General features: G+C 59.5%; 56 protein-coding genes and 1 tRNA gene (1 of these 57 only partly in view). 13 read left to right on the plus strand and 44 right to left on the minus strand.

All coding sequences use genetic code 11. The features are described 5' to 3' along the window. Positions 1 to 161 precede the first annotated feature (161 nt). From QMX98_RS08535 to QMX98_RS08560, 6 genes are all read right to left on the minus strand, one after another. Positions 162 to 1094 carry a D-2-hydroxyacid dehydrogenase gene (locus QMX98_RS08535; protein ID WP_010462145.1) on the minus strand — a complete coding sequence of 311 codons (933 nt, stop codon included), beginning with the start codon at positions 1092 to 1094 and terminating at the stop codon, positions 162 to 164. Positions 1095 to 1214: 120 nt separating this feature from the next. Continuing rightward, positions 1215 to 1508 carry a YcgL domain-containing protein gene (locus QMX98_RS08540; protein WP_007898694.1) on the minus strand — a complete coding sequence of 98 codons (294 nt, stop codon included), beginning with the start codon at positions 1506 to 1508 and terminating at the stop codon, positions 1215 to 1217. After that, positions 1505 to 2638, minus strand: a complete 1134-nt coding sequence (rnd, locus tag QMX98_RS08545) for a ribonuclease D (protein WP_010462151.1) — start codon at positions 2636 to 2638, stop codon at positions 1505 to 1507. The genes QMX98_RS08540 and rnd overlap by 4 nt, the downstream gene beginning before the upstream one ends. Positions 2639 to 2761: 123 nt before the next feature. After that, positions 2762 to 3424 carry a class I SAM-dependent methyltransferase gene (locus QMX98_RS08550; RefSeq protein WP_010462153.1) on the minus strand — a complete coding sequence of 221 codons (663 nt, stop codon included), beginning with the start codon at positions 3422 to 3424 and terminating at the stop codon, positions 2762 to 2764. A 73-nt stretch (positions 3425 to 3497) separates the two neighbouring features. Beyond that, a complete protein-coding gene (locus QMX98_RS08555) occupies positions 3498 to 5147 on the minus strand; it encodes a phosphoethanolamine--lipid A transferase (RefSeq protein WP_282410561.1) in 1650 nt (549 codons plus the stop codon). Between the two features lie 178 nt (positions 5148 to 5325). Then, positions 5326 to 6708: a glutamine synthetase family protein gene (locus tag QMX98_RS08560; protein ID WP_077750027.1), complete on the minus strand. Its 1383-nt coding sequence runs from the start codon at positions 6706 to 6708 to the stop codon at positions 5326 to 5328. A gap of 515 nt (positions 6709 to 7223) precedes the next feature. On the opposite strand from QMX98_RS08560, the gene QMX98_RS08565 reads away from it, so the two are divergent. Then, positions 7224 to 8417 (plus strand): cyanate transporter, encoded by a 1194-nt coding sequence (locus QMX98_RS08565; protein ID WP_282410562.1) that lies wholly within the window; start codon positions 7224 to 7226, stop codon positions 8415 to 8417. Between the two features lie 227 nt (positions 8418 to 8644). Further along, entirely contained in the window at positions 8645 to 9580 is a 936-nt protein-coding gene (locus tag QMX98_RS08570; protein WP_077750029.1) for a LysR family transcriptional regulator, read from the plus strand. Between the two features lie 3 nt (positions 9581 to 9583). Here QMX98_RS08570 and QMX98_RS08575 read toward each other — a convergent pair whose 3' ends face one another. From QMX98_RS08575 to QMX98_RS08600, 6 genes are all read right to left on the minus strand, one after another. Beyond that, complete coding sequence (locus QMX98_RS08575; protein ID WP_010462163.1) at positions 9584 to 9949, minus strand: 5-carboxymethyl-2-hydroxymuconate Delta-isomerase; 366 nt, start codon at positions 9947 to 9949, stop codon at positions 9584 to 9586. Between the two features lie 57 nt (positions 9950 to 10006). Further along, a complete protein-coding gene (locus QMX98_RS08580) occupies positions 10007 to 10933 on the minus strand; it encodes a LysR substrate-binding domain-containing protein (protein ID WP_282410563.1) in 927 nt (308 codons plus the stop codon). A 72-nt stretch (positions 10934 to 11005) separates the two neighbouring features. Then, entirely contained in the window at positions 11006 to 13120 is a 2115-nt protein-coding gene (locus QMX98_RS08585) for a DUF6311 domain-containing protein (protein ID WP_282410564.1), read from the minus strand. Then, positions 13117 to 13503, minus strand: a complete 387-nt coding sequence (locus QMX98_RS08590) for a GtrA family protein (protein ID WP_010462169.1) — start codon at positions 13501 to 13503, stop codon at positions 13117 to 13119. Before QMX98_RS08590 ends, QMX98_RS08585 begins: the two co-directional genes overlap by 4 nt. Continuing rightward, positions 13500 to 14210 carry a methyltransferase domain-containing protein gene (locus QMX98_RS08595; protein WP_282410565.1) on the minus strand — a complete coding sequence of 237 codons (711 nt, stop codon included), beginning with the start codon at positions 14208 to 14210 and terminating at the stop codon, positions 13500 to 13502. Before QMX98_RS08595 ends, QMX98_RS08590 begins: the two co-directional genes overlap by 4 nt. 3 nt (positions 14211 to 14213) lie before the next feature. Beyond that, positions 14214 to 15182 (minus strand): glycosyltransferase family 2 protein, encoded by a 969-nt coding sequence (locus tag QMX98_RS08600; protein ID WP_010462173.1) that lies wholly within the window; start codon positions 15180 to 15182, stop codon positions 14214 to 14216. Between the two features lie 278 nt (positions 15183 to 15460). On the opposite strand from QMX98_RS08600, the gene QMX98_RS08605 reads away from it, so the two are divergent. Next, positions 15461 to 15652, plus strand: a complete 192-nt coding sequence (locus tag QMX98_RS08605; protein WP_010462174.1) for a DUF1508 domain-containing protein — start codon at positions 15461 to 15463, stop codon at positions 15650 to 15652. Between the two features lie 202 nt (positions 15653 to 15854). Here the strand turns inward: QMX98_RS08605 and QMX98_RS08610 are convergent, their stop codons facing one another. The 14 genes from QMX98_RS08610 to QMX98_RS08675 form a co-directional block, all read right to left on the minus strand. After that, positions 15855 to 16559, minus strand: coding sequence for an NAD(P)H-dependent oxidoreductase (locus tag QMX98_RS08610; protein ID WP_282410566.1), 705 nt, complete (start codon positions 16557 to 16559; stop codon positions 15855 to 15857). 73 nt (positions 16560 to 16632) lie between these two features. After that, a complete protein-coding gene (locus QMX98_RS08615) occupies positions 16633 to 18048 on the minus strand; it encodes an aldehyde dehydrogenase family protein (protein ID WP_282410576.1) in 1416 nt (471 codons plus the stop codon). Next, entirely contained in the window at positions 18041 to 19231 is a 1191-nt protein-coding gene (locus QMX98_RS08620) for an aminotransferase class I/II-fold pyridoxal phosphate-dependent enzyme (protein WP_010462180.1), read from the minus strand. The genes QMX98_RS08615 and QMX98_RS08620 overlap by 8 nt, the downstream gene beginning before the upstream one ends. Positions 19232 to 19258: 27 nt before the next feature. Then, positions 19259 to 20866 carry a 5-guanidino-2-oxopentanoate decarboxylase gene (locus tag QMX98_RS08625; protein WP_102594121.1) on the minus strand — a complete coding sequence of 536 codons (1608 nt, stop codon included), beginning with the start codon at positions 20864 to 20866 and terminating at the stop codon, positions 19259 to 19261. Positions 20867 to 20876: 10 nt separating this feature from the next. Further along, positions 20877 to 22976 carry an acetate--CoA ligase family protein gene (locus QMX98_RS08630; protein WP_221108654.1) on the minus strand — a complete coding sequence of 700 codons (2100 nt, stop codon included), beginning with the start codon at positions 22974 to 22976 and terminating at the stop codon, positions 20877 to 20879. Between the two features lie 18 nt (positions 22977 to 22994). Then, a complete protein-coding gene (locus tag QMX98_RS08635) occupies positions 22995 to 24155 on the minus strand; it encodes an acyl-CoA dehydrogenase family protein (RefSeq protein ID WP_010462188.1) in 1161 nt (386 codons plus the stop codon). 53 nt (positions 24156 to 24208) lie between these two features. Continuing rightward, entirely contained in the window at positions 24209 to 25000 is a 792-nt protein-coding gene (locus QMX98_RS08640; RefSeq protein ID WP_077750041.1) for an enoyl-CoA hydratase/isomerase family protein, read from the minus strand. Positions 25001 to 25304: 304 nt separating this feature from the next. Further along, on the minus strand, positions 25305 to 26717 hold the full coding sequence (locus tag QMX98_RS08645) for an amino acid permease (protein ID WP_282410567.1): 1413 nt from the start codon (positions 26715 to 26717) through the stop codon (positions 25305 to 25307). A gap of 186 nt (positions 26718 to 26903) precedes the next feature. Beyond that, positions 26904 to 29165: an ATP-binding protein gene (locus QMX98_RS08650; protein WP_282410568.1), complete on the minus strand. Its 2262-nt coding sequence runs from the start codon at positions 29163 to 29165 to the stop codon at positions 26904 to 26906. Then, positions 29162 to 29935 (minus strand): transporter substrate-binding domain-containing protein, encoded by a 774-nt coding sequence (locus QMX98_RS08655; RefSeq protein ID WP_282410569.1) that lies wholly within the window; start codon positions 29933 to 29935, stop codon positions 29162 to 29164. Before QMX98_RS08655 ends, QMX98_RS08650 begins: the two co-directional genes overlap by 4 nt. Before the next feature lie 5 nt (positions 29936 to 29940). Continuing rightward, positions 29941 to 30657, minus strand: a complete 717-nt coding sequence (locus QMX98_RS08660; RefSeq protein WP_010462198.1) for a response regulator — start codon at positions 30655 to 30657, stop codon at positions 29941 to 29943. A gap of 92 nt (positions 30658 to 30749) precedes the next feature. Next, positions 30750 to 31397, minus strand: coding sequence for a TetR family transcriptional regulator C-terminal domain-containing protein (locus QMX98_RS08665; RefSeq protein ID WP_010462200.1), 648 nt, complete (start codon positions 31395 to 31397; stop codon positions 30750 to 30752). Between the two features lie 91 nt (positions 31398 to 31488). Next, positions 31489 to 32268, minus strand: a complete 780-nt coding sequence (locus QMX98_RS08670; RefSeq protein ID WP_154913885.1) for a class II aldolase/adducin family protein — start codon at positions 32266 to 32268, stop codon at positions 31489 to 31491. Positions 32269 to 32343: 75 nt separating this feature from the next. Beyond that, a complete protein-coding gene (locus tag QMX98_RS08675) occupies positions 32344 to 33393 on the minus strand; it encodes an ABC transporter substrate-binding protein (protein ID WP_282410570.1) in 1050 nt (349 codons plus the stop codon). A gap of 217 nt (positions 33394 to 33610) precedes the next feature. Here QMX98_RS08675 and QMX98_RS08680 point away from each other — a divergent pair, with 217 nt between their 5' ends. Then, positions 33611 to 35572, plus strand: coding sequence for an FAD-dependent oxidoreductase (locus QMX98_RS08680; protein WP_200667882.1), 1962 nt, complete (start codon positions 33611 to 33613; stop codon positions 35570 to 35572). Between the two features lie 67 nt (positions 35573 to 35639). After that, positions 35640 to 36239, plus strand: coding sequence for a cupin domain-containing protein (locus tag QMX98_RS08685; protein WP_200668613.1), 600 nt, complete (start codon positions 35640 to 35642; stop codon positions 36237 to 36239). Positions 36240 to 36333: 94 nt separating this feature from the next. Here the strand turns inward: QMX98_RS08685 and QMX98_RS08690 are convergent, their stop codons facing one another. The 3 genes from QMX98_RS08690 to QMX98_RS08700 all read right to left on the minus strand — a co-directional run bounded on the left by QMX98_RS08690 (position 36334) and on the right by QMX98_RS08700 (position 37604). Beyond that, a complete protein-coding gene (locus tag QMX98_RS08690) occupies positions 36334 to 36678 on the minus strand; it encodes a hypothetical protein (protein ID WP_197678981.1) in 345 nt (114 codons plus the stop codon). Then, positions 36671 to 37036, minus strand: coding sequence for a hypothetical protein (locus QMX98_RS08695; protein ID WP_077750054.1), 366 nt, complete (start codon positions 37034 to 37036; stop codon positions 36671 to 36673). The genes QMX98_RS08690 and QMX98_RS08695 overlap by 8 nt, the downstream gene beginning before the upstream one ends. 244 nt (positions 37037 to 37280) lie before the next feature. Continuing rightward, positions 37281 to 37604: a hypothetical protein gene (locus QMX98_RS08700; protein WP_282410571.1), complete on the minus strand. Its 324-nt coding sequence runs from the start codon at positions 37602 to 37604 to the stop codon at positions 37281 to 37283. Between the two features lie 645 nt (positions 37605 to 38249). On the opposite strand from QMX98_RS08700, the gene QMX98_RS08705 reads away from it, so the two are divergent. The 3 genes from QMX98_RS08705 (at position 38250) to QMX98_RS08715 (ending at position 39472) form a co-directional block, all read left to right on the plus strand. Next, entirely contained in the window at positions 38250 to 38540 is a 291-nt protein-coding gene (locus tag QMX98_RS08705) for a DUF3077 domain-containing protein (RefSeq protein WP_010462217.1), read from the plus strand. A gap of 233 nt (positions 38541 to 38773) precedes the next feature. Further along, positions 38774 to 39055, plus strand: coding sequence for a hypothetical protein (locus QMX98_RS08710; protein WP_131060378.1), 282 nt, complete (start codon positions 38774 to 38776; stop codon positions 39053 to 39055). A gap of 3 nt (positions 39056 to 39058) precedes the next feature. Next, positions 39059 to 39472 carry a hypothetical protein gene (locus QMX98_RS08715; RefSeq protein WP_083374822.1) on the plus strand — a complete coding sequence of 138 codons (414 nt, stop codon included), beginning with the start codon at positions 39059 to 39061 and terminating at the stop codon, positions 39470 to 39472. Between the two features lie 249 nt (positions 39473 to 39721). Here the strand turns inward: QMX98_RS08715 and QMX98_RS08720 are convergent, their stop codons facing one another. The 7 genes from QMX98_RS08720 to dapA all read right to left on the minus strand — a co-directional run bounded on the left by QMX98_RS08720 (position 39722) and on the right by dapA (position 44774). Beyond that, entirely contained in the window at positions 39722 to 40111 is a 390-nt protein-coding gene (locus QMX98_RS08720; RefSeq protein WP_282410572.1) for a hypothetical protein, read from the minus strand. Positions 40112 to 40340: 229 nt separating this feature from the next. Continuing rightward, a complete protein-coding gene (locus tag QMX98_RS08725) occupies positions 40341 to 40847 on the minus strand; it encodes a hypothetical protein (protein ID WP_145307387.1) in 507 nt (168 codons plus the stop codon). Between the two features lie 237 nt (positions 40848 to 41084). Beyond that, positions 41085 to 41174 (minus strand) — tRNA-Ser (locus QMX98_RS08730). Positions 41175 to 41257: 83 nt separating this feature from the next. Continuing rightward, positions 41258 to 41971, minus strand: coding sequence for a phosphoribosylaminoimidazolesuccinocarboxamide synthase (gene purC / locus QMX98_RS08735; RefSeq protein WP_008034929.1), 714 nt, complete (start codon positions 41969 to 41971; stop codon positions 41258 to 41260). A gap of 28 nt (positions 41972 to 41999) precedes the next feature. Continuing rightward, entirely contained in the window at positions 42000 to 42758 is a 759-nt protein-coding gene (locus tag QMX98_RS08740) for an MBL fold metallo-hydrolase (RefSeq protein ID WP_008153089.1), read from the minus strand. Between the two features lie 4 nt (positions 42759 to 42762). Further along, on the minus strand, positions 42763 to 43878 hold the full coding sequence (bamC, locus tag QMX98_RS08745) for an outer membrane protein assembly factor BamC (RefSeq protein WP_077749619.1): 1116 nt from the start codon (positions 43876 to 43878) through the stop codon (positions 42763 to 42765). A gap of 17 nt (positions 43879 to 43895) precedes the next feature. Next, positions 43896 to 44774, minus strand: coding sequence for a 4-hydroxy-tetrahydrodipicolinate synthase (gene dapA / locus QMX98_RS08750; protein WP_010462253.1), 879 nt, complete (start codon positions 44772 to 44774; stop codon positions 43896 to 43898). A 328-nt stretch (positions 44775 to 45102) separates the two neighbouring features. Here dapA and QMX98_RS08755 point away from each other — a divergent pair, with 328 nt between their 5' ends. Then, entirely contained in the window at positions 45103 to 45663 is a 561-nt protein-coding gene (locus QMX98_RS08755; RefSeq protein WP_010462255.1) for a glycine cleavage system protein R, read from the plus strand. Positions 45664 to 45673: 10 nt separating this feature from the next. After that, positions 45674 to 46147 (plus strand): peroxiredoxin, encoded by a 474-nt coding sequence (locus tag QMX98_RS08760; RefSeq protein ID WP_010462257.1) that lies wholly within the window; start codon positions 45674 to 45676, stop codon positions 46145 to 46147. A gap of 143 nt (positions 46148 to 46290) precedes the next feature. Here QMX98_RS08760 and QMX98_RS08765 read toward each other — a convergent pair whose 3' ends face one another. Together QMX98_RS08765 and QMX98_RS08770 are read right to left on the minus strand one after the other, a co-directional pair. Further along, entirely contained in the window at positions 46291 to 47361 is a 1071-nt protein-coding gene (locus tag QMX98_RS08765) for an AI-2E family transporter (RefSeq protein WP_010462259.1), read from the minus strand. A gap of 31 nt (positions 47362 to 47392) precedes the next feature. Then, the gene (locus QMX98_RS08770; protein ID WP_007898654.1) at positions 47393 to 47632 is read right to left on the minus strand and encodes a sulfurtransferase TusA family protein; all 240 of its coding nucleotides are present in this window, start codon (positions 47630 to 47632) and stop codon (positions 47393 to 47395) included. Positions 47633 to 47730: 98 nt separating this feature from the next. On the opposite strand from QMX98_RS08770, the gene QMX98_RS08775 reads away from it, so the two are divergent. After that, positions 47731 to 49164, plus strand: coding sequence for a M48 family metalloprotease (locus tag QMX98_RS08775; protein ID WP_010462262.1), 1434 nt, complete (start codon positions 47731 to 47733; stop codon positions 49162 to 49164). A 78-nt stretch (positions 49165 to 49242) separates the two neighbouring features. Here the strand turns inward: QMX98_RS08775 and QMX98_RS08780 are convergent, their stop codons facing one another. The 4 genes from QMX98_RS08780 to rpoE form a co-directional block, all read right to left on the minus strand. Then, positions 49243 to 50667 (minus strand): DegQ family serine endoprotease, encoded by a 1425-nt coding sequence (locus QMX98_RS08780; RefSeq protein WP_077749617.1) that lies wholly within the window; start codon positions 50665 to 50667, stop codon positions 49243 to 49245. A gap of 182 nt (positions 50668 to 50849) precedes the next feature. Continuing rightward, a complete protein-coding gene (locus QMX98_RS08785) occupies positions 50850 to 51806 on the minus strand; it encodes a MucB/RseB C-terminal domain-containing protein (protein WP_077749616.1) in 957 nt (318 codons plus the stop codon). 8 nt (positions 51807 to 51814) lie between these two features. After that, entirely contained in the window at positions 51815 to 52402 is a 588-nt protein-coding gene (locus tag QMX98_RS08790; protein WP_077749615.1) for an RseA family anti-sigma factor, read from the minus strand. Between the two features lie 30 nt (positions 52403 to 52432). Beyond that, positions 52433 to 53014, minus strand: coding sequence for an RNA polymerase sigma factor RpoE (gene rpoE, locus QMX98_RS08795; protein WP_007944079.1), 582 nt, complete (start codon positions 53012 to 53014; stop codon positions 52433 to 52435). A 559-nt stretch (positions 53015 to 53573) separates the two neighbouring features. Here rpoE and nadB point away from each other — a divergent pair. Then, positions 53574 to 55190 (plus strand): L-aspartate oxidase, encoded by a 1617-nt coding sequence (gene nadB, locus QMX98_RS08800; RefSeq protein ID WP_010462271.1) that lies wholly within the window; start codon positions 53574 to 53576, stop codon positions 55188 to 55190. On the opposite strand, the gene QMX98_RS08805 is transcribed toward nadB, so the two are convergent. Then, positions 55159 to 55611: a protein YgfX gene (locus QMX98_RS08805; RefSeq protein ID WP_282410573.1), complete on the minus strand. Its 453-nt coding sequence runs from the start codon at positions 55609 to 55611 to the stop codon at positions 55159 to 55161. The genes nadB and QMX98_RS08805 overlap by 32 nt on opposite strands. Further along, positions 55595 to 55849 (minus strand): succinate dehydrogenase assembly factor 2, encoded by a 255-nt coding sequence (locus QMX98_RS08810; RefSeq protein ID WP_282410574.1) that lies wholly within the window; start codon positions 55847 to 55849, stop codon positions 55595 to 55597. Before QMX98_RS08810 ends, QMX98_RS08805 begins: the two co-directional genes overlap by 17 nt. 148 nt (positions 55850 to 55997) lie before the next feature. Between QMX98_RS08810 and QMX98_RS08815 the strand changes: the two genes are divergently transcribed. Continuing rightward, positions 55998 to 56790, plus strand: partial view of a folate-binding protein YgfZ gene (locus QMX98_RS08815; protein ID WP_282410575.1) — the 5' portion only. 149 nt of this gene lie beyond the right edge of the window; 793 of the gene's 942 nt are visible here — the first part of the coding sequence; the start codon lies at positions 55998 to 56000; the stop codon falls past the right edge of the window.

A 56790-nucleotide genomic window follows, 5' to 3' on the forward strand; every position in this document is an offset into this window, starting at 1 on the left:
CGGGGTGTAAACAAAAACGTGGATACACACCACACCCCTGGGGGGCGCGAGCCGGCGCGCGATGAGGCCGTCACAGTCAACATCAACGTTGACTGTCACACCGCTATCGCGAGCAGGCTCGCTCCCACAGGTTTTGCACACTGTCCGAGTGAGCGGTGGGTTCAGTAGCCGCGGTTGAAGTCGACTTCCCCGCGCAACGCCTCGCCCGCCTGATACGCCCGCAAGTTTTCGACAAACAGCTTGACCATCATTGATGGCGAGGTCGGTGCCGAGCTGTGGCCGGTCAGCAGCAGGCCCCAGGCGGTCCAGAATGGATGACGCTGCGGCAGCGGCTCCTGACGGCAAACGTCGATGACCGCGCCCGCCAGATGCCCTTCTTTCAAGGCTTCCACCAGGTCCGCGTCGACCACGGCCACGCCGCGCCCGACATTGATGAACAACCCGGTCGGCTTGAACTGCTTGAACAGCGCCGCGTCGTACAAGTCGTGGGTATTGGGGGTGTTGGGCAGCAGATTGATGACGAAATCCACTTCACCGACCAGCCGTGGCAAGTCCGCCAGCACGCCGACTTCAACAAACGGCGCCTGCTCGCGGGCTTCGCTGGCGATACCGTACAGCTCAACACCAAATGGCACGAGGAACTTTGCCACGGTCAAACCGATGTCACCGGTGCCGACGATCAACACCTTGCGTCCCGCCAGGCTCTGGCCCTGACGACTGTCCCACTTGCGCTCGACCTGGCTGACCAACCGCGCCAGCACTTCGCGCTCGTGGCCAAGCATGTAGGTCAGGACGTATTCGGCCATGACCTGACCAAAAATTCCCACCGCACGCGTCAGCCGGTAATCGCGGCGCAAACCGTCGGCCAGCAGCGGCGTGATGCCGGCCCAGGTCGATTGCAGCCATTGTGGCTGGTGGCCCTGGCGCAACAGGTTCGCCAACAGGTCCGGCTGACCCAGCCAGATCGGGCAGTCGGCCGCCTGGCTGGCCAGTTCGGCGGAGTCGCCGCTGGTCAGCACTTCCAGATCAGGCGCAGCCTGGCGCAACAGTTGGGCGTACACGGGGTGGTCGTGTTCAGCAATCAGAACGCGCATGGTTCAAACCTTTCGAAAACAGAGCAAACGGCCGCCGACGGAGTTTCGCTCCGTCGCCCTGGCCATCGCCAAAATCATTCCAGTGTTTCACACAGACTCTGAACAGAGCCTGTCTGCCGATCACATCGGGTCGTTGCGTCGCAGCAATTCTTCCGGCAAGTGTTCGATGTATTCGTCTTCGGCCGGTGGCATTTGCAGGTGGTAGCCCTGCTTCTCAAGGTTTTCCAGGACCACGGTGATGTCCTCGCGCGACAGTTTGCGCTCGGGGGTCAGCACCAGATCGAAAGCGTGATGAGGTTTGCCGAAGGCGGCCATCAGACTTTCCGGGACGCGCTCCAGTGCATCGCTTTTGAGCACATAGAGGTACATCTCGTTTTTCTTCAGGCTTCGATAGATGGAGCAAATACGTTTCAAGGCTGTTCTCCGGCGGTGGCCAGGCTGTCGAGCAGCGCCTGGCCCATCAATTCGCGGCGCCAGCCACGCAGCGAATCAGGCAATTGGTAAGGACCGTTGGGGTAGCCGCTCTTGAGCAGCGCTTCCAGGGTTTTCTTGCGCAGCATCAGCTCCGGCGCAATGTTCAGGCGCTCGGCTTCGGCCTGGCCGATCGCACGCAGCTGTTTGACCAGATTGGCGGCGTCCACCGGCAATGGCTCCGGCACGGCGGGCGGCCATTGATCTGGCGACACACTGCCAGAGCGCTTGATCAGATCAAGCAGAAATTCGCCGTCCTGACGCACGGTACGCGGGTGCATGTCTTCGATTTTCGCCAGCGCGCCGAGGTTGTCCGGTTGCGTGCGTGCCAACGGCCACAGCGAGTGTTCACGGACGATGCGATTGCGCGGCAGGTCGCGGGCGCGGGCTTCACGCTCACGCCAGGCGCAGAGTTCACGCAACACGGCGAGTTGGGCGCGGGAGAGCTTCCAGGCCAGCTTGGCTTCGCGATAGACCTCGTAGGGATCGATCTCGCGGCGCAGGTTGGCCACCAGCTCGGCGCCGTCTTCCAGGACCCAGGCGTACTTGTCGTCGGACAGCTTCGGACGCAGCTGTATGAAAACTTCCGCCAGGTGCAAGGCATCTTCGGCGGCGTAGCTGATCTGGGTGTCGGAGAGCGGACGTTGCAGCCAGTCGGAACGGGTTTCGCCCTTGGGCAGGTCAATGCCGAGCACTTCCTGCACCAACCGCGAATAACCCATCGAGAAGCCGAGGTTCAGGTAAGCGGCGGCCAGTTGCGTATCGAACAGCGGCGCCGGCAGGCTGCCGGTCAGACGCAGCAATACTTCGAGGTCTTCGCTGCACGCATGGACGACTTTGACCACGGCCGGGTTTTCCAGCAACGCGGCCAGAGGCTGCCAGTTGTCGATGGTCAGTGGGTCAATCAGGTAAGCGCGTACGCCATCACCGATCTGCAGCAAGCCTGCGATCGGGTAAAAGGTGTCGACCCGCATGAATTCGGTGTCGAGGGCAACGAATGGCAGCTGCTGCCACTCGGCGCAAAACTGACCGAGGCTATCGTTGTCGCGAATCCAGTGAATATCGATGGCCACACGGCTCTCCCTTGAAGAATGGCGCGCAGTATATATCGCCCCCGGCGATTTCCGCGCATCCACTGAACAAGAGCTTTAGCGAAAATGCCTGCCAGACGGCAAGAAATGTCTGACAAGCGGAGGTTAACCGACCTTACGCAGCACATAGACCCGCATCCGAGCACAACCGGGCAAGAAGTCCTGATGACTGAGCAAACTGAAACCCGCCAGCCTGAATTCGGCTTCGACCTCGGCCTTGCCGGCCAGCTGCCGGGGGGGAGCGCCCGTTGTGCCTGGGCGGCGCAGCTTGAAATGTGCATCGACTCGTACCGCCACAATCACCGTATCGCGACTCACACGATGGAACTCCGCCAGCAGGGCCAACCGATGCTCCGGGCTGTCGATATGCTGAAACAGTTGCATGCAAAAAATGCTGTCGACCGCGTTCGCCGACAAGCCGAGGGTGAAGGCTGAACTCTGGAACGTTTTGATTCGCTTGAGCAGACTCTGCGAATGATGTGTCTGGGCGTGGTTGAGCATGTCCTGCGACGGGTCGGACGCGAGAATCACCCGGTTCGCGTGCTCGGCCAACACCGGCCAGTAACGCCCGGCACCGCACGCCACATCCAGCATCAGGCCCGGTTCGCCGGCGACCTTGAGCGCGTTGCGCACCAGTTGCTCGTCGCGCCAGAACGCCATGCGCCCCGCCAGACCACGCGGTCGCGGCTGAAGGCAGACGCGGGCGTGTTCCTGATCGTAGCGCCGGGCGAACTCAAGCTCGATGGCGGAAGGGGGCTGCGCGGACATGTGCAATGACTCTTGTAAGGAAATAGACCGGCCACAGATTAACGACCGGTCCGTGAAAAAAAGGTCGACACACTTACTCTTTGGCCAACACTCCGTCGATCACAGCGCCACGGCAACCCGCGAACATATCCAGGCCCTGGTCGTAGACTTTGCTGTTGACCTCCAGCAGACCGAGCATCGAATGGAACAAGTTGTCCTGGCTCAGCGGCTTGTCGCGGCTCAGTTGCAGGCAATGGGTGTCCACCGAGAACGACTTTTGGTAGCTGTCGGAGAACCACGCCAGCATGGCCACGCGTTTCTGCTGTTCCGGCGCCAGCATGTAAGGCGTGCCATGGAGGAACAAGTTGTACTCGCCCAGCGACTCGCCGTGGTCCGACAGGTAAACCATCGCGGTATCGACTTTGTCCTGGTTGCTGCGCAACGTATCAATCAACGTCGACAGCACGTGGTCGGTGTACACCAGCGTGTTGTCGTAGCCATTGACGATACTTTCGCGGCTGCAATTGTTCAGTGCGTTGCTTTCACAGACGGGCGTGAAGCGTTCGTACTCTTTCGGGTAACGCTTGAAGTATTCCGGGCCATGGCTGCCCATCTGGTGCAGGACCAGCACGGTGTCCTTGTCCAGCGTATCGATGAAGTGCTGCAGACCTTGCAGGAGAATTTCGTCGCGGCATTCACTGTTGGCGCACAACACTGGGTCCTTGAGGTTGCTGACGTCATCGAGGGTGACCCGATCGCACGTGCCTTTACAGCCCGATTGATTGTCACGCCAGATCACGTCGAGACCGGCGCGCTTGAGCACGTCCAGCAAGCCCTCTTCATTCTTCGCGGTGCTGGCGTTGTAATTCTTGCGGCCCATGTTCGAGAACATGCACGGCACGGACACGGCTGTTTCCGTGCCGCAGGAATGCACGTCGGTGAAAGCGATCAGGCCGGGTTCCTTGTCCAGTTTGGGGGTGGTGTCGCGGTCGTAACCGAGGATGCCGAAGTTCTCGGCCCGGGCACTTTCGCCGACGACCAGCACTGTCAGGGATTTACGGCCGTGGGTTTGCCAGGCGGGATTTCGCTGGGCATCTTCACCGACCTTGACGAAGGGTTGCCGGGCAGAGACTACTTGCTCGCGCAGAAAGCCGAACGAAGCACCGATGTAGTTACTCGGTATCACCATCAGGCGCAATTCATGGTGATTGCGAAACAACGAAGACAGCCCTTGATAGTTCACCAGCGCGACACCACCGATCACCGCAACTGAAGCAACACTCACCAGCGCCTTACTTACCAACTCACGGTGCCAGCGGCGGTAATCAACCGGAACTTTCCACAACAACCATGAAGGCAAAACACCGAGCAGAAGAATATAGACCAGCAACTTCAGTGAGAGTAAGTCACGCACTTCCGTCGCGTTGGTTTGCGCGAAGTTGCGCAACATGCCGGTGTCAATCAGCACACCGTATTGACTCATGAAGTACGCCACGCCCGCGCTGACCATAAACATCAGCATCAGGACCGGCTTCATTACGTAGCGGAACGCCAGAAAGGTCAGCACAATATTGAAGGCCGCCAGAATCATCACGCCAAAGGCGACAAGCATGACGATGCCTTTACCGTCCGCGGCGGTGATATCAAACAAGCGCTGCCAGAGTACTAGATTAAAGCCAATCAGCAGAAAGGCGCTGGCAATCAGTGTCACCCACTCCGGGCGCACGGGTTTGAACTTCAACATAGTGATGGGCTATTCCTGAAAAGAAGTGTTCATGGCAAATGTGAAAATTTCATTTACCGTGACAGCACTAACTTTAGGCAGCCAACCATCAATTTTTTGTGAAAAAGAAGCCAACGATTAGTTGGCTCCTGTTATCCACTCGGTACTTTTACTTATTTGAGAATGGTTCAGCTTTTGTTCAGGCCTGATGCAAATACCAACGCCAGTCCTGCTCGCCAACTTCGCCCATGAATTGCCGATACTCGGCGCGCTTCACCGCCAGGTACACGCCGAGGAATTCCGCGCCGAACGCTTCACGCGCCCAGGTCGAACCTTCCAGCGCCCGCAAGGTGGTCAGCCAATCGGTTGGCAACAACTCCGTGGCCTGGGCGTAACCATTGCCTTCCACGGGCGCGCCCGGGTCGAGCTGTTCACGAATGCCGCGATGGATGCCGGCCAGAATTGCTGCGGCGGCCAGATACGGGTTGGCGTCGGCGCCGCAGATGCGATGCTCGATGTGCCGCGAGAACGCCGGGCCACCGGGTACGCGCAAACTCACGGTGCGGTTGTCCACTCCCCAAGTCGCTGCCAGCGGCGCATAGCTGTTGGTCTGGAATCGACGGTAGGAGTTGGCGTTCGGGCAGAACAGCAGCAGTGAATCGAGCAAGGTACTGAGCATGCCGCCGACCGCTTGTTTGAGCAGCGGCGTGCCGTCCGCGGACTCGCTGGCGAACAGGTTGTTGCCGTCCTTGTCCGCCAGGCTGACGTGCATGTGCATGCCGGTGCCCGCCAGGTCATCGAACGGTTTGGCCATAAAGCAGGCGGCCATCCCGTGTTTATGCGCAACACCCTTGACCAGTCGCTTGTAACGCACCGCTTCGTCCATCGCCTGTAGGGCATCGGTGCGGTGTTCGAGGGTGATTTCCACTTGCCCCGGCGCGTATTCGGAAATCGCCGTGCGCGCCGGAATGCCCTGCAGTTTGCAGGCACTGTAGAGATCTGCCAGAAACGGCTCGATCTGCTCCAGCTCCCGCAAACCGTAGACCTGCGTCGAGCGCGGGCGCCCGCCATCGACGTCCCGCGCCGGTTGCGGCCGACCGTTGCTGTCGCGTTGTTGATCGAGCAAATAGAACTCCAGCTCCGCCGCCATCACCGGGTAATAACCGTCGGCCTGCAAGCCTTCGATCACCTTCGCCAGCAGATGCCGTGGATCAGCAATCGTCGCCGGCATGCCTTCCTTCGGGTGCATGCTGACCTGCACCGCCGCCGTCGGAATCAACCGCCACGGCATGCGCGTCAGACTGCCGCTGATCGGGTACGCCCGGCAATCGATGTCGCCGACGTCCCAGACCAGGCCTGAGTTTTCCACGTCATCGCCGTTGATGGTCAGGCCGAGAATGGTGCTCGGCAACGGCCGTCCGCTTTCGTACACCGCCAGCAGTTCATCACGATGCAGCAACTTGCCCCGTGGCACGCCATTGTTGTCGAGGATAAACAGCTCGAACATCTCGATATCCGGGTTCTGTTCGAGAAAGGTCAAAGCTTCTTGCTTCGTGGCGAAGGAGGTCGTGGCACAACTCATGGGAATTCTCTTGTTTCCGCGTCAGGCAAACGCGCAGGCGCTGCCGGTTTGATCCCGGCGCACAGCGCGGGACCTGTCAGAAGAATCAACGGGAAAGGCAGGCATCCGGTGGGCGTGCGTGACGGCAGTGCCATAACGCCCAGAAGGCTAATTCAGAGGGAAGTGCGACGGGACAACCGTCCATAGAGATAACCGCAGAAAACAGATGAGCAGCAGCGTCACACGGGCGCTCAGGTCGTTAAATCGGGATTTGAAGAACTTTGGGTGTGGGCTGGCTAAACAATCATTCTCCCAAACACCGCCGATCCCTGTGGGAGCGAGCCTGCTCGCGATAGCGGCGTGTCAGTCAGCACATGCATCGATTGAAACACCGCTATCACGAGCAGGCTCGCTCCAACAGGGGATCCACGGTGTGGCACCGGTATTTAATTTTTAAATACCGCTGCGCACTATCTGATTTGCGGCCTCCCGCCCTCGCGCGCCTAATCGGCTCCTGATTTTTCAAGGCCCGATTGATGGAAAACGTTCGCGCAACTACCCGCCCTGCCCTCTGGCTGATGGTCAGCATCCTCCTCGTCGCCCTGAACCTGCGTCCGTCGATGGCGGCCGTCGGGCCTTTGCTGTCGGCCATTCGCGGGGACATCCCGTTGAGTTTCAGCCTGGCCTCGCTACTGACCATGCTGCCGGTCATGGCCATGGGGCTGGCGATGTTCTTCGGCTTGAGCGTCAGCCAACGCCTTGGCGAACAACGCACGGTGGTGATTTCACTGTCGATCATTGGTCTGGCCACGGTCTCGCGGCTGTTCGCGGACTCGGCCGCCGAACTGATCCTCAGCGCCATGCTGGCCGGCATCGGTATTGCGCTGATCCAGGCATTGATGCCGGCGCTGATCAAATCCAGGTTCAGCGACAACGTTGCCGTGTGCATGGGGCTCTACGTGACGTCGATCATGGGCGGTGCGGCGATAGCGGCCTCGTTTGCGCCCCTGGTGATGGCCCGTACCGGCAGTTGGCGCGCGGGCCTGGCAATCTGGGCCGCGCTGGCCCTGGTGGCATTGCTGTTCTGGGGCCTGGGCCGTACGGGGACATCGGCGCCAACGGTACTCGCACCACACAACACATCGTTCCTCACTCATTCCCGCGCCTGGTTACTCGCCGTCTTCTTCGGTTTGGGCACTGCTTCCTACACCTGTGTGCTGGCCTGGCTGGCGCCGTACTACGTGGAAAAGGGCTGGAGCGAACAAAACGCCGGTTTGCTGCTGGGCTTCTTGACGGCCATGGAAGTGCTGTCCGGGCTGGTGACCCCCGCCATCGCCAACCGCAGCCGTGACCGACGCCTGGTGCTGGTGGTGTTGCTGGCGCTGATCATGGCCGGTTTCTGTGGGCTGATCCTCAGCCCGCAACACTTCAGCCTGCTGTGGCCGTGCCTGTTGGGGCTGGGCATCGGCGGTCTGTTCCCGATGAGCCTGATTGTGTCGCTGGATCATCTCGACAACCCGCAACGCGCCGGCGGGCTGACGGCCTTCGTACAAGGCATCGGCTACCTGATCGCCGGTCTTTCGCCGCTGATGGCCGGGATGGTCCGAGATCGGTCGGGCAGCTTCGAATCGGCCTGGTGGTGCCTGACCGGTGTCATGGCGCTGATGATCCTGATCGCCCTGCGTTTCAATCCGCGGCATTACGCCCGGCAATTTCCTGGCGCTACCTGAGCACGTTGTCCAACACCTTGTCGCACGGTGCCTGCCACCGCTCATGGGTAAAGGCCTTCGGCCATGTTTTGTGGGATTAAATTCATAAGTCGTGTTCGTTACATTTTCTGTCCCACAAGTGACTGTGAAACGTCCTACAGGGCATTCTCCTGGCACCATCGTTCCGTTAGGATCGTTCGCACACGTTTGCGCACAGTCAGCGCAAGGAGCACAGCGAGACAGAACGGATGCTGAACAGTAACTTGCTTAGAAAGCTCGATATGCAAGACCTCATGGTGTTTGTCGCCGTGTATGAGCAAAGCAGCGTCACCGGTGTGTCGGAGGCGCTGTGCGTCAGCCAGTCCACCGTGAGTTACTGCCTGAAGAAACTGCGCACCAGTTTTGAAGACGAGTTATTCATCAATACCCGCACGGGTATGCGCCCCACTTACAAAGCCAGCACCATGTACACCCACGTGCTGAAGATCCTCGAAAGCATCAACCTCTGCCATGCCGGCGCCCAGGCGTTCGACCCGACCTTGCAACCGGTCACGTTCAACATCTGCGCACCGGAATACTTCGAGCAGTTGATCCTGCCGCGCCTGTTGAAAAGCTTTGATTTCGCCGACCTGCCGGTGATGGTCAACATGCACAAGTTCGAAACCGACATCCCCGCCGAAGACCTGCGCGATGGCAGCCTCGACCTGGTGATTTGTTTTGGCCCCCATCTTCATCGCAGCCACAGCGACCTCAAATCCCGGTTGTTGCTCGAAGATGATCTGGTCTGCGTCTTCGACAAACGCGCCACGCCACTGGAACCCCGTTTAAGCCTGAAGGCGTTTGTCGAACGCCGGCATGTGTTTCCGACACCGTGGACCTCCACCACCAACATGGTCGATGGCTGGCTGGCGCGACAGGCGCACAAACGGCAGATTATCGCGCGCTCCAACAGCTACAGCGCGGCGCTGAAAATGATCACCGGCACTGACTTCATTCTGACGTTGCCCCGCCGGATCCAGCAATTGCTGGCCAACGAGGCGATCTTCAATCACTGCGAAGCGCCCAACGGCTTGCCGGGTTTCACCCTGGACATGCAGTGGAGTCAAAGTGTCGATCAGGACAGCGCCAACACGTGGCTGCGCGAGCAGGTGATCAAAGCCTGCGCCGAGCAGGAAATGGCCTGAAACTCAGTGGCCGATGGCCGTCTTGGTGTAGGACTCCCGGTCGATGTCGAGGATCTCCACGCACAACTGGACTTCAACCCCCGACGGCCATTCACACAGTTCCTGCACCACGGTCAGCAGGCTCTCGGACAACTGTTTTTTGATCTGCGGCGAGCGACCGCTCAGCAGCGCCAGCTTCACATGCACAAACGCCCGCTCCCCCATCGCCGTGCCGATCTTGAACGTCTCGACCTTCACCGCACGGCTCTTGATATCGAACTCCGCAGCAAACTGACCGGAAGCCACCAAGGCATTATTGAGCCGAATCAACGCCACGTCGGCGTTAAGCTCAGGCAGGTTGGCGGTGTATTCCATGTGCAGGTGGGGCATGGTCTGGCTCCTGGTAGTGTGCAGAAAGGACCTACATATAACACAGCGTCGTCCGACTCATTTGGACAGCGGCGATTCAAGGCGCTCACTCATGAACGCCTCCAGCCGCGTGCGCAACCAGCGTTCGGCCGGATCGGTATCGACATGGCTGAGCCAGACCATGGACAAGTCCAGTGTCGGGGTCTTGAACGGAAAGGCTTCCTTGAATAACTGACCCGAGGCGGCCATCGCCTCGGCGGCGTAATCCGGCAGGCTGGCGATCAGGTCGGTGCCGGCGAGCAAGGCCGGCAACGAACTGTACTGCGGCACCGACAGCACGACTTGGCGCGTGCGGCCGATCTCCGCCAGCCATTCATCAGCGTAGCCACTGACGTTGGCCGTGTGCGACACCAGCACGTGCGGTCGTGCGCAATATTCATCGAGGGTCAGCGGGGTGTCCGAGGCATCGGCGCGCAAAATGCTCGGCTGGATGTGCCGCAACAACTTGCGTTTGGCATTGGCTGGCAGGCCGCGGGTCTGGCTGATGCCGACCGTGATATCACCGGAGGCCAGCAAGTCGGGAATGCGCCAGTAATCGACATGCTGAACCACGAACACCACCTTCGGCGCTTCCTGGCGCAAGGTGCGCAGCAGCGGCGGCAACAGGCCGAACTCGACGTCATCCGACAGCCCGATGCGAAAGGTCATGGTGCTGCTGGCCGGATCAAAATCGTGGGTCAGGCTAAGGGCCACTGACAACGAGTCCAGCGCCGGCGACAGGTGCAGGATGATTTCCTCGGCCCGCGCGGTCGGTTCCATGCGATGGCCGACACGAATGAACAGCGGATCGTTGAACATCGTTCGCAATCGGTTAAGCGCGGCACTGATGGTCGGCTGGCCGAGAAACAGCTTCTCAGCCACACGCGTGACGTTGCGCTCAAGCATCAACGTTTCGAACACCACCATCAGGTTGATGTCAGCCTTGCGCAGTTCGTTGCGATTCATTCCTTGCCCCCGTTCCCCAACACTGCGGGCAGTTTAGAAAGGCGCGACGGGGGCGTCTACTTGCGTTGGCTTTCAATTGACCGTCAAGGTCTTCAATCCGAGCGCGAGTTTTCGCTCGTCCTGTCCTATCCCGAATTGTTTCGGGCTGACGGCGTCGGCAAACTGCAATTGCAGACTCAACACGCCCTGACTCGATACCCGTTGTTGCATCTCGGCGGTGAGGCGCACATCGATAATGTTGCCATCGGCCTGCTCAAGTTGGGCATTCAATGCCGGCAGGCCGTTGATATTGATGACAACCCCCTGTCTCGCTTGACCTGGAGGTAAAAACGCCGTGGTCTCCAGATGCAAGGAATGCACGGGCGCCGGAGCCCGGAACATGACTTCAGCGCTGGCACCTTCGGACCAGGTACCCCAAAGTTCGGAATCGGACCACCCCTTGGCCAGCAGCGCCCTGCCCTTGCTGCCGTAGCTGAATGGCGTTTTTTGTCCGGGTTCAACGGACGGAACCAGCTCCACCGGGTTAATTTGCGGGGCCGCCTGCAGGCACTCACTGCACTGTTTCCAGCCCGGAGCCAACACAGTGAAGCCATCAATCCGGGTGAACAGATCCTTTGAGGTATCGACGTTCATTACGGCCTGGAGCAGCGCACGCTCATCCAGCAAATACAAAGTGTCGGCATCATACTTCCCGGAGGCCATTACATCAGCCGTCTCCCGGTCGGCGCGTTTCCAATTGGCAGTGTCCATTCGCCCAAGGTAAACCGCATTCGTTGCCATGCCATGGGCGCCGGCAAAATCAGCCACCGCCATCCAGTGCGGGGAGAGATTCTGCGGAACAATCCAGCGAATGTTCCGGTAATGGGCCGCGGCACTTTCCCAGAATGGATCGACCATGGGCGATGCCCACTTCGTAGCGGGTTCAATCATCAATTGCTTGCGAACCACCATCCAGCCGGCGTGAGTGTCCAGCACCTGAATCAGTAGCGCCAGTGACAGCAAGCTCACAGCGGTGCGGGGTGTATTGGCGCGAATCACGAGGAAAAGGATGGCGAAGATAATCGCGTAGTACACCGGCCAAAACATCCGGCCCGAGGCGCGGAAGATGTTGACGATGGAAATCACCACCGGCGGCAGCGGATAGGTGAACTCCAGCAAGCCCATGGCCACATGGTTTGATATCGCGAAAACAGTCAGCCCCACCAGCGCCAACAGTATAAAGGGGCGCCGCCCCAGTTGTTGCCTGAAGCCGGTATGACCTTGAAGTAAACCGACCACGGCACAGATGCCCAGCGTGATCAGCCCAAGTCCGAGAAAGACAAACCCTTCGCCGTCACCGAACCCTTGAACACCGGGCAGATCCTTCAGTAAATAGGACCAGTTCCCTGAGTCGAACAGTGACAGCAGGTTCATGGCGTACATGCCAAAACCATCGGATATCGCGCTGTCGCCGCCCACCGAAAAATACCCCGCCTGCCAACAGCAAAAACTGACCAACGAAAACAGCGTAATGAATTCGATTAACGCCGACCGTAGCGTCAGTTCTTTCCTGGACCAACCGGTAGCGAGATTGGCCATCCAGATCACTGCAACCATCGCCAAAAAGTAAGCATGAACCAACGCGGCCGCCGCCAGCAACGCCCCCCAGCACAGACGTCGACGCTGCAGTTGCGGATGCAGCCCCAGGTACAACGAGGCCAAAACAAGAAAATGACCACCCAGGGACAAATGAAAGGGCATGCGCATGAGCATCGGCGGAACGAAAAGGAATAACGCCGTACTCACGGCCCGTACACCGACGTGCGAAGAAATTAGCCCGACCAGTTTCCAGGCGAACCACGCCTGCAGGACGAAGCAGGTCAGGAGCCAGAGACCAAAATACTGAAAAGGCATCGGCAACAGCGAGGCGAACGGTTTGAACAGGAAGGCCAGCAGCGGATTGGAATCAGAGAAAATGATGCCATTGCCCAATTCCATTCCATAGGAAGGATTGAGCCCTATGGGAAAAGTCCACGGCGACTGCCGGAAAAAAGCCCATCCCAGGTAATGGGTCGCCGGATCGCCATTGCCCAGCCACGCAATGTTTTGCGGGTTCAGCGCCCGTGGCCCGATGATGAGGAAAAAGGCCACAACACCGATCAACAGCGGCAAGAGGTTGAGTGGCAGGCGTCTAGCGAAATCCTTCATCGATACGTCCAGAAGTTATGCAATACAAAGGTGAAGGCCGGAAGAGTCAGCGCCACCGCGCCAATCCCCAGCAAATAATGCAGCCCGGCCATTTGCGCAGCCCAGGCCACCAGCATCGCCAGCAGGAATCCGGCAGCTGAAACCATCATGAAGCGCAGCAGCGTTTTGCCGTGCAAACGGGCGGAAAAGCTCCACGTGGTATTGATCAGGTAAGACACCACGGTCGCCACGGCAAACGCCGCGCCGTTGGCCAAGGGTGGTAGAGGCAGCACGTAATGGATGAACAACACGGCGACCAGCGCATGCAGGGCCGTGACGAACAACCCGGTCACGGCAAAACGCAGGCCTCGCTGGATCAGGGCGGATTTTTCGGCTGACGTCACGGCTTCTGCGCCAGGACAAACACGGTCAATCCGGCCAGACGATTCGCGCCCATGAAGGGCAGTTCGACGCTGCACAGCATCTTCAAAACCGTATTCACCAGTGGGTGGTGCTGCTTGAGTTGCGAGCGTGGTGGCGACGGTTGTGCGCCCTTGGGCAACAAGCGCAGGGTCGCAGCAATCGGGAACACCAGGCCGAAGTAGTAAGCCCCCTGTTTCACGTTCAAACCGGCGTCCCGGGCCACCGTTTCCAGCTGCGCCAAGGTGTAGCGGCGCTTGTGTTCCAGGAAGTCATCGTGCCCGCTCCAGAGAAACTGGAACGCTGGCACCGTCATCAGGAAACGGCTGCCGGAGGGGACTTTATCGACGTAAGCCTTGAGCAACCCCACGTCGTCATCGACATGTTCCAGCACATCCATCAGCAGCACCAGATCGGCATCCACCGAGTCGATGCCGCGACGGTAATGCACCGGTTTACCGGCGGTGGTGGCGTCCGAATCCTGGTCGTAACTGATGTCGACGCACCAGGCTTCACGGGCCGCCGAATGCCTCAGCAAATGGTGGGAAAAGAATCCGGAGCCTGCGCCTACGTCGAGAATCCTTGTGACCGGCGTGTTACCCAGCATTCGCGTGGTGGCCGCCGCTTTGGAGGCGTAATACCAGTGCTGGTCGATGCTCGAACCGAGGATGTCGGTTTCCTTGAGATCCATGGTTCAGTCCTTCGGGTCGTAGACGCGCCGCACCAGATACACCGGGCGGCGTTTTGACTCGATATACGTGCGGCCCAGGTATTCACCCAGCACGCCGATGCCGATCAATTGCAGGCCGCCCAGAAACGTGACGGCGACCATCAGCGACGCATAACCCGGCAAATCGACACCGGAGATCAAGGTTCGCAAGATGATGAAAATGGCAAACGAGAACGAGATCAGCGAGACGAACAGCCCCAGATACGTCCAGATGCGCAGCGGTTCGGTGCTGAAACTGGTGATGCCTTCCAGCGCGAAGTTCCACAACCGCCAGCCGTTGAACTTGCTCGCCCCCGCCACCCGTTCAAGGCGCTCGTAGTTCACATGCGTCGTGCGAAACCCGACCCAGGCAAACAGGCCTTTCATGAAGCGCCGGGACTCGGGCAGGGTTTGCAGGGCATCCACCACACAACGGTCCATCAGCCGAAAATCGCCGACGTTTTCCGGCAGATGTTGCTCAGCGATTTTGTTGTGCAGGCGATAAAACCAGTTGGCCGAGGTTTGCTTGGCCCAGGAGTCGGTCTTGCGGCTCACACGATGACCCAGCACCACTTCATAGCCTTCACGCCAAAGGGCGATCATCTCGAGGATCACTTCAGGCGGGTCCTGCAAATCGACGTCGATCGGCACCACCACCTGGCCGGTGGCGGTCTGCAAGCCGGCGGTCAGGGCCGCTTCCTTGCCGAAATTGCGGCTCAGATCGACGATGCGCAGGCGCGAATCGGTCTGTTGGCGCTCCAGCAGCAGGTCGAGCGTGGTGTCGGTGCTGCCGTCGTTGACGAACACCATTTCCAGACCGATCAGCGTTTCATCCTTGAAGACGTCAGTGATCCGCGCGATGAACAAATCAATGGTCGCCGCCTCATTGAAAACCGGTATCACGAGCGAAAGCTGCACATGCCCGGTCAGTTGCGTTCCGTGCTGATGAGTCAATTGATTGCTCTTTTTTTATAGTGATTTTTCTACAATCCGAGGTCGTCGACAGCTGCTCGACGCCATGAGCCGTGTCGTATTAAGCAGGACCGAGGGAGGTGATGCAAGGGCGAAACTGCGGGGGTTTTGGCCATCCACACCGACCCGGTAGCGCGGGCTGAAATATTTTCAAATGCCTGGAAACAAATGCCTGATGGCCAAAAAACCCAGCTCCGCTAGGCTTGCCCCCGATGCGACACACAGGTTGTCGCGATGACCCATCGCATGGAGCGAGCAGAATGTATTTCGAGATTTACAGGCAATCCAAGGGCACGCCGAGCACCGGCAAAGGACAATGGCGCTGGCGCTTGAGGGCGGGGAACCACGAGACGATCGCCAGTGGCGAGTCGTATGTGAACAAGGCGGATTGCCTGCATGCCATCGGGTTGATCAAAGGGGTTGAGGGTGAAACGCCGGTGAAGGAGATTTAAACCCGATCACCTCTGCCGAACCTGTTCAGTGATCGGGAGCAGCTTCGGCATATTTCGTTTTTCGGGGTTGAACTCGCTGACTCCTTCGCGAGCAGGCTCGCTCCCACAGGAGATCTGTGGCGTACACAAACCCTCTGTAAGAGCGAGCCTGCTCGCGATGGGGCCGGAAAACACATCCTCAAGCCCCCGCCAAAAGCCCCTTTCAACCAGGCAACGGATACAACGCCTCATCAAACTGTGACAAGCGCGGAAACTGCATCGGCCGGTCATCACTCAGATGCTCCAGACGCTGCTGATAACTCTGCAGGAAATCTTTGCGTGCTTCGTCACTGATGTACGGCACATGCCAGGCCACGAACGGCTCCAGCACGTCAAACCCGACATAGGCCAGCGTGCCGCGCAGGATCGGCCGCAACATATCCTCCAGCGGACCATGAATCGCGCCATCACCGAACATATGCTCACGGCCGCCCAGGGTGACGGTAACCAGCGCCTTCTTGCCGCTCAATCCGCCCTGGTCGTAAAAACGTTTGCCGCCGTAGCAGATACCCGACACCAACACCCGATCAATCCAGCCCTTGAGCATCGCCGGGGCGGAGAACCAGAAAATCGGGAAGTTCAGGATCAGCAAGTCAGCCCATAGCAGTTTGTCGAGTTCTTGCTGGATGTCCGGCGCCAGCGACTGGTTCTTCACCCCCAGCCGTTGCTCCAGCGCGTACACCAGGTACTCGGGGTTCTCCCGCGAGGAAAAGTCATCGGCACTGGCCACCGGGTTCCAGTTCATCGCGTACAGGTCGCTGACCCGGACCTCATGCCCCTGAGCCTCAAGCGTTGACACCGCCTGGTCACGCAGGGCGGCGGTAAAGGATTTCGGCTCCGGGTGAGCGTGGACAATCAAGACTTTCATGGCAATTTCCTAAACGTTTACAGGTTTTATGGGTGGGCGATAACCGTGCGCAGATCGTTTGAATCGTCAACGGTCACACCTGGATCGCCTTCACTTCCACAAATTCATTGAGCCCTTCTTCTCCCCATTCCCGGCCATTGCCTGACTGTTTGTAGCCGCCGAACGGCGCCTGATAATTGAACGCCGCGCCGTTGAGAAAGCATTGCCCGGCACGCAACTGACGCCCGAGTTGCAAGGCGCGTTCGGTGCTGCCGGCCCAGACACCGCTGGACAAGCCAAACGGCGAATCGTTGGCGATCTGAATCCCTTGCGCTTCATCGGTGTAGGGAATCAGGCACAGCACCGGGCCGAAGATTTCTTCCTGGGCGATGCGCATGCGGTTATCGACATCGGCGAACAGCGTTGGACTGACGTAGTAACCGCGTTCAAACGCTTGCGCTGTTTCGCCGCCGAAAACCAGCCGCGCGCCTTCTTGTTGTCCGGCCTGAATGTAGTCATGCACGGTGCGACGCTGCGCCGCCGAGCACATCGGCCCGAGGAAACTCTGCGGGTCCAGCGGATCGCCCATACGCAGACTTTGGGTTTCGGCAATTGCCAGCTCCACGGCCTCGGCGTAACGACTGGCGGGGAGCAACATGCGGGTCAACGCGGTGCAGGTCTGCCCCGAGTTGATCATCACGTCCTGCACGCCGTAGCGCACGGCGGCAGCCAGATCGGCATCCTCGGCAACCAACAGCGGCGACTTGCCGCCCAGTTCCAGGCACACGCGCTTCACCGAAGGCGCCGCCGCTTGTGCCACGCGAACCCCGGCGCCGGTGGAGCCGGTGAACGACACCATGTCCACGTCCGGGTGCTTGGCCAGCGCTTCGCCGACTTTCGATCCTGGTCCGCTGACCAGATTGAATACGCCGGCCGGCAAGCCGATCGCTTCGATCATCTGCGCCAGCAAAAAGGCATGCAACGGCGTTTCCTGACTCGGCTTGACCACCACGGTGCAACCGGTGGCCAAAGCCGGCGCGAGCTTGCCGATCAGTTGATGCAGCGGGTAGTTCCACGGGTTGATGAAGGCGCACACACCGACCGCCTCGCGGATGACCAGCGAATTACCGACCTCGCGCACTTCATCCATCAAGCCGGCGAGTTCGACGTATTGCTCCAGGCCGATGATGGGGCCGTCGACCTGCACCGAACGGCACCATTGCACCGGCATCCCCAACTCGGTGGTGATGACCGCAGCCATTTCATCGGCCCGGGCACTTAACTGGTCGGCGAGGGCACGCAGGTAACCGGCGCGAACACTCGACGGCGTCCGCGACCATGGACCGAAGGCCCGGCGCGCCGCAGCCACCGCGTTGTCGACATCGCGCTCATCGCCCAGCGGCACCGAACCTGCGACCTCTTCAGTGGCCGGATTGATGACCTCGGCGATGCCCTGCCCCGACGGGGTCTGCCAGCGGCCATCGATAAACAGCGTCTTGTGGTTATGCATAGACATGGGCTTCCATCAGTTCAGTGGCGCAACGGGTGATTCGCTGGCAGGCGTCACGCAAGGGTTCTGCGCCCAGCACCAGGCCCAGGCGAATATGCCCGGCTGCGCTCGGACCGAAGGCTTCACCGGCCAGCACCGACACGCCATGACGGTCGAGCAAGCGGTCGGCAAACGCTTGGGCGCTGAGCCCGGTGTCGCGGATATCGACCATCACGAACATTCCGCCATCGGGTTTCAAGGCCCGCACGCCGGGGCAGTCGGCCAGGCATTCGCAGACCAGATCGCGGCGTTGGCGATAGGCTTCGCGCATCGTGTCCAGTTCCGGCAAGTTGCTTTCCAGCGCGACGACGGCGGCGTCCTGCACGAAGTCCGGCAAACCGTAGAGCATGCACAGTGCGAGGTTTTCCAGGTGCTCGGCCAGCGCCGGTGGCGCGATTGACCAGCCGATGCGCCAGCCGGTCATGGCGTGGGATTTCGACAGGCTGTTGAGTGTCGCGGTGCGCTCGGCCATGCCCGGCAAACTCGCCGGACTGATGTGTTCGCCGTCGAACAGCAACTCGCTGTAGACCTCATCGGAAATCAGCCACAGGTCGTGGGTGATGCATAAATCTGCAAGCGCCTGCCAAGTGCTGCGCGACAAACTGGCGCCGGACGGGTTGTGTGGACTGTTCAGTGCCAGCGCCCGGGTACGCGGCGTGATGCGGGTGGCGACGTCTTCGGGCAACACCCGAAACCCGTTTTCGGAACGCACCGGCACCGGAATCACCACCGCACCGCAGGCACCGAACACGGCTTCATAAGTGACGTACATCGGCTCGGCGACGAGCACTTCGTCGCCCGGATTCAGTACGCACTGCGCCACGCAGAACAACGCGCATTGCGCCCCGGCGAGCACGGTGACCTGCTCCGCCGAAACGTGCTGGCCACTGCGTTTGGCGTAATGCCGGGCGATGCTTTCACGCAGTGCGCGTTTGCCACGCACGTCGGCGTAGTGGGTGTTGCCGGACAACAGGCTGTCGATGGCCGCCTGCACAATCGGCACCGGGGTGTCGAAATCCGGGTCGCCGACTGACAGCAGCAGAATGTCTTCGCCCTGCTCTTTCAGCGCCAAAGCGCGGTAGTGAATGTCCCAGGCGGCAGCGCCGTCACCGGCGATGCGTTGAGTCAGATCGGAAAAGCGCATGGCGGTATCCTTTTTACAAAATTGGAGTCACTGCGCGCACGCGTGCTTGAGTTCGATCAAGGTCACGCCGTTGCGCTTGAAGCCGTGGCGCAAGTCGGTTTGCAACTCGGCCAGGCTTTGCGGCTCGCTCACCGTGCAACCGAACGCACGGGCAAGGGCGGCAAAGTCCGGGTTGCGCGGCAGCACGCCAATCGGCTCGATATCCAGCCCGATCATGTCGTCGCGGATTTGCCCCAGCGCGTCGTTGTTCCAGAGCAACACCACCAGCGGGCTGTCCAGCTCTTCGACGGCGGTGGCCAGTTCTTGCGCGGTGTAGAGAAAACCGCCGTCGCCAACCAGCACCAGACCCGGCCGCTGCGGCGCGCCGAACTTGGCGCCGATGCCCGCCGGCAAGCCATAACCCAGCGTGCCGTAGCCGGTCGGATGCAACCAGCTGCGTGGTGTCAGGCTGTTGAAGGCGTAGTTGCCGGTGTAGGCCAGTTGGGTCATGTCGGTGCTGATGAAGGCATCGTCCGGCAGCTCCGCAGCGATACGTTCGAGTATCGCTTGATGGATCGACTGCAAGGGACCGTGGCTGTTTTGCACCGCTTCACGCAGCGCTGCGACGGACGCGATCGCTGCACTGGCATCGCGGTTGGCGGGCGACAGACGTTCCAGCAACGCGGCGAGGGTGTGTTGCGCATCGCCTTGCAGCGCCACCGCGCACGGGTAGAAATCGTTGAACTTGCGCGGGTCGATGTCCACGCGCAGCAGCTCGGCATTCAGCGGCAGACGCTCGCGCCAGAAATCGGTGTCGGCCATTTCGGTGCCAACGGCCAGCACCACGTCCGCCTCGGCGATGAGTTGCCAGCCCGGCTCGACGCACAGGGTCGAGCCGGCATTGAGGGGTGCATCCGGCGGCAACAGGCCTTTGCCGGCCACGCTGGTAAACAGCGGCGCGGCGAGTCGGGTGCTGAGTTCATGCACTTGCTGCTGCGCATTCAATGCGCCACCGCCGGCGATGATCATCGGCCGTTTGGCGCTTTGCAGTTTGGCCACGGCCTGATCCAGCGCCGTAGCGGCCGGTACGCCACGGCTCGGGCGACGCACCACTTCATTGCTCCAGTCGCGGCTGACCTTTGCCGACAGCACGTCGAGCGGCACGGAAATGTGCACCGGGCGCGGACGTTCACTGTCAAACACCGCGTAGGCACGGGCGATCAGTTCAGGCAGGTCCTCGGCGCTGAGCGCCACCGCCGAGAACGCCGTGATCGGCGCGGTAATTGCGCGCTGGTCCTGGGTTTCGTGCAGGCACCCCCAGCCTTTGCCGAGGCTGGCGGTGTGGTTGACGCTGGATATCACCAGCATCGGAATCGAGTCGGCATAGGCCTGGCCGATGCCGGTCGCGGCATTGGTCACGCCCGGCCCGGTGATGATGAAGCACACACCCGGTTTTCCGCTGACTCGGGCGTAGCCGTCGGCCATGAAACTGGCGCCTTGCTCATGGCGCGTCAGCACATGGCGAATGCCGCTGCCGGGCAGGCCACGGTACAACTCCAGCGTGTGTACGCCGGGGATGCCGAACACGGTGTCGACGCCGTAGTTGGCCAGCAGGCGGACCAGGGCCTGGCCGCCGGTCAATGTTGTGCTTTGCATATTCACGTCCTCACTCGTGGCCGAGGCGAATCAACGCATCGACCGCAGTCGTGCCATCGGCACCGACCAACAATGGGTTCACATCAAGTTCCAGTAACTGCCCGGCGTTCTCGCAGGCGTAATCGGCCACCGCTCGAATCGCCGCCACCAGCGCGTCCAGATCCGCCACTTGGCGACCGCGAAAACCTTGCAGCAACGCGGCACTGCGCAGGCCGAGCAACGCTTGGCGAATGGCGCCATCGGTGGTGGGCAGCAACAGGCTGCGACTGTCCTTGAGCAACTCCACCAGAATTCCGCCCGCGCCGATGACCAAGGCCAGGCCGAAGTCGTTTTCGCGTTTGATGCCGACGATCAGCTCGGCCAACGGCGGCTTGGCCATGGGCTCCAGCAGCACCTGATCGAACGGCACGTGCGGCGCGTAATCGACGAGGCTGGCGCGCATTTTTTCCAGGGCAGCGTTCAGAGCGGCGCCGTCCTTGAGGTTCAACGCCACGGCGCCGGCTTCGGTTTTGTGCGGCAGTTGGGAGCTGACCGCTTTCAATACCAACGGATAACCCAGCGCGTTGGCGTCGCTCAACGCCTCGTCCGGTGAGCTCAACACGCCGTTGGGCGTCTGCAGACCGAAGGCGCGCAACGCTTTTTTCGAATCCCATTCATTGAGCAAGCGACCTTCGCCTTCCAGCGCCTGAGGGCAGTGCGGCACCAGCACTGATTCACCGAGCGCCAGCAGCGCCTGACGGTTGCGTTGATAGCCAGCAATCCGACCCCACGCGGCCAGCCCGTCTTCGACGCCTTGCAACGCCGCCACGCCTTGGGTATGCAGACGTTCGCGAGCGTGGGCCGGCAGCAATTCCGGGAAAGCCGAGGTGACAAAACCGGTCTTGCCGTGACGGATCAGCGCTGCACAGAACAGCTCCAGCAGCAGGTCGCATTCCTTGCGTTCGCCGGTAAATTCGGCCGGGTAATCGAGCACCAGCATCGCCGCATCGGCTTCGGTGCGCAGGGCGCTGTCGAGCATGTGGTTCAAGGCTTCGCCGTCGCCCCAGATCGCCGTGGTGAAATCCAGCGGATTGACCAGATTGGCGTAGCTCGGCAGCACTTGCGCCAGCTCATCGCGCTGACCTTCGTCGAGTTTCGGCAAGCTCAGCTCGTTGCGCTCGGCGTAGTCGGCAATCAGCCCGGCATCGCCTCCCGAACAGGCCAGTGCGATCAGGCTGTTGCCCGCCGGCAACTTGCCGCACGCCGCCGCTTTCAAGGTTTCGACGAAACTCACCGGGCCGCTGACGCGGATCACGCCGAGGCGCGCAAACAGACTGTCGTACAGCGCATCGGAACCGGACAGGGAGCTTGTGTGACTCAGCGCCAGCTCGGCACCGATCTGCGACACGCCGGTTTTCAAGGCGATGATCGGAATGCCCTTCTCCAATGCCTTGTGCGCCGCGCGGGCGAAACCCGGGACGTTTTTCAGGCCTTCGAGGTGCAAGCCGATGGCGGTGACGCGCGGCTCATCGAGCAACACGTCCATCAATTCGGCGATGCCCAGTTGCGCCTGATTGCCGACCGACGCCATGTAGGCCACTGGTAGCGAGCGGTCACTCATGGACAGGTTGTAGGCAAAGTTACCGCTTTGGGTCAGGACGGCGACGCCCTTCTCCACCGGTTTTCCGCCATGGGCCACCGGCCACAGCGCGGAGCTGTGCAAATAGTCGAGCAGGCCGTAACAGTTGGGGCCGAGCAAGGCCATGTGGCCGGCGGCTTTGAGCAATTGTTGCTGCAAGGCCTGGCCCTCGGCACCGGTTTCGGCGAACCCGGAGGCGTAGCAGATCGCCCCGCCTGCGCCCTTGGCGGCCAGTTCGGCAACGCAGGTCAGGGTCAGCTCGCGGTTGGTCGCGATGAACACCGCGTCCGGGCCGCACGGCAGTTCGGCAATACTGCGCACACACGGCACGCCTTCAAGGCTGTCGTGCTGCGGATTGACCAGCCACATCTCTCCAAGGTAACCGCCGTCGGCGCAGCGCTTGAGCGCGCGGGCCATGCTGCGGCCACCGATAAACGCCAGGTGGCGCGGTGCGAGCATGCGTTTGAGGTTGTCACGAATCGTTTGCGACATAGCCATTCTCCGGACCGGTCAGCGCAACAGTGGCCGCAGCAATTCGCGGGAAATGATGTGGCGCTGGATTTCCGAGGTGCCTTCCCAGACGCGCTCGATCCGCGCGTTGCGCCAGATGCGTTCCACCGGGCATTCGTCCATCAGGCCCATGCCGCCAAAGATCTGCACCGCCTCATCGGCGACCTTGCCGAGCACTTCACTGGCAAACAACTTGGCCATGCCGGCCTCGCCGTCGGTCATGGTGCCCTGGTCCATTTTCCAGGCGGTGTGCAAGGTCAGCAGTTCGGCAGCACGGATCTGCGTGACCATGTCGGCGAGCTTGAACGAGATGCCCTGATAGGTGCCGATCGGCTGGCCGAACTGCTTGCGGTCGGCGGCCCATTGCAGCGACACGTCGAGCGCGCGTTGCGCCTGGCCGACGCAGTTGGCGGCGACCATCACCCGTCCGGCCGTGAGCCAGGCGTTGGCCACGTCCCAGCCCTTGCCGACTTCCCCCAGCACTTTATTGGCGGGGACGCGGCAGTCGTCAAAGAACATTTCAAAGGTGTGATAACCGCGGTTGCTCACGCACTTGGGACCCCGGCGAATGGTCATGCCCGGCGTGTCGCGGTCGACCAGGAACGACGTCACGGCGTTGCGCTGTTTGCCGTTGTGTTCGTAGGTGTCGGTGACCGCGAAAACGATGGCGAAATCGGCGTGACCGGCGTGGCTGATGAAGTGCTTGCTGCCGTTGAGAATGAAGTCATCGCCGTCGCGCACGGCACGGGTCTTGATCGCGTTGGCGTCGGAACCGGCACCCGGCTCGGTCAGCGCGAAGCAATCGATTTTCTCGCCCTGGATGCACGGCAGCAGGTAGTCGTTGATCTGCTCGCCGGTGCAAGCCATGAGGATTTTCGACGGCCGCGCGACAAACACATGCAGCGCCCACGAAACCTTGGACAGTTCACGCTCGATCAGCGCCTGGGACAGGTAATCGAGGCCGCCACCGCCCACTTCTTCGGGCATGTTGAAGGCATAGAAACCTGCCGCAATCGCCTTGCCACGGATCTGTGCCGCCAGCTCCGGGGAGACTTCGTCGGCGCGGTCGACCGCTTCCTCATGAGGCAGCAGTTCCTTGGCGACAAAGCTGCGTACCGCGTCCACCAACATGTCTTGTTCTTGGGTCAGTTGGAAATTCATGGGGCTACCTGTTGTTCATGTGCTGAGTAGGTGTACGAGGCCAGTCATCGGGCCTATTGGCCGCTGAAGTGTGCCGGGCGTTTTTCGATGGCGGCGCGCAAGGCTTCGGCGCCGTCTTTGCTGCGACCGCAAAGCAGGCCGGCGGCGAGCTCGGCTTGCAGTTGCTCCGGCAGGCTGCGCTGGGCGCCTTCGCGCATGAGTTTTTTGGTCTGGGCGAAAGCGAACGTCGGACCGTTGGCCAGGCGCGTGGCCAATTCGGTGGTCACGTCGTGCAGTTGTTCATCGGCGCAGACTTCGCCGACGAGACCGGCGGCCAAGGCACGGTCGGCGCCCCACAACTCGTCGAGGAACAGCAGGCGCTTGGCTTGTTCAGTGCCGATCAGGCGCGGCAGATGCCAGCTGGCACCGGCGTCCGGCGAGTAGGCCATGCTGGTGTAGCCGGCCTTGAAGCGCGCCGATTGCGCGGCGATGCGCAGGTCGCAGCACAGCGTCAGGTCCATCCCGGCGCCGACGGCGGTGCCGTTGATGGCGGCGATGGTCGGTTTTTCCAGGCTGTACAAACGGCTCATCAATGCATGGGCGGTTTCGGTCCAGCCGTAGCTTTCGAGGGCGCCACGGGCTTCGGCATCGGCCCACTCGGCGAGATCCGCGCCGGAGCAGAAACTGCGGCCGCTGCCGGTCAGCACCACGACCCGAACGGAGGGATCGGCGTTGAACTCATCGAGCACGGCGTGCAGGTTTTTCAGGGTCGGAATGTCCAGCGCATTACGCTGATCGGGGCGATCGAGGGTGATCCAGGCCACGCCGGCTTTTACTTGGCACAGCAGAGAAATGTGAGTAGTCATGCGAATCCTCGAATTATTGTGTTTGGCGTGAGGTGGTGCGACTTAGGGCCATACTAAACGAGTGTTCAGCAAGACGGCAATTGGCTGAAAAATGGTCTGTAACAGCTGCGCTTACTTAGTAAGTAGTTGATTTTGTTGGTTTAAGTTCTGACATCCAGCCATGCAACGACTGCGCTGTTACAACTTTGAACAACTGCCTACAGCGCGTAACCCGCCAAAAACAACGATGGGAGCGAGCTGTGGCGAGGGGATTGATCCTCTCGCCACGGCTTGCTCCCATGGGGTTTTGTCTTGGCGTGTACCGCTACGCCGTCGGCAAGCTCGGTGCCAGCACCGCCTGGCGCTTGCGTTGAGTCAGGAAGTACGCGGCGTAGCACACCGCGATAAACCCGAAGCCCCAATACAGCGAAGGGCGCTGCGTTTCATCCAATGCCAGGAACACGAACAGCGAACAGCACAACGCAATGCATGTCAGCGGCAACAGCGGGAACCACGGCGCGCGGTATTTCAAGTCGCTGAGCTTGCCGCCATCGCGCAGGTAAGCCTTGCGGAATTTGTACTGCGCCAGCGCGATCACGATCCAGGTCACCGTGCCCGACATACCGCTCACCGCCATCAACACCATGAACAGCGTGTCCGCCGCGACGAAGCTGGTCATCAACGACACCAGCGCGAAGCACAAGGTGATGCTCAGCGCCCGCAACGGCACGCCGCGCTTGCTCAACGGCGACAGGCTTTTCGGCGCCATGCCGGTCTTGGACATCGCCCACAGAATACGCGTAGAGGCATACAGGCCCGAGTTACCCACCGACAGAATCGCCGTAAGAATCACAAAGTTCATCAAGTCAGCCGCATAAGGAATGCCGACCATGTCGAACACTTGAACGAACGGACTTTCCATCAACCCGGCCTGCTGCCACGGCACGATTGCCGACAGCACCACGATCGCCAGCACATAGAAAATCAACACGCGAAACACCACGTTGCGCACGGCAAGCGGGATGCTTTTTTCCGGCTGATCGGTTTCGCCGGCGGCCACGCCCATGATCTCGCAGCCCTGGAAGGCGTAGACCACAGTCATCATCACTGCGAACACTGCCGACAAACCGTTGGGGAACAGCGAGTCGCCGATCAGGTTGGTCATCATCGGTGCCGGTGCGCCGCTGGTCAGTGGGATCGCGCCGAAAATCACCAGCACGCCGACCACAATAAACCCGAGGATCGCCGCGACCTTGATCCCGGAAAACCAGTATTCCGCTTCACCAAAAGCGCGTGTGGCCAACGCATTCAGGCCGAACAGCACCACCACGAACAGCGCCGACCAGTACCAGATCGGAATGGTTGGAAACCAGCGTTCCATCAGCATGCCTGCCGCCGTGAACTCCAGGCCCACGGTGGTCGCCCAACTCATCCAGTACACCCAGCCGATCATGAATCCGGTAGCCGGCCCGATGAACTTGGTCGCGTGGGTTTGAAACGAGCCGGACACCGGCATTTGCACGGACAATTCGCCCAGGCACACCATCACCAGGTACATCAGGAAACCGGCGACCAGGTAAGCGAGAATCGCCCCCACCGGCCCGCCCTGATTGATCGTCACTCCGGAGCCCATAAACAACCCCGTGCCGATCACGCCCCCCAGTGACAACATGAAAATGTGTCGGCTTTTTAAAGCGCGGGTCAGGTGGATGCCATTACGTTCGATAGATTCGCTCATGTCCGCACCCCATCAGCAAGGTGCGCGTGGCGCGAGGAGGGATCAGCTTTACGGCGGTTCATTATTATTATCTCCAATAAGCTTCGAAGACCGCGCTGTGGCGGTTATCTCGATTATTGGAAGGCCATGTAAGCTCCCGTTGACCTTAACGCTCGAAGTTGTAAAAAGTCGTAACGAACTTGTATGTCAGGGGTGCAGCAGGTCGGTCAGCGTCTGTTGCGAATGCTGCAAGTGCGCGTGAACCTGCGGTGCCAATATCCGCAACCTTGATTCGTCGTTGACCAGCGCAGCCTCTTCCAGCGCGCGCAGCACAGTGGCCAATGCACGAAAGCCCAATGAGTCGCTGCTGCCGGCCAGGCGATGCGCCAGGTGAGCGACTTCGGTGCAATCGTCGGCCTCGATCGCTTCCGTGAGCGCTTCGCGATGCTGGCTGATCGAATCGCGCAACACCGCCAGCAATCCCTGGAGTTTCTGTTCACCGAGCAAGGTGCGGTGGGTGTCCAGCAACGGCCAATCCATTGCCTCGTCAACAGGCTGCGGCGTGGGTATTGGTGAATGCCCGGCCAGGGCCTGACGCAGATTGTCGAGCTTCAGAGGTTTGGCGAGAATGCCGTCCATCCCGGCATCCAGATAACCGCGCACCAGCGCCGGTTGCACACTGGCGGTCAGGGCGAAGATTCGGCATTGGCGGTTCGGGCCTTCGGTGCCGCGAATCAATGTGCACAACTCGACGCCACTGATGCCCGGCAGGTGCACGTCGAGCAGGATCAAATCGAACGTCTGCCCGGCGCATTGCATCAGCGCCTGCTCGCCGTCTTCGGCGAGCCAGACCTGATGCCCGTCCCGTTGCAGCAAGCCGCTGACCACTTCACGGTTCAGCGCCACGTCCTCGACCACCAGAATCTTCAGCGACCTGCCGGGTTCGCTGCTTGACGCCACCTCGGTGGTGCCGGTCGACGGTTGCAACGTCACTTCAAACCAGAAACAGCTGCCCTGCCCGACCTGGCTTTCAACACCGATCTGCCCGCCCAACTGCTCCACCAGATGTTTGCAAATGGCCAATCCGAGACCGGTTCCGCCGAAGCGTTGCGCCACCTCCTCGCTGGCCTGCGTGAAGCGCTCGAAAATCTTATCCTGCACCGCCGGCGCAATGCCGATGCCGTTGTCCGTCACGCTCAGGCGCAGCCGTTGCCCGGTCTGTTGCGGGTTGGGAGCCAGCAGCACGACCTCGACTCTGACCTCTCCACCTTCGGTGAACTTGATCGCGTTGGCCAGCAAGTTGCTCAATACCTGACGCAAGAATTGTTCGGCGCCGCGGTGGCGACCAGCGACTTGCGGATCCATCCGGCAGTGCAGCGTCGTGTCGTTGCTCAGCGCGCGCGGTTCCAACAGCGTCAGCACCTCGTCGAGCAACCGCTGGAGGGAAAAGTCGACCGGTTCCGGGTGGCTGACGCCCTCCTCCAATCGAGCGAAATACAGCACTTCATTGAGAATCGACAACAACCCTTCGCCCGCCTTGTACAACGCATCCAGACGTTTGCCGTTGCGCTCATCCAAGTGGGCGTCACGCAGCAATTCGGCCATGCCAAGGATGCCGTTGAGCGGCGTGCGCAGTTCGTGGCTCATGGTCGCCAGGAACCGTGATTTCGCAAGGTTGGCCGCTTCGGCTTCATCCTTGGCACGCATCAGGCTGGCGGTGCGGCGCTCGACCCTTCGCAGCAGTTCATCGCGGTTGTCTTGCAGGGCCAGTCGATCGGTTTCCCGGCGGTCAATGTCACTGAGGATTGCCCGGCGCATGTCGTCCAGCGCATGGGCCACGGTGTCGATTTCGTCCTCGTCGGCGCCACGGCGCTTGTCCAGCTGCAAGGGGTCGTGCCAGTCACCGGCGGCAACGCGCCGGGCGAATTCGGCCATGACTTGCAGGTGCCGCGTGACCAAGCGGTAAAACAGCCCCGACAGCGCCACCGCCAGCCCGCATAAGAACACGCTCATCCATAACAGGCTGGTCAAACCGGTGGCATACAAACGCTGGTGCACGGCGCCCAGATCGGTGCTGACCTCCAACTGGCCCAGATGCCGCAACGGCCCGGACGGCGGTTGATAGTCCAATTGAAAACGCTCAATGCGCAACGGCCCTATCGGCTCCGCGTTGCCATGCAGCAGATCGAAATCAGGGCTGATCAGATGCACCCGTGCCACGTCGGAAAAATCCACCAGGCCGCGTAACTGCACATTCAATTGTTCCTGGTTCAAGTCCCAGAGACTGCGCTCCAGACTGGCCAGATACCCGGCGCGAATCAGCTCCATGCGCGAATCGATCTCGCGCATCTCGCGGCGGTATTCGAAGTACAACTGCACGGTGCTCGCCAGGACGGTGAAGCACAGGCTGAACAACAGAATGAACAACAGCAGACGCCGCAACAGCCCCCCGGGCCGTGCGCCGATCATTTCGAATTCGCCGGCAGGTTGATCATGTCGCGGTACGTGACTTCGCTTTCGTCGAGCAAACGCTCGATTTCCCCGGTATCGACCATGCGTTTGAGTTGCGCATCGATGTCCGGCATGCGGCTGGCCAGTGGTGAACGGCGTGATACCGCAATCCGCAGGTAGTCAACGCTCAAGGAGGTCGGCAAGGCGACGATGTCTTGTGCGCCCGGCAGGTTCTCGACGTAAAGCTCGCCGGTGCGTCGCTCCGAGGTGATGAAGTCGATGCGCCCGCGAATCAGTTTTCCGAAGTTCTGGCGGCTGTCAGAGACCCACTCGATGTTTTGGTGCTGGGCGACCAAGCGGTCGAATTCCACGCCATAACTTTCACCGAACAGCAGCCCGCCACGGTAATGGGCCAGGTCCTCCAGACGCTCGAATTTCACCGGACGCTGGCGGTTGATGAACAGTGCGACCTCTTCACGCAACACCGGCACCGTGGAAAACATCATGCTCTGCTCGCGTTGTGCGGTGTTGTAGGCCAACACCACATCGACCCGGCCTTCAGCGGCGTCGAGCAGGCAGCGCTTCCAGTTGCCGAGCACGATGATGTCGACTTCATAGCCGAGTTTCTCGAAGAGGTTTTTCACCACGCTCGGGGCCAGGCCGCGCACCTGCTTGCCGTCACTCCAGGAGATCGGCGGGTAGACCGGATAGTCGCAATAGCGAATCTTTTCCGCCGCCATTGTGCTGTGGGCGACCACCCCCAGCAGCAGCGCAAACAGCCGCCACATAAGAGTCAGGCCGCTACGCTGGCGGTGAACAGGTAACCGGCACCGTGGATGGTAATGATCAACTGCGGCTCGGCCGGGTCGTCGTGCAACTTGCGCCGCAAACGTCCGACCAACACGTCGATGGAACGATCATTGGGCACCCACTCGCGGTTGCGGATCTGGTCCATCAACTGATCGCGGCTCAAGGTATGGCCGCTGTTGCGCAGGAACACGCTGAGCAGCTGGTATTCGCCGTGGGTCAGCAGGGTTTCGCTGCCAGTGGCGTCGATCAGCCGTCGGCGATCGGTGTCCAGCGCCCAGTCGGCGAATTGCTTGACCGGTTTTGCAATGGCCGCCACCGGCTGGGGCGCCTGCGCGTGGCGAACCCGGCGTATCAGGTTTTTCGCCCGGGACACCAGCTCGCGTGGGTTGAGGGGTTTGATCACGTAGTCGTCGGCGCCGCATTCGAGGCCGACGATGCGATCGATTTCATCGTTGCGCCCGGTGATCAGAATGATCCCGACTTCCGAACGGACCCGCAGCTCCCGGGTTAGGGTCAGCCCGTCCTTGCCCGGCAAGCGGATATCGAGCATCACCAGATCCACCGTCTGGCTCGCCAGAAAGGTTTCGGCCAGCTCCGCGGTGGCGGCGCAATGCACGTCATAACCTTCCTGGGACAGGTAGGCATGCAGCAGTTCGCGAATCAGCGGATCGTCATCGACGATCAGTACCCGAGGAGTCATCGCTAGGTGTCCCGCGTATGCCCGAAGGCGTGTTTCTTATTAGAGTGTTTTGTTGCCTTGGCGCCAGAGAGTATCGGCAGCTGAACGACCGATCAACAGCCCGTCGTCTGAACGCAAAACCGTTGACGACCGCCGGCCTGCAAGCCGTCGACCCAGGCTTCGCAAATCTGAATGCCTTGCTCCGGGGTAAAGGTGCCTGGGTTGAGCCCCGACTCCAGCCACAAACCATCAAGCAACGCGCTAAGGCTGATGGCGGCCAGGTCGGCATCGAAGTGTTCCCAGCCCTCCTCCTGCGCCAATTCGGTCAGGACTTTACGCAAGATGCCGCGATACTCTCCGTAGGAATGCTCGTGCGCGAGGTTGATTGATTCCGCCGTGCGTACAGCCCCCCAGAATGCCAGCCAGGCATCAATCAATTGCGGGTCGAGCAATTCGGCTGAAAACGAGCCGCGAAAAAACGCCGACAAGCGTTCCCGGGCGCTGGGTGCCGCGTGTTCCATGGCGTCGCGCAGCAACCCCATGACCCTGCCAGTAATCGCCCGGTAGGCCTCGGCCACCAATTCGTCCTTGCCGGAATAATGATGGCTGATCAACCCGACCGAGACGCCGGCCTCGGCGGAAATCTTGCGGATCGATGCACCCTGAAAGCCGTGGCGCTTGAGGCAAACCAGCGTGGCTTCGATCAGGTTGGCCTTGCGCAACTCCGGCTCCATGCGGGAAAAACGGGCTTCCTGACTCATGCGCGACACTCTCCGTGGATCAATCATTAGGGCGCGGCGGTGAACGCCGTGGGCTGAACGACTGTACAGCAAGAGCGTGGCAAGTCTCCAGTCAGTCGCGATAACCCGGCGCCACCCGCTCAAGCAATCGCAACAGCGCGGCCCAGGCCAACTGCATGGCGTCCGGGTCGCTCAACTCCCCTTCGTCCAGCGGCCGGCCAGGATCATTGAACTGACGTTCGGTGTGTTCGCACACCTCGCTCGGCGGCAAGACCAACTCACCGGCAGCTTGCGCAGCGAGCTGGATTTCACAGGCTTTTTCCAGGTAGTACATGCGCAAGAAGGCTTGGCTCACAGTCTCGCCAACGGTCAGCAAACCGTGATTACGCAGCATCAGCACCGGCTTGTCACCAAGGTCCTGCACCAGGCGCTGCTGCTCGCTCATGTCCAGCGCCACGCCTTCATAGTCGTGATAGGCCACCCGCCCGTAGAACTCCATGGAGATCTGATTCACCGGCAACAACCCGCACTTCAACGCCGCGACCGCGCAGCCGGATCGGGTGTGGGTGTGCAGCACGCACTGCGCATCGTCACGGGCACCATGAATGGCGCTGTGAATCACAAAACCTGCCGGATTCACGGGATACGGCGACGGCTCCACGGCCCGGCCATCAAGGCCGATCTTCACCAGATTCGACGCGGTGATCTCATCGAACATCAGCCCGTATGGATTGATCAGGAAGTGATGCTCAGGCCCCGGCAGTCGCACCGAGATGTGGGTAAAAATCAGATCGGTCATGCGAAAGTGCGCGATCAATCGATAACAGGCGGCCAGTTCCTCGCGCAGATGCTGTTCCGTCGTGCTGCGCAGCGGGTGGGCGATCTCGTTCATTGTTGCGGTTCTCCAGGGTGATCGACTGCGCAAAACAGTAAGGCCGGACGCGGTGAAACGTCCAGCCGCCAGCGGCTACTTGCTGGCCCAGGCATTAAAACGCTCTTCGAGTTCTTCGCCGTGATCGACCCAGAACGCCACGTCCATCGACAGCGCGCCTTTCAGGTTTTGCGGCGCCGTGGGTACCCATTGCGCGAGTTTGCCGTCGAGTCTGGCTGCCGCTTGCGTATTGGTCGGGCCGTAAGGGATCTGCTCGACATACTTGACCTGCGCGTCCGGCTGATTGGCGAACGCGATAAAGCGCTTGGCCTGATCGAAATGTTTCGAGCCTTTGATGATCGCCCAGTAATCCATGCCATACAGACTGCCCGGCCACACCAGCCCCAGGTGACTGCCGTTTTGCGCGGCTGCGGCCACACGTCCGCTGTACGTCGAGGTCATCACCACATCCCCGGCTGTCAGCCATTGCGCCGGTTGCGCGCCGGCTTCCCACCACTGGATGTAGGGTTTGAGCTCGGTGAGCTTGGCGAAGGCCCGGTCGACACCTTGCGGCGTGTTCAACACTGAATAAACGTCTTCGACTTTCACGCCGTCGGCCAGCAACGCGAACTCCAGGTTATACACAGCACGCTTGCGCAGCCCGCGTTTGCCGGGGGTTTTCTGCACATCCCAGAAGTCGGCCCACGACGTCGGAGCCTGCGCCAGCTTCTGCGTGTCGTAGGCAATCGCCACGCTCCACACCAGCGCTGCCGAACCGCACGGCTGCGCCGCGTCGGGAATCAATTGTTCGACGCGACCGAGGGTTTTCCAGTCGAGTTTTTCATACATTCCTTCATCGCAACCGCGCATCAGGTCGGGGCCTTCTATCTGCACCACGTCCCAATCGGCGTTGCCGGTGTCGACCATCACTTTGATCCGGGCCATCTCACCGTTGTATTCGCTTTGAATCAGCTTGCTGCGATCCGCAATGCTGAACGGCTGGAAGAACGCCACATCCTGGGCTTTCTGGCCGGCGCCGCCGTAACCCACCACCACCATGTCCGGTGCTGCCTGAGCGCTGCCAAGGCTGACGGCCAAGGACAGCATCAAGGGATAAAAACCGTGCTTGAGCGTATTCGATTTCATCAGTGGTTCCTCTTGCCGGTGCCACTCGACTCAACGTCGACGTGACCCTTTTTTATTGTTGTGAGGTTCGCCCCAGGTGCGGGCGCCAAACGAATCTACTGCGAGGCACAGTAAAAAAACAAGTTGATTTTTTACTACAGGTAAATTTCTATAGGCAAATAATAACAACACCGAAAAGCCGGCCTTTCGGCTGCAGCCTGCCTGGAGTAACCGTCCCATGCCGACCTCGTCCCCCGCTTTTGCACACCTGTTCGAACCCTTGCAGCTGCGTGGCAAACGCCTGAAGAACCGCATCATGTCCAGCGGTCACGACACCTCGATGCCCACCGACAACCTGGTCAACGAGCAACTGATCGCTTACCACACCGCTCGGGCCGAAGGTGGCGTCGGACTGATCGTGTTGCAAGTGGCCGGGGTGCATGACAGCGCGCGGTACACCTCCCATGTGCTGATGGCCACTGACGACGCTTGCATCGAGGGCTATCGGACGATCGCTGAACGTTGCCATGCGCACGGCACCGTGGTGCTGTCGCAGATCTTCCATCCAGGTCGGGAAATCATGGAGTCCAGCGATGGCTTGCTGGCCGTCGCCTACTCGCCGTCAGCGGTGCCCAACGAGCGTTTCCGGGTGATGCCGCGTGCGCTGGATCAAGCGATGATCGACGAGATCGTCGCCGGTTACGGTGCCGCTGCCCGACGTCTGTACCAGGCCGGAATCGACGGTGTGGAAGTGGTCGCCAGCCATGGCTACCTGCCGGCGCAATTCCTCAACCCCAGGGTCAACCGTCGCACCGATGGCTATAACGGCGAGCTGGAACAGCGGTTGCGTTTCCTGCGTGAAGTGATCGCGGCGGTGCGCGCCAACACCGATGAGCACTTCATCGTCGGCCTGCGCATTTCCGCCGATGAACGCGATCCCGAGGGGCTGACCGAGGACGAATCCCTGGCCGCCGTGCAATCCCTGCAACCAATTCTGGACTACGTGCACATCGTCGCCGGCACCTCGGCTTCGTTGGGCGGCGCCGTGCACATCGTGCCGCCGATGGCGATCGAAGCCGCGTACCTGGCCAAGGAAGCCGGAACGTTCAAGGCCGGGTTGTCGATTCCACTGTTCGTCACCGGGCGCATCAACCAACCGCAAGAAGCCGAGCTGATTCTGGCTCGCGGGCAAGCCGACGTCTGTGGCATGACCCGCGCCCTGATCTGCGACCCGCAAATGCCCAACAAAACCGACACTGGCCATGTCGAAGACGTGCGCGCCTGCATCGCCTGCAACCAGGCCTGCATCGGCCACTTCCACAAAGGCCTGCCGATTTCCTGCATCCAGCACCCGGAAACCGGGCGTGAACTGATCTTCGGCCAGCGACAACCAGCCGCCCAACGCAAGCGCATCATGATCGCCGGCGGCGGACCGGCCGGGATGAAAGCCGCCGCCGTGGCCGCCCAGCGCGGCCATGACGTGACACTCTACGAAGCCAGTTCGCAACTCGGCGGCCAGGTCTTGCTGGCGCAACTGCTGCCCCGGCGTGCCGAATTCGGCGGCGCCAGCACCAACCTGCAACGCGAAATGGAGCTGGCCGGGGTGCGCGTTGTGCGCAATACCCGCGTGGACCGGACGCTGGTCGAACGCGAGCGGCCGGACATGGTGATCGTTGCTACCGGCGCCGAACCGTATTGGCCGAACTTCGAGCGAGGCGGCGAACTGCAGGTCGTAGACGCCTGGCAAGTGCTGCGCGAGGAGGTGCAAATCGGTCGTTCCGTGGTGGTCGTCGATTGGCGCGCCGACTGGATCGGCCCCGGCATCGCCGAACGTCTGGTACGCGCCGGGCACCAGGTGCAACTCGCCGTCAACGGCACCCATTGCGGGGAAAACCTGCCGCTGTACGTGCGCGATCAACTGGCCGGCGAACTGCACAAACTCGGCATCCCGATCACCCCCTACGCCCGCCTCTACGGCTGCGACGACAACACCGTCTACCTGCAACACACCGCCAGCGGCGAACCGATGCTCTTCGAAAACATCGACACACTGGTGCTCTGCCAGGGCCATCAACCCGTCGACACCCTCGGCGCCGAGCTGCAAGGTCTGGTGGAATTTCGTCGCATCGGCGACTGCCTCGCCCCGCGCACCGCCGAAGAAGCCATCTACGAAGGTTTGAAAGTCGCCTGGGCGCTTTGAGGCTGTTTTATACTCCGGGGCTTTTACACACCCCGGTTTGGAGCACGCCATGAGCAACAGCAGCAAGATGCCGCCTGCCAGCAGCGCGCCCACACAGGACAGCGCCACGGCAGAACCGCATTTTCTCGGCACACGGATTCGTGGGTTGCGTAAACGTCGGTGCATGACCCTGGCGGAACTGGCGCAGATGAGCGAGCTGACGGCGGGGTATATCAGCCAGCTGGAACGGAATCTGGCTTATCCGTCGATTCCTGCGCTGTTCAATATCGCCCGCAGTTTGGGTGTGACCATCCAATGGTTCTTTGCCAGCGAGGGCAATACAGCGCCTGAAGATAACGGCGTTGTGGTGCGCAAGAACACTCGGATGAGCGTGCATTATGAGGACGGGATTGTGGACCAGCTGCTGACGCCGCAGCCGAATCGGCAGTTGGAAATGCTGCACTCACGGTTTCCGCCCGGGACTTACAGTCAGCAGAGTTACAGCCATGAAGGGGAAGAGGCTGGGTATTTGCTGTCGGGGAGTTTTGAGCTGTGGGTGGGCGAGCGTTATTTCCAGCTGAATGAAGGGGACAGTTTCAGCTTTTCGAGCCAGGAGCCGCATCGGTATGGCAATCCTGGTGAGGTGGACGCGGTGGTGATCTGGGTGATTACGCCGCCTTCGTTTTGAGGGGCTGGCGACCTCAGAGCGGAGAAAAATCAGGGTGTCGGCAAATTGCACGAAAAAACCGGCGTTTAGCCGGTTTTTCTTTTTACTCGCTCATTTACAACCAACCGAACCCTTTTCCCATCATGGCTGCCAAGCCCAGCGCCGTGGTGATCAACGCGCCGAACAGTAAACGAAAATCCGTTCGAGCGTCTTTGCGGTGCTCCCGAAAATCCGTTCGAGCCTCTTGACGGTGCTCACGAAACTCCACGCGAAGGTCACCAATGTCACGTCGGACGTATTCGATATGCGTCTCAAGTTTAGATACTCGCGGTTCCAATGGGTTTTCTCCTGGAGGACCTGATGGTCTTCGTCCATTCTCGTCAGTGCCACTTCTTTTGTTGCTCGGGAAGCGGTCGGGGTAATGCTCATCAAGGTTTACCAGCACAAAAGGTTCACTCATCGCAGACCTCCAGCGCTACGGTTTTGCTGCTGTCTTCGACGACGATATCTGCCAGCACATTGAGCGAATGCAGGCGAATAAATCCGCAGTACTTGCAATTAAGCATCACCGCCGGCGTGCCGGAGCGGAAATACTCTTTGCCACACGCCCAAGGCAACCCGACACCCGTCGCCCCGGCCTGGAGTGGTAACTCCCACTCATCATGCTCACAGAACGGGCACCCGGTATTCTTTATTCGCGCTTTGAAAATGTTGGCCAACCGCCCGGTATCCAGATGAAGATCCCCAGGCATTGGCTTGCCTCGTGACACCCCGGTCTGATCATTACTCTGAAAACCATCTTCACTGCTGCTGTACATCGCTACCTCCTCCTTGAGGGAATAAATCATCGATTAACCGATCAACCAGAAGATGGTGCGTAACGTCCAGCCACCTGCTCGACCGCGAAGTCATTACGGATGCCTTCGCTGAAAAACGAATATACCTTCGATCAATCTCGGACGTATCCGCGTGCAAAGTAGGACGATTCTCTCGTTTGTGTCAGCCCGGAATTACGCCTGTGAGATCCGTCCACGGGCTCTTGCGAAAGCTGCCAGCGCAAGGTCACAGGTTTCTCTGATGAGTGGGGTCTTCGGTTGAAAAGGTCAGTGGCCGTTCCGGCATTGCACCGGCATCGCCTACAGGTTCTGCTTGAGGTCTGGAAATGATCGGCGCCACCAGTCGCAACACACCCCTCTCAATCAATGAGAGAAGTCCAAAAGCAATGAAGCCAAAAATCAGCCCGACAACCAAAATGCTCAATGGGTGAATTTGCACGGCGTCGGAGCTGTCCAGCATGTAGAGAAAAGCCTGAACAGCGACGGCCACACAGGCCGCCAGGGCTGCAATCAGCTTGATAATCAACCAAAGCCGCCGCCATCTGTTCATGCTCTTCCCCGCTATCCGGTGATTTCGCTCTTTATTGCATGATAGCTAATGAGCGGGATGCGCCTTCTTTCTCGCATGTATCCAGATTCGGGCGGCGTAGCCTTGACGTTTACGGCGGGACTACTGCTTGTTTAAGGAAAATCCGAGCATCACGAACTTTGGTAAGGCTTCGCGTCTTTGTCAGAGTGGAGCCGGCGCCAGAATATCCGGGTGACTCTCGCTGAAGTTGTAGGCAAAATCCGAGAGTTGCGTAAGGGGGTACGCTTGCTGTGCTTTTGGGCAGGTTGCCGCCTTGTTGGCCATATCTTCGGCGGGATACTCTCCAGACGTCGCTGCACATTCAGCGACCGGGCTTGGTAACCCGACGAGTTACGCAACAGCGTCCCCATCACAATGCTGGTTTTTTCACCAGTAATCTTGTGCTATGGCGGCTGTGCGTGGGACGCCTTCGGGCGTGCCGGTCTCCTTGACTCCCGGTTTACCAACCTGCGCGCAGCTGCCACCCATTCGCTTGGTAACGAAAACGGCAGCTCCTAACGTCAAGGAGTAGACAATGCACACTGTAAATCCGTACAAATTTCTGCGCTTCCCTCACCTCAATTTTCACTGTCGATCCCGCTGCATCTCCGTCATTGGAGGTGGCAAATGACCGAATCAGCAGAAGCAAAAACCATCGGCTTCACCCCCATCTACTGTTCAGGCAAAGCGATGTTCCACGTCAGCGCTGGAGTGCCTGTGAGTGATGCATTGGCACAGGCCTCTGATTTTCTGTTCCTGGCCAAGGCGTTCACGGAAGACGCCGCCTACGTAAGAGACACCGACCGTCATGCCTGGGCCGCGCACTATTTAACGGCGATGGGTAAAGCGCTGCTTGATGATGTGGTGAAGGCGGTGACACCCAGACCTGATCGGAAGGACAAGAAAGCCGCAAAATAGCGGCCAGCCTTTCTGATAGGTGCCCTGGACATTCGGGGTATCAGACCGCCATGGGGGGTGATGTTAGTCACTTTCCCATGGCGCCTATGCTGCCACCCACTCGCTGACTGAGTACCACGGCTTGGGGTGATTGCTTTTTCACTGGAGAGATATAGAATCTATATCACCTTCTAGATTGAAGGATAGTCAGAGCTCGGACGCTCTACCAAGAAACATACGCTTTGGAGTACCCCATGACCCTCACCACTGAAAAATCTGAAAGCTTTCTGCTGCGATTACGCAAACAGGACACGCCAACAGGGGTAAGCATCTCGACAATCGAGTTGCTTATGAATCAGACCGGTTTGAGTAAAACCGAAGTCGCCCACCTCGCCTTGAGGCAATTTGCTGACCGCTATTTGCCCAAGTACGAGCTAGACGATGGACCTCTAACCCCGGCTCAAGTCTCCGCAATTCGTGCAGCTAGCCCTGCTACGGACCTTCCGGAGGAGCGCATTACTAAAAGGCTCTATTGAAAAATGACCACACCTTTTCGCCCACTGCCTGCACCAGGCGACTTTGTCTGGTGTCATTTCCCTGAAGTCATCGGGAACCCAGGCCCCAAAGCTCGCCCCGCATTGGTAGTCGCTGTTTTCGAAGATGACCATGCGGTAAGAATTGCCTATGGCACTACGCGAAAAACAGAAAAACTGTACCCAGGCGAATTTGTTTTAGACCCTGCGGACGCTGGCTTTGCATTGAGCGGTCTGGCCCAGCGCACGAAGTTCGACTTGAACAACGAAGTCCAAGTCTATTTTGATTCCGATTGGTTTGCTTCGAATCAAAGCGTCTATGCCTCCACACCTCTGCCCAAAATGGGGAGATTAGACATTGAGTATTACCCTGTCGTACAGAAGGCAGCGGAAGCGAAAGCCAAGCGCATAAAAAAGTAATATTGAGTGTTTAACAAGCCGAAGTCAGGCCGACTTTTTTAATTATGTCGCGCTTTATTTTTCACAATAGTCATGTTCGAACTCACAATACTTCATACAAAAACCCGGCGCTGGCCGGGTTTCTTATAGCTGATCGCAACGGTCAACAATTCCTTGAGCGGCATCCTGCTTGTCTGGTCGCCAGCTATTCTAAAATAACCCTGTACCCTATCTAAGGTTCCCCCTAGGTTTACATTAGGGTTTCGCCCGCTAGCTTTCCAGAACCCAGCGGTTTAAGTCTGCAAGGCGTTCGGTGAGGGTCTTTATGTTCTCAGAGCAACTAGCCTGCTGTTCTGCTTGGTGAGCAGGATTCTCGAACCCCAAGACGTTATAGGTGTCTTCGGTTTTGGCTTTCAAATTCCGCATCAGTGCCGGAATCTTATCGCGCTTCACATTGGGAATGTGTTGTAGAGCATCCTTAAGAGCGACGGTGAAATCTTGGTAGAGGTCGGGACGGTTACACCCCTTCGCATTGGCTAGGTCGAAGTCTGCATTCTCGTAAAGAACGAGGATGTAACCTGACGTGAGCTTCATCTCAGCTTGAGCCATGAAAGGCATTGCGAGCAAAGTGGTTAGCAATGCTGCGGATTTCAGTCGCATTGACACTCCCTGTGTATCATCAAGGGCGGACGGTGATCATGACAGAGCAACTTATAAGCCAGCAACAGCTCACGCTGTGAACAGAGGGAGGGAGTGAGATGCGTGCAGAAGGATGGCGACGGGTCTGTGAGCTGACGAAATGTCTTGCAGCTATCGCTGCGGGTATTTGGTGTGTGATGTCTTTCACGGCGGCGATACCCAGATGATCGCACCCGAACTAATCACGAAATCATTGATTTCTCCGAGCACTGAGAAATTCAGCCATCCCCTTCCTCGCTTTCTTAGCTTGACCTGGGTATCGACCGGTCAATAGCCGGCACAACAGAGCGAAAAGTACACCGGCAATCCAAAAGAAAACTCCGATTGCGACGATCCACCAAGCATGGACGGCATTCGTTAGCGACTCTGTAACTGTCATCCATACGACACCAACAAGTGTGCCAATTTGAAGCAATGACCCAAGCCAGTCCCAAACAGTCCGCACCGCTCCACATAAGTCAGAAAAACGATTGCTAAAACGATCGTTACTGAACCTCTCGGATGTCAACTCAACAATCCTAGGGGAGAGCTTTTCATCGGAGAGATCCTCCACAGCCACCCCGAGTCTGATCGAAAGGTCCTGCATAACTGCTCTGTTGTTCCTTTCTATTTCCCATGAAGAAATCAAAAACACGATCACCCCAAGCGCAATAGTCCCGAATATGGCACCAGCTATATGCAATATCGCGATTAGCATTCATCACTCCCTGTACCCATCGCAGGATTGAAGCAACGATACGGAAGGAAATCATAGCAAGCCACCAACACAAAGCTACGAGAGCGTCGTGTATCAGCGAATGAGACATGGGCAGCAGCGGCCTGATGCGGCCCTAAGACGGCATTTTCTGCCCTAAAAATGCCCTAAACCAAACGTCAGAAACGAAAAAGCCCCTGTAATCTTCAACGATTACAGGGGCTTAGTCTTATTCAATAATGGCGGAGAGATAGGGATTCGAACCCTAGGTACCGGTGAAGGTACAACGGATTTCGAATCCGTCCCATTCGGCCACTCTGGCATCTCTCCAACGGCGCGCATCATAACAACACTTTCGCCGGAAGCGAACCCCCTAAGCGAAATTTTTCCGTGCTATCAGATGCTTGCGTCGATTAAAGCGGTACGCCCAGACGATTGGCGACTTCTTCGTAGGCTTCGATGACATCACCGAGGCCCTGGCGGAAGCGGTCTTTGTCCATTTTCTTGCCGGTGGCCTTGTCCCACAGGCGGCAGCCGTCCGGGCTGAATTCGTCGCCCAGGACGATAGAGCCGTCGGAGAACACGCCGAATTCGAGTTTGAAGTCGACCAGCAGCAGGCCGGCGTCGTCGAACAGTTTGCTCAGGACTTCGTTGACCTTGAGCGACAGTTCTTTCATGCGAACCAGTTGCTCGGCGGTGCCCCAACCGAAGGCCACGACATGGGATTCGTTGATGAACGGGTCGCCCTTGGCGTCGTCCTTCAGGAACAGTTCGAAGGTGTAAGGGTTGAGCTTCATGCCTTCTTCGACGCCCAGGCGCTTGACCAGGCTGCCGGCGGCGTAGTTACGCACGACGCACTCGACCGGGATCATGTCGAGCTTCTTCACCAGGCATTCGTTGTCGCCCAGCAGTTTGTCGAACTGGGTCGGCACGCCGGCGGCTTCGAGTTTCTGCATGATGAAGGCGTTGAACTTGTTGTTCACCATGCCTTTGCGGTCGAGCTGCTCGATGCGCTTGCCGTCGAACGCCGAGGTGTCGTTGCGAAACAGCAGGATCAAGCGGTCAGCGTCGTCGGTCTTGAAAACCGATTTGGCTTTGCCGCGGTAGAGTTCTTCACGTTTTTCCATGATGGGCTCCGCTTGCTAAGTAGGTGGGCTAGGCGATGTGTCGCCAGTCGAGCCCTGAATCTTGATCGGCCAGTTGCAGCCAGTCCGGGTCGCACCCGAGGGTGTCGACAAAACATTGCCGGGCCAGCTGCGGCAGGTTGTTCTTGCTGCTCAGATGGGCCAGGACCAGGTGTTGCAGGCCTTGCCAGCCCAACTCAGACACCAGGAATGCCGCCTGGTGGTTGTTCAGATGTCCCAGTTCACCGCCCACCCGCTGCTTCAGGAAGTACGGGTAGTGACCGCGAGCGAGCATGTCACGGCAATGGTTGGACTCGATCATCAGCGCATCGAGGTCCCGATAGCCGTCCAGCACCTTGTTGCAATACGAGCCCAGGTCGGTCAGCAGGCCAAAGCGCCGCTCACCGTCGCTGAAAACGTACTGCGTCGGTTCCTGTGCATCGTGGGCCACGGCAATGACGCCGATGCTCAGTGCGCCGATCTGCAGTTGCTCGCCGCCAGCCAGAAGGCCAGCCGGTTCAATCGGTTTGCGCATCCCGCGCAGGGTCCCGCGACTGAGGTAGACAGGCAGATTGTAGCGCCGAGACAGCAAACCCACGCCATGCACGTGGTCGGCATGTTCGTGGGTCACGAGTATCGCGCTCAACTGCGCAGGGTTCACACCCAGGCGCAGCAGGCGTTTTTCGGTTTCCCGCAGGGAGAAACCACAATCCACCAGCACATACGTATCAGCGCTGGCTATCAGCGTGCCGTTCCCTTGGCTACCGCTGCCGAGAACGGCAAAACGCATGTGATCAGCCCAGGTTGTCCTGAATCACGCTCAACACTTTGCGCGCCACTTCTGCCGGCGCCACGGTGTTGATGTTTTTCTCGACGGTGACCTGGACGTTCTCGCCTACCTTGCTCAGGCGAACCTGATAACGCTCGGCACGGGCTTCAACTTCTTCCTTGCTCGGCGCGCTGCCGAACAGGCTGCTGAAGAAGCCAGGCTTCTCGTCTTTCTTCTCGGCTTTTTCGGAGAGATTGATGTAGTACAGGCCCAGGCTGCGGTTGATGTCTTCAACGCGCCATTCGCCCTGTTCCAACGCACGACCAACGCTCGACCAGGCACGATCAAGGTCATTGCCGACGTTCAGAACCGGGTTGCCGCTGCCGTCTTCGCTCAGGCTGACACGACTCGGCGTATCGAAATCACGCGAAGCCAGCATGGAAACCGAACCGCCCTTTTCCGAGATGCGGCTCATGCTCGCGAGCATGTCGTCGACCAGTGCCGCGTCCAGGCCAGTGTTGACCGAACGGTTGGTGAAGGCCACGTCGGCGGTGCTGCCGGCAGGACGCTCGGCGCTGACCACGTAGATTTCGCTGGTGTTGCGCTGAACGCCCGGCTCGATACGCACTCGAACGCGGGTTTCGCTGTCGGTGCTGACGCCAGCGGAACTCAGGCGCTTGGCCATCGCTGCCGACAGTTCGTCGGAACGCTGCCAGGTGGTGGTGAATTCACCGGTTTGCGGCTTCTGTTCGTCCAGACGGAAACCGTTGTCCTGGAAGAACTGTATCGCCACTGGCCAGGCTTCGGCGGGTGGATTCTGGGCCAGGATCGAGCGCGAATCACCGCTCTTCTGCAGCGAGTAGGCGCTGGCGTCAGCCGATGCCGTCAGTGGCTGCGGACGCGGCACGATGTATTCGCCTTTGGCGGTGTCATCAGCCACGTTGCGCGGGATCGGCAGCAGCGGATCCAGACGCTTGGCGGTGCTGACATCCGTTGGCAGTTGCATAGGTGCAGTCTGTTGCGCTTCCAGGTAATCGCTACCACGGTCACGGAAATAACCTTCCGGGCCCCAGACCCATCCACAGCCACTGGTGCTGGAGATAATCAAGGCAAGTGCGGAAAGTCCGGCCAATCGCTTCATGCGTAGTGCTTCCTCAATTAAACCAGTACGCCGGACTGGCGCATGGCCTGCCGCAGCGGTTCGTGACAGGCAGCACTGAGCCAGGTGAGCGGCAGACGAATACCGTCCGGCATCAGGCCCATTTCATGCAGCGCCCATTTCACGGGGATAGGGTTGGATTCGATAAACAGGGTTTTATTGAGCGGCATCAGCTTTTCGTGAATCGCGCGGGCCGTGACGGCGTCGCCTTTCAGGGCAGCGTTGCACAGGTCGCTCATGTCGCGCGGGGCGACGTTGGCGGTGACCGAGATGTTGCCTTTGCCGCCGAGCAGGATCAGCTCGACTGCGGTGGCGTCGTCACCGGACAGCACCAGGAAGTCTTTGCTGACGCCGTCGATGATGGCTTTGGCGCGGGCCAGGTCGCCGGTGGCTTCCTTGATGCCGATAATGTTTTTCACGGTCGACAGGCGGATCACGGTTTCGGTCAGCATGTCGCAGGCGGTACGGCCCGGCACGTTGTACAGGATCTGCGGGATGTCGACGGCTTCGGCGATGGCCTTGAAGTGCTGGTACAAGCCTTCCTGGGTCGGCTTGTTGTAGTACGGCGTCACCAGCAGGCAAGCATCGGCGCCGGCGGTCTTCGCATTGGTGGTCAGCTCGATGGCTTCGCGCGTCGAATTGGCGCCAGTACCGGCGATCACCGGAATGCGCCCTGCCACCTGCTTCACCACGTAACGAATCACTTCGATGTGCTCGTTCACGTCAAGGGTGGCCGATTCACCTGTAGTGCCGACGGCCACGATCGCGTGGGTGCCGTTCTGCAGGTGAAAGTCCACCAGTTTGCTCAGGCTGTCCCAGTCGAGACGACCTTGTGCATCCATGGGTGTGACCAGTGCCACCATACTGCCCGCAATCATGCAACCGCTCCTGCCGGAAAAAGAGAGCGGTAATGGTACTGGCGCCAAGATGCTTGTACAAGCAAAGTACTGCGCTGCTGCCATTCCCCTTGGCGCTGCTTTTCGCTACCCTTCAGGCTTTGATCGGTACTGATAAGCTCGCACGTCGGGTTTGAGCCTCCATTTTCGGCATCACAAGCCCCGATCCAGCGTTGCCACCCCTCGCTCCTGCCTTGATGGAGCACGTTGCAACCTTCGGCCCGGGTTTTTTGAATTCGCATCCGCAGGCTCGCCCCCGGTAGTAAAAGCCCGTAAAAGTATCGACCGCTCATCGCTTTAGGAATGCTGCATGTCCACCCCCACAGTTCGCGAACAATTCCTTGTCATCAGTGCCCTCGGCGCCAACCCCATGGAGCTGACTAACGTCCTGTGCCGCGCCAGCCATGAAAACCGCTGCGCCGTGGTCACTTCTCGCCTGACCCGTCATGGTGAGTGCAGCGCGTTGATCCTCGAAATCTCCGGCAGCTGGGACGCCCTGGCGCGCCTTGAAGGCAGCCTGCCGGGCCTCGCCAAGAAGCATGCATTCACCGTTAACGTGGTGCGCAGCGCGGCGCTGGAGAATCGTCCTCAGGCTTTGCCTTACGTCGCTTATGTCAGCTCGGCCTATCGCTCGGACATCATCAACGAGCTGTGCCAGTTCTTCATGGACCACAACGTCGAGCTGGAAAACCTGACCTGCGACACGTATCAGGCGCCGCAAACCGGCGGCACCATGCTCAACGCCACGTTTACCGTGACCTTGCCGGCCGGCGTGCAGATCAGCTGGTTGCGCGATCAGTTCCTGGATTTCGCCGACGCGCTGAACCTGGACGCACTGATCGAACCGTGGCGCCCACAAAACCCAATGTAAGGAAGCTTTCATGGCCGTTGCCATCGACCAACCGGTTGCCGACTTCGAAGCACCCGCCACCAATGGACAGACCGTCAGCCTCGCGGGCCTTAAAGGCAAGCAAGTGGTGATCTACTTCTATCCGAAGGACAGCACGCCGGGCTGCACCACTCAGGGCCAGGGCTTTCGCGATCAGCTTGACGCCTTTAAAGCGGCAAACACCGAAGTCTTCGGTGTTTCGCGTGACAGTCTGAAATCCCACGAGAACTTCAAGGCCAAGCAAGCGTTCACCTTCGAGCTGATCAGCGACAAGGAAGAAGCGCTCTGCCAGCTGTTTGATGTGATCAAGCTGAAGAAGCTGTATGGCAAGGAATACATGGGCGTCGATCGCAGCACATTCCTGATTGATAAGGACGGAGTGCTGCGTCAGGAATGGCGCGGTGTGAAGGTGCCGGGGCATGTGGATGCGGTGTTGGCGGCTGCACAGGCGTTGAACAAGGCCTGAGTTTTATCGTCGTCTGTTCGGACGCTATCGCGAGCAGGCTCGCTCCCACGGTTGACCGAGTTGGCCAGCCTGACGCGATCCGATGTGGGACCGGGCCTGCTCGGGAGCCGCCACCTGCCCCACTGCCTCATCCCGGCTGACTGCTAAAGCAACGGCGCCACCACCGGCTCCTTGCGCGGCCAGGCATCCAGCACAGCCTTGAACAGCGTCGCCAGCGGAATCGCAAAGAACACCCCCCAGAATCCCCACAACCCGCCAAACAACAGCACCGCACAGATAATCGCCACCGGATGCAAATTCACCGCCTCCGAAAACAGCAGCGGCACCAGCACATTCCCGTCCAGCGTCTGGATAATCCCGTAGACCGCCATCAGGTAAATGAACTGATCGCTCCAGCCCCATTGGAACAGCGCGATCAGCATGACCGGCACCGTCACTACCACTGCGCCAACGTAAGGCACCACCACCGACACCCCCACCAGCAATGCCAGCAACGCCGCGTAGTTGAGCCCCAGTACGACGAACCCGATGTAGGTCACACCGCCGCAGATGAAAATCTCGATGACTTTGCCGCGGATGTAATTGGCGATCTGTCGGTTCATTTCATGGGCTACACGGGTGATCAATGCCCGTTCACGCGGCAGGTAGCCGCGCACCCACTGACCGATCATCTCGCGGTCCTTGAGAAAGAAGAACACCAGGATCGGCACCAGCACCAGGTAGATCATGATGTTCACCAGCAGAGGCAGACTCGACAGCGAGAACGTCAGTGCCCACTGACCGAACTTGCCGATCTCGCCCCGCGCCACCTCGATGGCCTGCAACACCTGCTCGTCCGACACAAGGTGTGGATAGCGCTCTGGCAGCAGTAACAGCAGCGATTGCCACTTGGCCAGCATCCCGGGCAGTTCGTTGAACAGCGTGATCAACTGATGCCAGAGCAACGGCACCACGACAATAATGAACACCAGCAAAACGCCCATGAACAAGGCGAAGACCAACCCCACCGCGACCCCACCGGGCATGCGCAGGCGTTCGAGGGTAACGACCAGGCCCTGCATCAGATACGCCAGCACCATCCCGGCCAGCACTGGCGCGAGCATGCCGCCCAACGTCAGTACGGCGGTAAAGGCCAGAAACAGCAGCACCGCCAGCACCACGGCTTCTTCATCGGAAAAGTAGCGCTGAATCCAGTCGCGTAACACCTTGAACATCAATAATCCTTAGAAATGAACGCAGCAGGTTTCAGGCTTTTTTCAACCAGTAGCGGTAAACACCCGCCTCATCTTCTTCGCGAAGCAGCGTATGACCGGCCAATCGGGCAAAGGTGCGAAAGTCGCGCTGGGAACCCGCATCGGTGGCGATGACCTTGAGCACCGCGCCACTGGCCAGTCGATTCAGCTCCAGCTTGGCCTTGAGCAATGGCAGCGGGCAATTCAGGCCACTGGCATCCAGTTCGGCGTCATGGGTTACAGCATCGGTCATTGCATCGCTCCGGGTCAGGTGGTGGAGTTGCCTAGAATATCTGGTCCCGGGCCAAGTGTCCGGCTACAGTAAGGTCTTTGTCGACTAAGGCTTTGTGCATGACTTTTTTGCGCCCTACCCTGCTGACGCTCGCTTGCCTGCTCGCCTCACCGGGCTTCGCCGACGACTTGCCGTCACTCGGCGACGCCAGTTCTGCCATTGTCTCGCCGCAACAGGAATATCAACTGGGCCGTGCGTGGCTCGCGCTGTTGCGCAGCCAGGTCTCGCAGCTCAACGATCCGCAGCTCAAGGATTACGTCGAATCCAGCGTTTACCGCCTGGTGGAAACCAGCCAGGTCAATGACCGGCGCCTGGAATTCATCCTGATCAACAGCCCGCAGCTGAACGCCTTTGCGGCGCCGGGCGGGATTGTCGGGGTCAACGGCGGTCTGTTCCTCAATGCGCAGACCGAGGGCGAATACGCTTCGGTACTGGCGCACGAATTGGCTCACTTGTCGCAACGCCACTTTGCCCGAGGCGTGGAAGCCCAGCAGCGTATGCAAGTGCCGATGATGGCGGCTCTGTTGGCCGGGATCGTCATTGCTGCTGCCGGTGCCGGTGATGCCGGGATCGCGGCGATTGCGGGCACTCAGGCGGCGGCGATTCAGGAACAACGACGTTTCTCGCGCCAGAACGAACAGGAAGCCGACCGTATCGGCATCCTCAATCTGGAAAAGGCCGGTTATGACCCGCGGTCGATGCCGACCATGTTCGAGCGGTTGATGCGTCAATACCGCTTTGACGCCAAGCCACCAGAATTCCTGTTGACTCACCCGGTGACCGAATCGCGGATCGCCGACACCCGCAACCGCGCCGAACAGGCCAAAGCGGGCGGCGTCGAAGACACCATGCGCTATCAGCTGATTCGTGCACGCGTTCAGCTGGTCTATGAAGAAACCCCAGGCTTGGGCGCCAAGCGCTTTCGCGCGCAGCTCGACGAGAACCCGAAAAATGACGTTGCTCGTTATGGCCTGGCAATCGCCCAGATCAAGGGCGGCCAGTTGAATGAAGCCCGCGAGAACCTCAAGCTGCTGCTGGCCAAATCACCGAACGAGATCATCTACAACCTGGCGCAGGTCGACCTGGATATCACCAACAATCGCCTGCCCGATGCTCAAACACGGGTTGACCGGATGCTCACCCAGTACCCTGGCAACTATCCATTGAACCAGGTGCGTGTCGATCTGTTGCTGAAACAAAACCGCGCCGCCGATGCTGAAAAGGCGCTCGAAGGCCTGCTGAAATCGCGCCCGGACGATCCGGACGTGTGGTATCAGGTGGCCGAGACTCGCGGCCTGTCAGGCAACATCATCGGTCTGCATCAGGCTCGCGCGGAGTACTTCGCCCTGGTTGGCGACTATCGCCAGGCCATTCAGCAACTGGACTTCGCCAAGCGCAAGGCCGGCACCAACTTCCCGTTGTCGTCGCGTATCGACGCCCGGCAACGTGAGTTGATGGAGCAGGAACGTATGGTCAAGGACATGATGGGCTGACCTGCTTGCGGAACATAAAACGCAGACACAAAAAAACCGCCTCTTTCGAGGCGGTTTTTCATTCAGCCGACAACCGGTTTATTCAGCCAGTTTGAAGGTGATGAAGCTGGCACGACCTTGACGCAGAACTCGCATGGACACCGATCGATTCTTCGGCAGTGCCTTGGCGATTTCAGCGAACTCCTTGCTATCGTTGATTGCCTGGTTGTTCAGGTGAGTGATCACATCATTTGGCTGCAAGCCGATGAGCGATGCAGGACCGTCCTGAACTTCCTTGATCACCACACCACCTTTGAGGTCGTAGGCTTTCTTCTGCTCAGCAGTCAGATCGGCGACGGCGACGCCCAGACGATTGCTGTTGGTTTCAACACCGGACTTGAGTTTCGAGTCCAGCTCTTTACCTTCGTCAGGGATCGCGCCGACCGTCAGTTCGACATTCTTGCGCTTGCCGTCGCGGATCACTTCAAGGTTGGCCTTCGCGCCTTCCTTGAGTGCGCCCACCAGGTGCGGCAGATCGGCAGACATGACGATTGGCTGACCGTTCATGCTCAGGATCACGTCGCCGACTTGCAGATCACCCTTGGCAGCCGGGCCATCTTCCTGGATCTGAGCCACCAGCGCACCGGCCGGCTTCTCAAGACCGAACGACTCGGCCAGATCCTTGCTCACTTCCTGGATCACCACACCCAACCAGCCACGGCTGACTTTACCGCCACTTTTCAGCTGGTTAGATACGTCCAGGGCCACGTCGATAGGGATCGCGAACGATACGCCCATGAAGCCACCGGAGCGGGTGTAGATCTGCGAGTTGATCCCGACCACTTCACCGGCCAGGTTGAACAGCGGACCACCTGAGTTACCCGGGTTGATGGGCACGTCGGTCTGGATGAACGGCACATAATTTTCGTTCGGCAGGCTACGACCGACAGCGCTGACGATGCCTTGGGTCACGGTATGGTCGAAGCCGAACGGCGAGCCGATCGCTACGACCCATTGGCCGGCCTTCAGGTCCTGGGATTTACCCAGTTTCAGGACTGGCAGGTCCTTGCCTTCGATTTTCAGCAGCGCCACATCGGAACGTGGGTCGGTGCCTATCAGCTTGGCTTTCAACTCACTGCGGTCGGAGAGACGAACGAGAATTTCGTCGGCATCGGCGATCACGTGGTTGTTGGTCAGGATGTAGCCGTCCGGCGAGATGATAAAGCCCGAGCCCAGGGACTGCGCTTCACGCTGGCGATCACCGCGAGGCGAGCGCGGTTGCGGCATGCCCCGTTCGAAAAACTCGCGCAGCGCGGGTGGCAGGCCTTCAAGGTCGGGCATCTGGTCAGACACTCTGCGGTCCGGCAGCTTTTGCGTGGTACTGATGTTCACCACCGCGGGCGAGGCCTGCTCGACCAACTGGGTAAAGTCAGGCAATTCAACTGCTTGAGCAGTGACCGCCTGACCGAGCACCAGCACGGTGGCGAAAATGGACAGATAAGACTTCAAGCGTGGTATCGACATACGGCTCCCGTTACGACGAGCATGGTTAAGCGATATGGAGCAAGGAACACCGGGAAAGATACGCCGGTATTTTTGTTCCGGGAACAACAAAACAAGGCCAGAGCCGTGAGGCTCTGACCTATAGAAAAATTCAGGTTTTTTTGCAAATTGAAATGCTCACCAAACATTTCGATATCAGCTCACTACTTGGTTGCAGTGGCATCGGAGCGCATGGACAGCGCAATCCGTTCAGCAGTACCTATCGGAATCTCACCGACCACGGTCACCATCATCTCGCCTTGAGGGGTCGTCAAGCGCCGAGAAACAGCAACGGTTGGGCCTAACTGGGTGCGGGTGTCGGTAACGGTGGCACCATTCAACGGCTCAAGGAATACCGAAAACCGCGCCAGACCATCGTCGTACATCAGACTGGTGACCTGGGTTTTGGTCTCCGTATCTTTATGGGTGCTGCTGCTGGTCAGCTCGAAACCGGGCGGGAGCCAGTCCGAATGCCAGACTTGGGCGGCCTTGACGGCGGAAGCCTTGTCGCTGTCGAGTTTGACCACCTTGCAATCGTCGCCTGCCTGCAAGTCGCGGTCAGACGGCACGTTGTCGGTATTCAGCTGGGTGAACTGGAAACGCTCAAGCAACTGCCCTTTGTCATTCAGTAGCAATGACTTCAACGGCAAGCCGGTTTCCTTATCAAGGTGCAGCTCAAAACCGTAGCGATGCTGATCACGTGGCTTCAATGAAATAATCACTGCCGCACGCCCAGCCACACGCGACTTGCCAATGACGGCAAGCTCATACCAATTCTTCAACTTTTGTGGATCAAGTGCACGGGCAGCGGAGTTGGGAGAGTCCCCAAGCCCTGCTATCAGGACGCCGCTGACGCATTGAGTATGCCCATCAATGCGAACGACTTCCTGTGCTGAGCCGTCGAGCTGCAGTAAACGCTCGCGGACCTTGCCATCCTGGACACGGTGCCAGATGTTATGGGTAGAAAAGCTACCGTTACGCTCGTAAACGAAAGTGCCGTAAAAGCTTTGCTGTTGCTCGGCCTGACCAAGACGGGTCAACCAGTCCTGGGCTTCATCGGCGTGGGCTGGAACAATGAACCAGCCACCGAGCAGAAGCGAAAGTAGAGGTATGGCGCGCATGATCCTCCTTAACGGTTTTCCAGGCTTGCTGCACGAGCGTAAGGCAGAGCGCTCTCAGTACCTTTCAGTGCAGCCTGTTGAGCATGTTGGCGCAAGTAGCCTGGCAGACGCTGATCGTGCCAGCCTGGTTGACCTTGCAATACGCCGTTGGCCATAGGGCCAGTGGCTTCCGAACTCTCATTGTAGCCTGCCAATACAGCTGGACCTTTGACCTGAGGAACGGCCAGACCCGGTTGACTGGATTGCTGGGCAAGTTCGACACCCGCGATCTCGTCCTGGTTGTACAAACGCACACCTGCCAGTACGGCAACGGTCACCGAAGCAGCGACAGCCAGTCGACCCAGGCTGCGCCATGGACCACGGGAGGCTTTTGCCGGTACGGCTTCGTCGGCCAAAGCAGCAGAAACTGCCGCGGCGATGTCCAGACGAGGAAGCAGCAGATCCTTGTGCATAACTGCCCGAGCGATTTGATAACGAGCCCAGGTTTCACGGGTTTCTACATCGTCAAAGGCATTTAATACCCGACGCAATTCCAGTTCGTCCGCTTCGTTATCCATCACTGCGGACAGCGATTCCTGCAGGGCTTCACGACTCATGGCGTTCCTCTCTTGGCTATCGCCGCTGTCTCAGTTTTCCTGCAACAACGGCTGCAGGGCTTTATCGATGGCCTCCCGAGCGCGGAATATCCGGGAGCGCACGGTACCCACCGGACATTGCATGACTGCCGCAATGTCCTCGTAACTCAGACCATCGAATTCACGTAAAGTTAAAGCTGTACGCAAATCTTCTGGCAGTTGCTGAATGGTTCGATGGACGGTGCCTTCGATCTCATCCCGCAGCAATGCACGCTCTGGCGACTCGAGATCCTTGAGGCCATGATCGCCATCGTAGAACTCTGCATCTTCGGAACTGACATCGCTATCCGGCGGCCGGCGGCCGCGTGAAACCAGATAATTCTTCGCCGTGTTGATGGCGATGCGGTAAAGCCACGTATAAAACGCGCTATCTCCGCGAAAGTTTCCAAGTGCGCGGTAGGCCTTGATAAAGGCTTCCTGTGCCACATCCTGGGCTTCATGGGTGTCGTGCACGAAACGCACGATCAACCCGAGAATTTTGTGCTGGTATTTCAGCACTAGCAGATCGAAAGCCCGCTTGTCGCCGCGTTGAACGCGCTCGACGAGCTGCTGATCCTCTTCCTGGGTTAGCATGAACACTCCTCGATAAGCTCGGAGGAGGCTTGCATAACTAAACGACCAGACTTGCAAACATAGACTCGGGCTTTTCGCAAAAGTTCTCCCCCTCCAAGCAAGTTTCCTGCGGGCTCTGTTTTGGCACGCACGAAAAGCGCAGCTCGGCATGACCCGGCTGCGCGAATAATCTTGTCATCGGATTCACTGGCCAGGACCAAAACGCAAGTCCCCCTCCTGAAACCGACACTGTCCTTCTTTTCAGGCACCGTCTATTGATCTTGGGCCTTTGGCAAAAGTTCCAAATATTTATAGCCGGGCGAAAGCGACATTGTGCAACCCTGGACAGAAAAAGACTGTTAAATCGTTGATACAGTCACCTTGTCGCCGAACCGGCCAAAAAATCATCCGACGAAGCGTCAGGTATTTTCCGTCACAGTAGTTTCACAATGCCATATGCGCTCGGGTATTGTGCCGCTCCCCCCCTCTATATACTAGTGGGCTGTGTGGCTGCCTTGACTCGCCGTTCCACGAGTCTTGCGCCAACCCCGACCCGGGTCGCTTTGAGCGGAATCCTGAAATGAGCCAACAGTTTCAACACGATGTTCTGGTCATTGGCAGCGGCGCTGCCGGTTTGAGCCTTGCGCTGACCTTGCCCGGTCATTTGCGCATCGCCGTACTGAGTAAAGGCGACCTCGCCAACGGCTCGACTTTCTGGGCCCAGGGCGGCGTTGCTGCCGTTCTGGACGACACCGATACTGTCGAATCCCACGTCGATGACACCCTCAATGCCGGCGGTGGCCTCTGCCACGAAGACGCCGTGCGCTTTACCGTCGAGCACAGTAAAGAAGCCATCCAGTGGCTGATCGATCAAGGCGTACCGTTTACCCGCGATGAACAATCCGGCACTGAAGACGGTGGATTCGAGTTTCACCTGACCCGGGAAGGCGGACACAGCCATCGGCGCATTATTCATGCGGCCGATGCCACAGGCGCGGCGATCTTCAAAACCCTGCTCGCCCAGGCCAGACTCAGACCGAATATCGAACTGATGGAACAGCGGGTCGCCATCGACCTGATCACCGAAAAACGCCTGGGCCTGGAAGGCGATCGCTGCCTGGGCGCTTACGTGCTGAATCGCAGCACCGGCGAAGTCGACACGTACGGTGCACGATTCGTCATCCTGGCATCCGGCGGAGCGGCGAAGGTCTACCTCTATACCAGTAATCCGGACGGTGCCTGTGGCGATGGCATTGCCATGGCATGGCGTTCCGGCTGCCGGGTGGCCAACCTGGAGTTCAACCAGTTCCACCCGACCTGCCTTTATCACCCGCAAGCCAAGAGTTTCCTGATCACTGAAGCCCTGCGCGGCGAAGGCGCACACCTGAAGCTGCCCAACGGCGAACGCTTCATGCAGCGTTTCGACCCGCGTGCCGAACTCGCGCCCCGGGACATCGTCGCCCGCGCCATCGACCATGAGATGAAGCGCCTGGGTGTCGACTGCGTCTATCTGGACATCAGCCACAAGCCCGAAGCGTTCATCAAGACTCACTTCCCGACGGTGTATGAACGCTGCCTCGAGTTTTCCATCGACATCACCAAACAACCGATCCCGGTAGTTCCGGCGGCGCACTACACGTGCGGCGGTGTGATGGTCGATCAGCACGGTCGCACCGACGTGCCGGGGCTGTATGCCATTGGCGAAACCAGTTTCACCGGCCTGCACGGCGCCAACCGCATGGCCAGCAACTCGCTGCTGGAGTGTTTTGTCTATGCCCGTTCGGCCGCGGCGGACATTCTGGAACAGCTGCCGCAGGTGTCGGTTCCGATCGCCCTGCCCGTCTGGGATGCCAGTCAGGTCACCGACTCCGACGAAGACGTGATCATTGCGCACAACTGGGACGAACTGCGGCGATTCATGTGGGACTACGTAGGCATCGTGCGCACCAACAAGCGCTTGCAACGCGCGCAGCACCGCGTGCGGCTGTTGCTGGACGAGATCGACGAGTTCTACAGCAACTACAAGGTCAGTCGCGATTTGATCGAGTTGCGCAACCTGGCCCAGGTGGCGGAGCTGATGATTCGGTCAGCCATGGAGCGCAAGGAAAGTCGCGGCCTGCATTACACCCTCGACTACCCGAACATGCTACCCGTTGCGCTGGACACTATTCTGGTGCCGCCCACCTACGTCGACTGAATGTAAGCCTGACCCGCAGGCGCCGGTGCACATCCGCCGCCTGCGAGTCGTGGGGAACGCAGATTGATCTGACTCGCCGCTCGCCTCGCAGTCGAAAACGCAGCACCACCATCAGCGGTAACGCCAGGCTGTCCGGCCTTAGCTGCACGGGCTGCCAACCTGAGGCCTGATTCCACAACTGCCAGCCGTCGGCATCGCGCCGCAAACCGCGAAATGCCTGTGGATGCGTCAGCAAAATCTGGCGTGGCAGCAGCCAGATTCCGTGAACCACACACAGCGTCATGCCGAGCAGACTGGCCCAGAGCGGTAAGGAGAGCAGAAACAAAGAACCCAGCGCGAACAGCTGGGCCATGAGATACGCCGCCAGCAACTGCCGTGAGGCATGCCAGCGGCATTCGAACGCATTACTTGGGCTGGACACGATCCAGGATCATGCGAACCATGCGCTGAAGCTCCGGATCTTCCGATTCAGCGCGCTCCATGAACCAGCCGAACATGTCCTGGTCTTCGCATTCAAGCAGCCTGCGGTAGCACTCGCGATCTTTCTCGTTGAGGTGCGGGTAGACCTCCTTAACGAACGGCACCAGCAACACGTCAAGCTCAAGCATGCCGCGGCGGCTGTGCCAGTAGAGGCGATTCAGTTCAACATCTTCGACCATGGAGCGCTCCTCAAATAGGCGGCAAGTATACAGCCCCGGCCCCGGTCGAACACTCGGCTTTGGTCGGGCGCCATCGACCTTTGTGAACTACCCATTTCGAGAGCGCCCCCTTATGATGTCCCCCAGACTCTTTACCCTGCGATGACCCATGGCCGATTCTGCTTTTTTCTGCACCCTGTCCCATGAAGGCGTTCTTGCAGTCCGCGGCGCGGACGCCAGCAAATTCCTGCAAGGCCAATTGACCTGCAACCTCAATTACCTGAGCGATACCCAGGCCAGCCTCGGCGCACGCTGCACGCAGAAAGGCCGGATGCAATCGAGTTTCCGCATCGTGCTGGAAGGTGACGGCGTGCTGCTGGCGATGGCCAGCGAGCTGCTTGAGCCGCAGTTGGCGGACCTGAAAAAGTACGCCGTGTTCTCCAAATCCAAACTGACTGATGAAAGCGCCGCCTGGGTCCGCTTCGGACTCGATCATGGCGACGCCGCACTGAGCAGCCTGGGTCTTGAGTTACCAGCAGACACCGACAGCGTCGTGCGTCATGAAAGTCTGATCGCCATTCGTGTCTCGCCGGACCGCGCCGAACTGTGGGTCGCCGTCGATCAGGCCGACCTCATCAAAAGCAAGCTGTCCGCCCTGCTGTCCGAAGGCACTCTGAATCAATGGCTGCTGGGCCAGATCCGCGCAGGGATCGGCCAGGTCATGCCGAGCACCCGCGAGCTGTTCATCCCGCAGATGCTCAACCTGCAAGCCGTCGGTGGCGTGAGTTTCAAAAAGGGTTGCTACACCGGCCAGGAAATCGTCGCGCGCATGCAGTACCTGGGCAAACTCAAGCGTCGTTTGTATCGCTTGACGTTGGATGCCAGCGAATTGCCCGAGCCTGGCACGCCACTGTTTTCCCCGTCCCACGGCAGTTCTATCGGCGAAGTGGTGCTGGCTGCCA

Source organism: Pseudomonas sp. PS02303 (genome assembly GCF_029959925.1).
Classification (GTDB): Bacteria; Pseudomonadota; Gammaproteobacteria; order Pseudomonadales; family Pseudomonadaceae; genus Aquipseudomonas; species Aquipseudomonas mandelii.

Coding starts and splice junctions, on each gene's coding strand:
- QMX98_RS08535 (WP_010462145.1), bottom strand. CDS start 1,094: ATGCGCGTTCTGATTGCTGAACACGACCACCCCGTGTACGCCCAACTG.
- QMX98_RS08550 (WP_010462153.1), bottom strand. CDS start 3,424: ATGTCCGCGCAGCCCCCTTCCGCCATCGAGCTTGAGTTCGCCCGGCGC.
- QMX98_RS08555 (WP_282410561.1), bottom strand. CDS start 5,147: ATGTTGAAGTTCAAACCCGTGCGCCCGGAGTGGGTGACACTGATTGCC.
- QMX98_RS08560 (WP_077750027.1), bottom strand. CDS start 6,708: ATGAGTTGTGCCACGACCTCCTTCGCCACGAAGCAAGAAGCTTTGACC.
- QMX98_RS08565 (WP_282410562.1), top strand. CDS start 7,224: ATGGAAAACGTTCGCGCAACTACCCGCCCTGCCCTCTGGCTGATGGTC.
- QMX98_RS08570 (WP_077750029.1), top strand. CDS start 8,645: ATGCTGAACAGTAACTTGCTTAGAAAGCTCGATATGCAAGACCTCATG.
- QMX98_RS08575 (WP_010462163.1), bottom strand. CDS start 9,949: ATGCCCCACCTGCACATGGAATACACCGCCAACCTGCCTGAGCTTAAC.
- QMX98_RS08580 (WP_282410563.1), bottom strand. CDS start 10,933: ATGAATCGCAACGAACTGCGCAAGGCTGACATCAACCTGATGGTGGTG.
- QMX98_RS08585 (WP_282410564.1), bottom strand. CDS start 13,120: ATGAAGGATTTCGCTAGACGCCTGCCACTCAACCTCTTGCCGCTGTTG.
- QMX98_RS08595 (WP_282410565.1), bottom strand. CDS start 14,210: ATGGATCTCAAGGAAACCGACATCCTCGGTTCGAGCATCGACCAGCAC.
- QMX98_RS08605 (WP_010462174.1), top strand. CDS start 15,461: ATGTATTTCGAGATTTACAGGCAATCCAAGGGCACGCCGAGCACCGGC.
- QMX98_RS08610 (WP_282410566.1), bottom strand. CDS start 16,559: ATGAAAGTCTTGATTGTCCACGCTCACCCGGAGCCGAAATCCTTTACC.
- QMX98_RS08615 (WP_282410576.1), bottom strand. CDS start 18,048: ATGCATAACCACAAGACGCTGTTTATCGATGGCCGCTGGCAGACCCCG.
- QMX98_RS08620 (WP_010462180.1), bottom strand. CDS start 19,231: ATGCGCTTTTCCGATCTGACTCAACGCATCGCCGGTGACGGCGCTGCC.
- QMX98_RS08625 (WP_102594121.1), bottom strand. CDS start 20,866: ATGCAAAGCACAACATTGACCGGCGGCCAGGCCCTGGTCCGCCTGCTG.
- QMX98_RS08630 (WP_221108654.1), bottom strand. CDS start 22,976: ATGTCGCAAACGATTCGTGACAACCTCAAACGCATGCTCGCACCGCGC.
- QMX98_RS08635 (WP_010462188.1), bottom strand. CDS start 24,155: ATGAATTTCCAACTGACCCAAGAACAAGACATGTTGGTGGACGCGGTA.
- QMX98_RS08640 (WP_077750041.1), bottom strand. CDS start 25,000: ATGACTACTCACATTTCTCTGCTGTGCCAAGTAAAAGCCGGCGTGGCC.
- QMX98_RS08645 (WP_282410567.1), bottom strand. CDS start 26,717: ATGAGCGAATCTATCGAACGTAATGGCATCCACCTGACCCGCGCTTTA.
- QMX98_RS08650 (WP_282410568.1), bottom strand. CDS start 29,165: ATGATCGGCGCACGGCCCGGGGGGCTGTTGCGGCGTCTGCTGTTGTTC.
- QMX98_RS08655 (WP_282410569.1), bottom strand. CDS start 29,935: ATGTGGCGGCTGTTTGCGCTGCTGCTGGGGGTGGTCGCCCACAGCACA.
- QMX98_RS08660 (WP_010462198.1), bottom strand. CDS start 30,657: ATGACTCCTCGGGTACTGATCGTCGATGACGATCCGCTGATTCGCGAA.
- QMX98_RS08665 (WP_010462200.1), bottom strand. CDS start 31,397: ATGAGTCAGGAAGCCCGTTTTTCCCGCATGGAGCCGGAGTTGCGCAAG.
- QMX98_RS08670 (WP_154913885.1), bottom strand. CDS start 32,268: ATGAACGAGATCGCCCACCCGCTGCGCAGCACGACGGAACAGCATCTG.
- QMX98_RS08675 (WP_282410570.1), bottom strand. CDS start 33,393: ATGAAATCGAATACGCTCAAGCACGGTTTTTATCCCTTGATGCTGTCC.
- QMX98_RS08680 (WP_200667882.1), top strand. CDS start 33,611: ATGCCGACCTCGTCCCCCGCTTTTGCACACCTGTTCGAACCCTTGCAG.
- QMX98_RS08685 (WP_200668613.1), top strand. CDS start 35,640: ATGCCGCCTGCCAGCAGCGCGCCCACACAGGACAGCGCCACGGCAGAA.
- QMX98_RS08690 (WP_197678981.1), bottom strand. CDS start 36,678: ATGAGTGAACCTTTTGTGCTGGTAAACCTTGATGAGCATTACCCCGAC.
- QMX98_RS08695 (WP_077750054.1), bottom strand. CDS start 37,036: ATGTACAGCAGCAGTGAAGATGGTTTTCAGAGTAATGATCAGACCGGG.
- QMX98_RS08700 (WP_282410571.1), bottom strand. CDS start 37,604: ATGAACAGATGGCGGCGGCTTTGGTTGATTATCAAGCTGATTGCAGCC.
- QMX98_RS08705 (WP_010462217.1), top strand. CDS start 38,250: ATGACCGAATCAGCAGAAGCAAAAACCATCGGCTTCACCCCCATCTAC.
- QMX98_RS08710 (WP_131060378.1), top strand. CDS start 38,774: ATGACCCTCACCACTGAAAAATCTGAAAGCTTTCTGCTGCGATTACGC.
- QMX98_RS08715 (WP_083374822.1), top strand. CDS start 39,059: ATGACCACACCTTTTCGCCCACTGCCTGCACCAGGCGACTTTGTCTGG.
- QMX98_RS08720 (WP_282410572.1), bottom strand. CDS start 40,111: ATGCGACTGAAATCCGCAGCATTGCTAACCACTTTGCTCGCAATGCCT.
- QMX98_RS08725 (WP_145307387.1), bottom strand. CDS start 40,847: ATGCTAATCGCGATATTGCATATAGCTGGTGCCATATTCGGGACTATT.
- purC (WP_008034929.1), bottom strand. CDS start 41,971: ATGGAAAAACGTGAAGAACTCTACCGCGGCAAAGCCAAATCGGTTTTC.
- QMX98_RS08740 (WP_008153089.1), bottom strand. CDS start 42,758: ATGCGTTTTGCCGTTCTCGGCAGCGGTAGCCAAGGGAACGGCACGCTG.
- bamC (WP_077749619.1), bottom strand. CDS start 43,878: ATGAAGCGATTGGCCGGACTTTCCGCACTTGCCTTGATTATCTCCAGC.
- dapA (WP_010462253.1), bottom strand. CDS start 44,774: ATGATTGCGGGCAGTATGGTGGCACTGGTCACACCCATGGATGCACAA.
- QMX98_RS08755 (WP_010462255.1), top strand. CDS start 45,103: ATGTCCACCCCCACAGTTCGCGAACAATTCCTTGTCATCAGTGCCCTC.
- QMX98_RS08760 (WP_010462257.1), top strand. CDS start 45,674: ATGGCCGTTGCCATCGACCAACCGGTTGCCGACTTCGAAGCACCCGCC.
- QMX98_RS08765 (WP_010462259.1), bottom strand. CDS start 47,361: ATGTTCAAGGTGTTACGCGACTGGATTCAGCGCTACTTTTCCGATGAA.
- QMX98_RS08770 (WP_007898654.1), bottom strand. CDS start 47,632: ATGACCGATGCTGTAACCCATGACGCCGAACTGGATGCCAGTGGCCTG.
- QMX98_RS08775 (WP_010462262.1), top strand. CDS start 47,731: ATGACTTTTTTGCGCCCTACCCTGCTGACGCTCGCTTGCCTGCTCGCC.
- QMX98_RS08780 (WP_077749617.1), bottom strand. CDS start 50,667: ATGTCGATACCACGCTTGAAGTCTTATCTGTCCATTTTCGCCACCGTG.
- QMX98_RS08785 (WP_077749616.1), bottom strand. CDS start 51,806: ATGCGCGCCATACCTCTACTTTCGCTTCTGCTCGGTGGCTGGTTCATT.
- QMX98_RS08790 (WP_077749615.1), bottom strand. CDS start 52,402: ATGAGTCGTGAAGCCCTGCAGGAATCGCTGTCCGCAGTGATGGATAAC.
- rpoE (WP_007944079.1), bottom strand. CDS start 53,014: ATGCTAACCCAGGAAGAGGATCAGCAGCTCGTCGAGCGCGTTCAACGC.
- nadB (WP_010462271.1), top strand. CDS start 53,574: ATGAGCCAACAGTTTCAACACGATGTTCTGGTCATTGGCAGCGGCGCT.
- QMX98_RS08810 (WP_282410574.1), bottom strand. CDS start 55,849: ATGGTCGAAGATGTTGAACTGAATCGCCTCTACTGGCACAGCCGCCGC.